The following is a 57,276-nucleotide window of genomic DNA, read 5'->3' as shown; positions in this document are numbered from 1 at the left end:
CGTGGATGCGTTGACCTTGAGGGTTGGTTGCATTGATATCGCGACCATCTGCAACAAACTGAGTCAATAAGCGCTCAAAATCGTGAGGACGCATGTGTTTATATGCATTGTACAGTACATGAAAATCAGCACTTGTACCTTCTGGAGGTAAATGATTCAAGTAGGCAAACACACGCTCATCTGACCATTCTTCATTGAAAGTTGCTGGCTGTGAAAATGCCATAGCTCACTCCTCGAGATTCAAAATAAAAGGCAAAATAATGAGGATTATTTTGCCCTGAATTGTTGTATTTAGCTAATCAGAATTGAAATTAACGATCTTCAGGTAAATTGATATTCATCTCAAGCATTTCAATATTGGCTTCTGAACGTACTTGCATTTGAATATGCTGTTCGTCAACACCGCGAACATAGCGGCTGACAACTTCCATAATTTCTTTTTTCATCTGATCAATTTTATCTTGGCTTAGACGACGTCCCAAACCTTGTTCAGATGCAACAATGACTTTGAGTCGATCTTTTGCCATTTGAGCACTTGGCAATTTATCTTCATTGCCAAATAGTTTGCTCCAAAATCCTGCCATGATTATGCTCCAAACAAACGTGCCAACCAGCCTTTAGGTTTCACCGTAATATGGCGATAAGGACGGTCTTCACCAAGGAAGCGGGCAACAAGATCATCATAAGCTTGTCCAGCATGGGATTCTGTATACAAAATGACAGGTTTACCTTCGTTGGACGCCTGTAACACACTTGGGCATTCAGGAATTACGCCCAAAGTTGGAATACGTAAAATATCTTTGGAAATGTCATCAATCGTCAGCATTTCTTGGCGATCAGCACGTTCTGGGTTGAAGCGTGTAATACACAAGTGTTTACGAATACGCCCTTCGTTATGCTCAACTTTTTTGGTTTTGCTGTCTAGCATTCCAATGATACGATCAGAGTCACGGACTGAAGAAATTTCAGGGTTGGTGACAATAATGGCTTCATCTGCATGGTACATCGCTAAGATTGCCCCACGCTCAATTCCCGCAGGAGAATCACAAATAATATAATCAAACTCTTGCGCGAGTTCATTCATCACGCGTTCAACACCATCATCACTTAAAGCGTCTTTATCGCGGGTTTGTGATGCAGGTAAAATATATAAGTTTTCAATGTCTTTATCGCGAATTAAGGCTTGTTGTAGACGAGCTTCATGATTGATGACATTAACAAAGTCATAAACAACACGGCGTTCGCAACCCATGATAAGGTCTAAGTTACGTAAACCGACATCAAAGTCGATAACCACAGTTTTGTGACCACGTAAGGCTAAGCCTGTTGCAAATGATGCGCTTGTGGTAGTTTTACCTACACCGCCTTTGCCTGATGTTACGACAACAATTTTGGCCACCGAATCCACTCCTGTTATGGTCATTTGCAATTAAGATAAAATCTTCAATAATAAAATAAGGTCAATCATACCTTAGATTTCTAAAGCCTCGAACACAAGTTCTTGGCGATCATTTAAATAAATGTGTACTGCTTTTTTTGCAACGTCAGCGGGAATGTCGTCCGCGACACAATAAGTCCCTGCAATCGATACCAATTCGGCATTTAAGCACTGACAAAAAATACGTGCTGTTGTATCACCACTTGCTCCAGCAATCATGCGTCCCTGTGTTGTGCCAAATACATAAATATTGCCTGAAGCAATGACTTCAGAGCCGCTATTCATGCTGGCATTGAGAATCACGTCACCATGTTCTTGGATTAAGCACTGACCTGTACGCAACATTTCATTATGATATGAAGTCACGTGATTTACAGCGTTTGATTTTTGTTTACTGTTGTCGCTATTTTGATCTTTATCGTCGTTTTGTTCAATCACTTGTTCATGGGTTGGCTTGATTCTTTGTAACGGGCGATCAGAGGGCAGAACAGGAAATTGGATACTGCGCGCTTCATCCGCAAGTAAGCCATCAATCACAGCCATGGGCTGTAAATCTAAGCTAATCAGCAGTTGGATTAATTCAATCAGTTCTTGCTCAACGGTGCTATCTAAAATAACAGTTGCACCATGAGAACCTGTATCTTCAAGCATTTGGCTAAGTTGTTGGCGAATAGCATCGTGATCATTTGTATCGAAGGTTAATCGGGTAAAATTAACCATTCTGCCGGTAATGCGTATATCAGCCATGATATTTCCTTAGAGGGCTTTTGACCAAATAAGTAATAAGTCAAAGTATTGTTGTAAATAGCTCAAATCCTAGATCAATTTGTTGTAATTCTCTAGCATTAGACACAAAAAAGCATGAATATTTATCGATGAAAATCGGTTCTATGCGTCAGGCTGTTTATTTTGGTCAGCGGCAATCAAAATATTCTGCCATTGTTTGATTTTGACTTGTTTACGAATCGCAGCAAGGCTTTCATATACCGAAGATTCAACCAGTTGCTCAAGTTTGGCATTGTTTAAATCGACTTGACTGATCTTTTTGGCAATTTGTGCATACGTTTGTGCTGAAGCGGGTGTTGCCCACGGTTCAATTAAGCCCTGAGTAATGTTTTCACCCAAGCGTTTACCAATACTTTGGATTTGATCTTCAAGGCGGCTACCAATAATTGGAAATAAACGTAAAAGCTGATGCAACTCAGGGGTGTTGATGATCGCCTGTTCTACGACAGTACCAACCTGTTGTGCTAATTGTTGTTGTTGCTTCTGTAATTCGTTCGCCAGATTTTCTTGTAGCAGTTCTACTAAAGTGTCAGCAAAGAGTTGACGATGATGATCGACCAGATCATGAATGATCTTTTTATGTGTGGAGCTGGTATCAAGTTCATAGCGAATACCATCAATTACAGTAATGACAACTCGATCTGAGAGTTCTTCCATGACGACTTGATAATAAAATTTTGCAGTTTTTCGCCATGATTCGGGAATGATTTCATAACCTAATTCATGTAGGCGATAGGCAATAATCCCTGCGCGAAATAAACGGAGAAAACGTAAAGCAGGAATAATTGCTAAAACTTCATACCAATGAATAAAAGGGAAAAAAAACCAACGTTGATGGTGTCTTTGTAGAATCGCAATCGACCAGCGAAGTGCTAATTCCAGTATTAAAAAGCAAATAAACCACCCCTCGGTTTTATCAACCCAAGGGTGGAGATGGTCTTTATAAAAATGCAGCAGGTTCATTAACTGCAAATGATCACTCAGCCAAATGGCAAAGTTGCTCATCAAGATGGCATTGGCACTCAAGCAAAATAAATTAAAAACAATAATGAACATCATAAAAATGTCATAGCCTAAATAAATTTTCCATTGCAATGAGTTATGGTCAATTGCTTGAAATTTAGGTGCTCGTTTTGAATTTTTTTGCATAGCCAATGCTCTTATCTTTTACAGTGAAGCTTTGGCTTTAAGTTCGCTAATTAGCTGATCTTTTTCTTGCCAAATTTGCGTAAGCCATTGATGAAACTTAGAGCGATATTCTCGGTCATCTTCATAATTTCCTGCCAGTACCCATTCAGGAATTTCAATCTTGCGCAGATGCACCGTAATTCGTGGTACTTCTCCAAGCCAAAACTCTCCATAGCCAGGAACACCATCAGGGTAAACAATCGTCATATCGACTAAAGCATCGACCTTTTTGCCCAAGATATTGATTGCAAGGGCTAAACCACCTGCTTTAGGTTTGAGTAAATGCTGATAAGGTGACTTCTGTTGTGCGTGTTTCTCAGGAGTAAAACGCGTACCTTCGACATAATTGAGTAGGGTAAAAGGCTGGCTGAGCAGCTGTTCACATGACTTGCGAGCTTCTAACATATCATGATGTTTCAGTTCAGGATTTTTAGCGATCTGTGAGCGGCTATGTCGCTTCATCATGGGGAATCCCAAGATTTTGAACGCCTGCCCAACAAAAGGAATAAAGATCAGTTCCCATTTAGTAAAAAAACGGGTTAAAGGCATACGTGTTAAGCCAAAATATTGATTAACAGTCGTGTCCACCCAGCTTTGATGATTACAAATCATGAGATAACGACCTTGTAAATCAAGCTTTAAGTCATCCTCAATCTGAATATTCCACTCGGTATTAGGAAGCACATGATCAATCAACCAGTTGTTGACAGCTAACCAGCGATTGGTAATTTGAATATTCGTCTCATCAACTTTACGGGATTGCTTGAAGAATTTGGTTAAGCCGAGTGCCAATACAGGTGGGCCATGTAAAAAAGTGCTGCCCGTAATGACAGAACCAACAGTCATTCCACGTGTAATTTTTTTAAATAAACTTTGTTTGACTCGATGAGAGGTCATAAAAATTCCTAGCCGAAATCTAGCGTAATAAAGATAACTATCGGTCTAAAGAGAGTCAAAATAAATCTTGCAAATTGTATGATCTATGTAGAAAAACACGTTATGACATACACAAAGCTGGGTGAATTACAATCAAACTGTTAAAAACCCCACGATTTTTAACAAAAAATTAATGTTTTACCAAACATTATTATTTCATAATTTTTTATATAGTAAATAAACACAACAAGGAGTCATGCAATGCGTGCATTGGTTATTTCATCAGTGATTGGGGCTTTGGCATTATCAGGCTGTCAAAGTATGAACACTGGTACAGGTACTGGCGGTATCCGTGATTATGACAAAACAGCAATTGGTGCAGGTTTGGGTGCACTAGCAGGTTATGGTCTATCTCGCTCTAACGCAAACTCAAGTGCACAAAATAATCGTGCAGCTGCAATTGGTGCCATTGTTGGTGCGGCAGGTGGTTTGTATCTTGATAAGAAAGAGCAGAAACTTCGTCAACAAATGGCAGGAACAGGTGTCGAAGTTAACCGTAACTCAGATGGTTCAGTAGGTCTGGTAATGCCAGGTAATATTACCTTTGCGACCAATTCTGCGACGATTTCACCAAGTTTTTATACAACGCTGAATAAAGTTGCACAAACTTTGACAGAAGATAATAAGAGTGCAATTTTGGTGACAGGTTATACCGATAGCACAGGGAATGATTCAATTAATATCCCATTGTCTCAAAATCGTGCGAACAGTGTAGCGCGTTATTTGATTCAAAAAGGTGTGCCATCAAGCCGTGTCAATGCTGAAGGTCAAGGTTCTGCAAACCCAATTGCATCGAACTCGACAGAAGCAGGTAAACAGCAAAACCGTCGTGTTGAAATCAGTATTTACGAAGCAAAATAAGTCATTGCTTCCAATAAAAAAACCACCTTCAGGTGGTTTTTTTATTGGCTACACATTATTGATGGAGTGTAGCATCTGGGCTTATTAAAGCTTTGCCTTGAATAAGTGCATCAACAGCTGCAGAGTTTAATTCAAGTTGTAGCTGAGATTGTTCAGAGTTAATTTGATAGTTGTTAATCAACTTCTGATCACCAGTTAAGGTTTCGACTTGATATTCATCTGCAATATTTAAAATGCCTTCTAAATTAATCGTTGTTGCAGCGCTATCCCCTTGAAAAATTTGCTCTAGTTGTTCAAAAGAAATATTGAGTTGAGACATATTTTGCTGCTTTGACTGGGTTTCAATAAAGCGAACGAGCAATTGTGCGAATAAGAAATAATTGGGTTTGTGTGAAAAATCGAGATTCATGATGTCTCCTAGTTTTTGATTTAATTGATATTTCAGTATTTGTAAATTTATAACGTAGAACAAAGCATAGTTATGTTATGTCTTGATGATATTTCATGTCACTTTTATAAATAAAATCAAGAGTCAACTTTTAGAATACTGCGTCATGGTGTGCTTCTTGTAAATATGACATGAGATGTTATGATGTGAACCAAGAGATGATTGTAAAAAGAAGCAAAGCATTTGTTACAAAATACATTACCTTGATTTAAGCAGATCACTTCTTAATGGAGAATCATTCTTATTTTTTCTGAAGAAATTCAGTAGGATTTTTTTTCGCTATTTGGGGCATGATTCTATTTTTTTAAAGCTCAATTTTGCAAAAAATACCAAAAAAAGAGCAATAATTGAAAAAAAAGTTATTTTTTATAAAACTAATAGTATTAATCAATAAGTATGGATTACCACAGTTTTAGCAGTTTTTTGGTGTAAAAACCATACAGAGTATTATCCCAAAGACTAGCGAGATTAGCCTAGCAACCGAAATCATAAATCAGGTACAATTAGAGTGTTTAATTTTGTGTTTGGTGTATTTTTAGGCCAATACATACATTCTTTTGTTAAAATTAGGCCTGCCAGGAGTTATCCCCGCATGAGTGCCATTACTCCATACGATTGGGCAACCATTGCCTTCGTGATCGGCGTTACATTCCTTTGCGTCTTTATGCTTACAGTTCCGTTACTCCTAGGAGGTAAGTCATGGGGTCGTGCAAAACAAGAGCAGTTTGAGTCAGGTATTGTTGGTGCAGGCGGTGCCCGCATTCGCTTATCTGCAAAATTCTATCTTGTCGCTATCTTCTTTGTCATTTTTGATATCGAAGCACTTTATCTTTATGCATGGTCTGGTGCTGTGCGTGAAGTAGGTTGGTTCGGTTTCTCAACGGCAACAGTCTTTATTGTCGACTTGTTAATTGGTTTGGTTTATGCACTTTCTGTAGGTGCATTGAACTGGTCGCCATTTGACCGTCGCAAAGCGGCAGGCATATTACCAAAAATTGGCTCTCCAAATATGGATATCGCAGAGATCACACGCTTCAATTCAATTGATGAGCTTGTAACCGATCCTACGGGTCAAGTTCCGGCTCAGTCTCGAGTCAAAAAGACCACAGTAACTTCTGACAAGGAGTAATACGGGATGAAATATACATTAACCCGTGCCAATCCACAGGCTGACCAGTACCCGCTTCAAGAGCGTCAAATTGTGACCGATCCTCTTCAGGAAGAAGTCAATAAAAACGTATTTATGACGCGTCTGGAAGATGTGATGCACAATGTGGTCAACTGGGGTCGTAAGAACTCAGTTTGGCCATTTAACTTTGGTACTTCTTGCTGCTACGTTGAGTATGCAACAACCTTAACGGGTGTGCATGACTTGTCACGTTTTGGTGCCGAAGTTATTCGTGCTTCACCTCGTCAAGCCGACTTAATGATTGTGGCTGGGACTTGCTTCGTGAAGATGGCACCTGTTATTCAACGTTTGTATGAACAAATGCTTGAACCGAAATGGGTCATCTCTATGGGTGCTTGTGCCAACTCTGGTGGTATGTACGACATTTACTCGGTTGTGCAAGGTGTCGACAAGATTATTCCTGTAGATGTTTACATTCCAGGTTGTCCACCACGCCCAGAAGCATTAATCCAAGCATTGATGTTATTACAAGACCAAATTCAGTTAGAGCGCCGTCCGTTATCTGCAGTAATTGGTGATGATCTTAAGCCTGTTTATAAGCCAAAGATGATGCCAGAACGTGATCGTAAAAATGCAGAACGTATTGCAGTGAAAAACTTACGCTCTATGGATGAGATTAAATAATTTTAACGATGGATTGATTGTCACCCGCTTATGGGTGATTTGTCGTTAGGGTTACAAAGAATTTGTATTAAAAAGGAAGCCAAGCCAATGGCTGAAACTGAAATTGCTATGCCAGAAGAGTCAACACAGGTTGATTCGCGCCCAGCATTTGCAATTGTAGAAGAGCTGAAAACCAAATTCGGTGAAAACTTCTACGTGCAACCGACTTGTGAAGATTTTCCAACGGTCTGGGTTGAGCGTGCGCGCGTGCAAGAAGTCTTAATGTTCTTGCGTACCGTATCACGCCCATACGTGATGCTGTTTGACCTTTCTGCGGTTGATGAACGTTTACGTCAACACCGTGAAGGATTACCTGCATCAGATTTCACTGTTTTTTATCATTTGCTATCGCTAGAGCGTAATGCCGATATTCGTGTCAAAGTCGCTTTAAACGAGAGTGATCTGAATATTCCAACCGCAACCAATATTTGGCCAAATGCGAACTGGTACGAACGTGAAGCTTATGACATGTTCGGCATCAAGTTTGATGGTCACCCAATGTTGCGCCGTATCTTGTTGCCGACCTACTGGGAAGGGCATCCGTTACGTAAAGAATATTCTGCACGTGCAACCGAATATACGCCTTATATGCAAAACAAGGCGAAACAGGATTTCGAACAAGAACACTTGCGTTTTGTACCTGAAGATTGGGGTCTAAAACGTGGTAACAAGGACGAGGACTTCATGTTCTTGAACTTGGGTCCTAACCATCCATCTGCGCATGGTGCTTTCCGTGTGATTTTGCAGCTTGATGGCGAAGAAGTGAAAGACTGTGTACCTGATATCGGTTATCACCACCGTGGTGTGGAAAAGATGGCTGAGCGTCAAACATGGCACTCATTTATTCCGTACACTGACCGTGTAGACTACTTGGGTGGTTGTGCGCAAAACATGCCTTATGTGATGGGTGTGGAACAACTTGCAGGAATCAAAGTTCCTGATCGTGCACAGTGTATCCGTGTCATGATGTCGGAATTATTCCGTATCAACAACCACTTGCTTTACATCGGTACAGCAATTCAGGATACAGGTGGTATGACCCCAGTATTCTATATGTTTGCTGACCGTCAAAAAATTTATGATGCGATTGAAGCCATTACTGGTTTCCGTATGCACCCAGCTTGGTTCCGTATTGGCGGTACTGCGCATGACCTTCCAAACAACTGGCAACATCTGATTCGTGAAATCCTCGACTGGATGCCGAAGCGTTTGGACGAATACCATAAAGCAGCCTTGAAAAACTCTGTATTTATTGGTCGTACCCGTAATGTTGCTCAATACGATGCAAAATCTGCATTGGCTTGGGGGGTAACAGGTACAGGTCTGCGTGCAACAGGGATTGACTTTGATGTTCGTAAATACCGCCCATATAGCGGTTATGAAAATTACGACTTTGAAGTACCTGTTGAATATGAAGGCGATGCTTACGCACGTGTAATGGTTCACTTCCATGAAATTCGTGAATCATTGAAAATCGTGAAGCAATGTCTAGACAACATGCCATCTGGTCCATACAAAGCGGATCATCCATTGGCTGTTCCACCACCAAAAGACAAAACATTACAAGACATTGAAACCTTGATTACGCACTTCTTGAGCGTTTCTTGGGGTCCTGTGATGCCTGCAGGTGAAGCATCTGTCATGGCTGAAGTGGTGAAAGGTGCAAGTAACTACTACTTGACGTCTGACAAAGCCACCATGAGTTATCGTACGCGTATTCGTACACCAACCTTTACTCACTTGCAGCAAATTCCTGCGGTGATTAACGGCAGCTTGGTGTCTGACTTAATCATTTACTTGGCAACCATTGATGTGGTTATGGCTGACGTGGATCGCTAAGAGGCAACGCATTATGATGATTTTGACTGACAAAAAGCCACGTGTGAATGTTGAAGGAATTTTGACTGCGGACGAAATTCACGAGATTGAACATCACATTGGTCATTATCCATACCCACGCGCAGCATCACTAGATGCTTTAAAGTGCGTACAACGCCGTAATGGTTGGGTGGATGATGCGCAATTAAATGCAATTGCTCAGCTACTCACAATCAGCGTTGCTGATTTAGAAGGTGTAGCGACATTCTATAACCGTATCTATCGTCAACCTGTAGGTCGCCATGTCATTTTACTTTGTGACTCGATTGCATGTTTCTTGATGGGTGCTGAAACGCTTGCTGAAGCATTCCAGCGTGAACTCGGCATTCAGTTTGGACAAACTACGGCAGATGACCGTTTTACTTTATTGCCGATTTGTTGCCTAGGTAACTGCGATAAAGGTCCAACCTTGATGATTGATGAAGATACTCATGGATTGGTTGAAGTGACTTCAATCAAACAGTTATTGGAGAAGTATGTATGAATACTGAACCAAAACCAATTTATGGCGACGGTAACCCAGAAACGCATCCATTGACTTGGCGCTTAAGCAAACAAGAACATGTGCGTAATGCGGATGACTACGAAGCGCTTGAAGGTTATGCAGGCTTTAAAAAAGCGATTACCATGCCACCGAAAGATGTGCTGGAAGTCATTAAAGCAGCGACTGTCAAAGGGCGTGGTGGTGCAGGTTTCCCAGCAGGGATTAAATGGTCATTGATGGCACCCAATGATGGTGGTCCTCGTTACCTGATCTGTAATGCCGATGAGATGGAACCAGGTACGTTTAAAGACCGTCTGTTGATGGAAAAACTGCCTCATCAGTTGATCGAAGGCATGCTGATTGCAGCATATACTTTGGAAGCGACTCAAGGTTATATCTTTATTCGTGGCGAATACATCGAAGCTGCGCAATACCTGAACGAAGCCTTAGAACAAGTTCGTGCCAAAGGTTATTTGGGTGACAACATTCTAGATACAGGCTGGAATTTCGAGCTGTATGTGCACACTGGTGCAGGACGTTATATCTGCGGTGAAGAAACTGCATTGATTAACTCTCTAGAAGGTCGCCGTGCGAATCCTCGTACTAAACCACCATTCCCGCAAGTTGCAGGTGCTTGGGGTCGTCCAACGATTGTCAACAACGTTGAGACTTACAACAATTTACCAGCAATTTTATTGCGTGGCCCAGAATGGTACATCGGTTTATCAGCAGGCAAGTCGAAAGATCCTGGTACGAAAATCTATGGTGCATCTGGTAAGGTGACTTTCCCAGGTCTTTGGGAATTGCCATTTGGTACTACTGCACGTGAAGTGATTGAAGACCATGCTGGCGGTATGCGTGATGGTCTGAAACTGAAAGCATGGCTACCAGGTGGTGCATCGACTGACTTCTTGGCAGCAGAGCATATCGATCTTCCAATGGATGCTGAAAGCATCATGAAAGCAGGTTCACGTTTAGGAACATGTTTGCTGATGGTGGTCGATGAAACTCAATGTATGGTTTCAGCAACACGTAACCTAGAAGAATTCTTTGCGCGTGAATCATGTGGCTGGTGTACGCCTTGCCGTGATGGTTTACCTTGGGCAGTGAAAGCGCTTAAAGCACTTGAGAATGGTGAAGGCAAGAAAGAAGATATCGATCACTTACAAGAACTGACTCGTAAGCTTTGGATTGGTAAAACATTCTGTGCTCACGCACCAGGTGCGATGGAACCATTGATGGGCGCACTCAAACATTTCCGTGGCGAATTTGAAGCGAAAGTTGTAAATGCTGCCGCTCAAAATCGTGACGTTGCACAAGCTTAAGGGAATTCGACTATGGCTACTATTCATGTCGATGGAAAACAGTATGAAGTCAATGGCTCAGAGAACTTGCTGCAAGCATGTTTGTCTCTCGGTATTGATATTCCATATTTTTGCTGGCATCCATCCTTAGGTTCTGTTGGTTCTTGCCGTCAATGTGCAGTAACTCAGTATGCAAATCCTGAGGATACACGCGGACGTCTTGTGATGTCTTGTATGACGCCTGCTTCTGACAATACCTATATTTCAATCGAAGACAAAGAAGCGGTGAATTTCCGTGAGTCTGTGGTTGAATTCTTAATGACCAACCACCCACACGACTGTCCAGTCTGTGAAGAAGGTGGTCACTGTCATTTACAAGATATGACTGTGATGACTGGTCACGACCGTCGTCGCTACCGTTTCACCAAGCGTACGCACTACAACCAAGAATTGGGTTCGTTTATTGCTCATGAAATGAACCGTTGTATCGCGTGCTACCGCTGTGTTCGTTACTATAAAGACTATGCGGGTGGTACGGACTTTGGTGTTTATGCCAATGCATCACGTGTGTATTTCGGTCGTCCAGAATCAGGGACTTTGGAATCTGAATTCTCTGGTAACTTGACTGAAGTCTGCCCGACAGGTGTATTTACCGATAAAACTCACTCAGCACGTTATAACCGTAAGTGGGACATGCAGTATGCGCCTAGCGTATGCCAAGGCTGTTCTTCTGGCTGTAACATCTCTCCAGGTGAGCGTTATGGTGAATTACGTCGTGTAGAAAACCGTTTCAACGGTGATGTGAACCAATACTTCTTGTGTGACAAAGGTCGTTTCGGTACAGGTTATGTCAACCGTGAAGATCGTCCTCGTCAGCCACAATTACGCAATCAAGCTGAAGTCACTACAGTTTCAGTAGATCAAGCACTTGATACTGTGATTGCTAAATTGCAAGGTAAAAAAGTCTTGGGTATCGGTTCTCCACGTGCCAGCCTTGAATCTAACTACGCACTTCGCGAGTTGGTTGGTCAAGACAGCTATTCAACAGGGATGACGCAAAAAGAGCAGTCATTGGTTGAACTTGCTGCATCGATCATGCAAACCGAAGGCATTTATAACCCAACTTTACGTGAAGTTGAAAGTTATGATGCGGTGCTGATTTTAGGTGAAGACTTAACGCAAACTGCGCCTCGTATGGCATTGTCTGTTCGCCAAGCTGCGAAAAACAAAGCGAAACAAATGGCAGCAGATCGCCGTACGCCAGACTGGTTAGCTGAACCTGTTGCACGTATTGGTCAAGATGAAAAATCGCCGATTTATATCTTGGCAGCAACACAAACCCGTTTAGCTGATGTTGCGACAGGTGAAGTGGTTGCTTCTCCAAATGATATCGCACGTCTAGGCTTTGCCGTTGCAGCAGCAGCGAAAGGTGAAACTGTTCTTGGTCTAGATGACGATGCCAAAGCATTTGCGCAAACCATTGCAGATACACTAAAAGCAGCGAAAAAACCATTGGTGATTGCAGGTACAAGCCTACAAGATCCAGCGATTATGGAAGCTGCAGCACAGTTGACTCAGAACTTGGGTGCAACAGCAGGTTTAACTTTAGTTGTTCCTGAAGTGAACTCAATGGGTCTTGCACTGTTTGGTGGTTTAAGCCTAGAGCAAGCCTTTGCACAAGACTATGACACTGTAGTGATCGTTGAAAATGATCTGTTCCGTCGTCTACCTGCAACTCAAGTTCAGGCAGCTTTGGCGAAAGCGCAAGATGTGATTGTGCTTGATCACAGCGAAACTGAAACTGTGAAAGCAGCGAACATTGTATTGTCAGCAGCAAGCTTTGCTGAAGGTGATGGTACAGTGGTGAGCCAAGAAGGTCGTGCACAACGTTTCTATCAAGTTTACGATCCAAGCTACTACAAACCAGAATACGCGATTAAAGAATCATGGCGCTGGTTACATGCAATTGAAACGGGTCTACGCGGTAAAGCGATTGACTGGACATTGCTAGATGACGTGATTGAATCTGTCGTGAAAAATGTTCCTGTTCTTGAAGCAATTCAAGATGTTGCACCAGATGCAGGTTATCGTGTTCATGGCTTGAAAATTGCGCGTGAACCACGTCGTTACTCTGGTCGTACAGCATTGCGTGCACCGATTTCTGTGCATGAACCAAAACAGCCTGTTGACGTTGACTCAGCATTAACATTCTCAATGGAAGGTTATGTTGGTCCACAAAATTCAGCATCATTGGTTCCATTTGCATGGGCACCAGGTTGGAACTCTCCACAGTCTTGGAACAAATACCAAGATGAAGTGGGTGGTCATTTGAAAGGCGGTGACGCAGGTATTCGTTTATTTGATCGTTTACCAAAACGTCCAGCACGTAGCTATGTTGCACCTTCGGTCGTTCTGGTCAATCCAGACAGCTTCCGTTTGGTTCCAATGCATCATATTTTTGCTTCAGGCGAATTCACCATTAAAACACCTGCAATGGAATCACGTATTCCGAATGCGGTGTTTGCAGTGGGTGAACAAGATGCATCTCGTTTAAATGTTCAAGATGGTCAAAAAATTACCGTAAAAGCAGGGGAAACCAGCATTAGCTTACCTGTGCAAGTGATTGAATACTTGCCAACAGGCTATATTGGTTATCCGATTGGTTTAGCGCCAACCGTATCTTTGGCTGAACCTGTTGCTGTGTCGGTAGGAGTGTAATCATGCACGAAAATTTACGCGCTCTACCTGTATGGGCAACAGATTGGCCAATCGCCTATATGGTGGTGCAAGCGATTCTGATTTTATTGGTCGTTGTCATTTGTGCAGCGCTGATGTCTTTTGTTGAACGTCGTCTTTTAGGTTTGTGGCAAGACCGTTACGGTCCAAACCGTGTAGGTCCTTTTGGTTCGCTCCAAATCGTTGCCGACATGCTTAAAATCATGTTCAAAGAAGACTGGACACCAAAATTTGCAGACAAATTGACTTTCCGTTTAGCACCTGCTGTCGCAATGGCGACAGCTGTGCTGTCTTACATGGTAATTCCTGTTAGCCCATTTATGGGTGTCGCAGACATGAGCATCGGCTTATTGTTCTTTATGGCAATGGCAGGTATTGCGGTGTATGCCGTGTTATTTGGTGGTTGGTCTTCTAACAACAAATATGCCTTACTTGGTGCGCTACGTTCTTCTGCACAAACCATTTCTTATGAAGTGTTCTTGGGCATTTCCTTGATGGGTGTTGTGGCGATTGCGGGTTCATTCAACATGCGTGAGATTGTTGAATCTCAACGTGATATGTGGAATGTCATTCCTCAATTCATCGGCTTTATGGTGTTCGTGGTTGCAGGTGTTGCAGTGACTCACCGTCATCCATTTGACCAACCAGAAGCAGAGCAAGAATTGTCAGAAGGTTACCATGTTGAATACGGCGGTATGAAATGGGGGATGTTCTTCGTTGCTGAATACGTGAACATCATTTTGATTTCATCATTGATCGTGACGTTATTCTTCGGTGGATGGCTTGCACCATTTAACTTGGATATTCCATTTATTCCGGCAGGTTTTTGGTTTATTGCTAAAACTGCGTTCTTTGTCATGATGTTTATTTTGGCGCGTGGTGCATTAATTCGTCCACGTTATGACCAAGTCATGAACTTTGGATGGAAAGTCTGCTTGCCATTGGCATTAGTTAACTTACTCGTAACGGGTGCTGTCATTCTCATGAAGCATGCGGGCTAAGACAGCAGGGATAAGATTATGTTTAAAATTCTAGCTGGTGTCGGGTCTGTTGTTCGCTCGTTGTGGATGGTGTTTAGCCACGCAACGCGCAAACGTGACACCATTTTATACCCAGAAGTACCTGCTGAGCAGATCGTACCGCCTCGTTATCGTGGTCGTATTGTTTTAACACGTGACCCAGATGGCGAAGAGCGCTGTGTTGCTTGTAACTTGTGTGCGGTTGCTTGCCCTGTAGGTTGTATTTCATTACAAAAAGCAGAAAAAGAAGATGGTCGTTGGTATCCGGAATTTTTCCGTATCAACTTCTCACGTTGTATCTTCTGCGGTATGTGTGAAGAAGCATGTCCTACGACAGCGATTCAGTTAACTCCAGATTTTGAGTTGGGTGAATATGTGCGTCAGGATTTGGTTTACGAAAAAGAAAACTTACTGATCTCTGGTCCAGGTAAATACCCTGATTACAACTTCTATCGTGTAACAGGTATGGCAATTGATGGTAAAGAAAAAGGACAGGCGCAAAAAGAAAGCAAACCTGTCGATGTACGGAGCTTATTACCATGATGTGGCCATTTTATTTAATGGCTCTTGTGGCCATCGTTTCTACGGTTCGTGTTGTGACTAATGCGAATCCTGTACATGCGTTATTGAATCTGATTATTTCATTGCTTGCTGTTGCGGGTATTTTCATGATCGTGGGTGCACCTTTCGCAGGCGCACTTGAGGTGATCGTGTATGCTGGCGCAATTATGGTCTTGTTTGTATTCGTGGTCATGATGTTGAACTTGGGTCAGCACACGGTTGAGCAAGAACGTAAATGGTTGACCTCAGATGCTTGGGCTGTGCCAGCATTGTTAAGCTTCTTATTGGGCTTAACTTTGGTGTGGATGATCGGTAGCGATTACACACCCGCAGGTGCCTTACTGGGCAAAACCATGGTTGGACCTAAAGCAGTGGGTCAAGCGTTATTTACCCAATATTTATTGTTGGTTGAAATTGCCGCAATGCTATTGCTCGCAGCACTTGTTGCAGCATTCCATTTAGGTAAACGTGAACCAAGTGAAGAGGAATAAGACTAATGGGTAACATCCCTTTGGAACACGGTTTGATTGTGGCAACCGTTCTTTTTGCACTTGGGTTTTACGGTGTAATGGTGCGTCGCAACTTTCTATTTATTTTGATGAGTCTTGAGATCATGATGAACGCTGCTGCATTAGCATTCGTGCTTGCAGGTAGCGTTTGGGGTCAAGCTGACGGTCAGATTATGTTTATCTTAATTTTGACTTTGGCAGCTGCCGAGGCTTGTATTGGTCTAGCGATCGTCCTTCAGTTTTATCATCGCTTCCATCATTTGGATGTGGATGCTGCGAGTGAGATGCGCGGATGAGTTATTTATACTTAACAATCTTATTTCCGCTAATCGGCTTTATTTTATTAGCGGCGGGTCGCGATAAGCTTTCTGAAAATATTGCTGCTGTGATTGGCGTAGGTTCAGTGGGTCTGTCTGCTTTATTTGCATTGATTGCAGGTTTGGAGTTTGTCAACAGTGGTTCAACCGCTGTCGTACAACATCTATGGACATGGTTCAGCGTTGGGACGTTTGCACCAGAAATTAACCTACATCTTGATGGTCTGTCATTACTGATGATGGGCATGATCACAGGTGTGGGCTTCCTGATCCATATCTTTGCATCGTGGTATATGCGTGGCGAAGATGGCTATGCGCGCTTCTTCTCTTACTTCAACCTGTTCGTTGCGAGCATGTTGGTGTTGGTTCTTGGCGATAACCTTGCGTTATTGTTCTTGGGCTGGGAAGGTGTTGGTTTATGCTCATACTTATTGATTGGTTTTTATTATTCAAATCCAGACAATGGTTGGGCTGCAATCAAAGCATTTACCGTGACACGCGTGGGTGACGTTTTCTTATTGATCGCGTTATTCTTGCTGTATCAAGAATTCGGTACTTTGCATATTGCAACGATTGTGGCAAATGCACATCTTGTTCTTGCAGGAAATCATTCACTTGCGATTTGGACAGCATTAATGTTGTTCTTGGGTGCTGCAGGTAAATCTGCACAGATTCCATTGCAAACTTGGTTAGCCGATGCGATGGCAGGCCCAACGCCTGTTTCTGCACTGATCCACGCTGCAACCATGGTAACAGCAGGTGTGTACTTAACTTGCCGTACACATACTGTGTTTGAAATGGCACCTGAAATCATGCAGTTCATTTCTGTAACAGGTGCGATTACCTTGTTGGTTGCTGGTTTCGCTGCATTGGTTCAAACCGATATCAAACGTATCTTGGCTTACTCAACCATGAGTCAGCTTGGTTATATGTTTATGGCAGTCGGTGCTGAAGCTTACCAAGCGGGTCTATTCCACATGTTGGCTCACGCATTCTTCAAGGCATTATTATTCTTGTCTTCTGGTGCAGTGATCTTGGCATGTCATCACGAACAAAACATCTTCAAGATGGGTGGTCTTTGGAAAAAGATTCCATTCGTATTTGCATGTTTCGTTGTGGGTGGTGGTGCATTAGCAGCAATTCCATTCTTGACCGTAGGCTTCTTCTCTAAAGATGCAATCTTGGGTGAAGTTTATGCGCATGGCATGTTGGCAAATCTTCCACTGTATAACTGCTTGTATTGGGCAGGTGTTGCGGGTGCATTCCTCACTTCAATTTATACATTCCGTTTAATCTGGGTTGTATTCTTTGGCGAAGAAAAAACACATGCGCACGAAATCAAAGGTGTGACGTACTGGGGTCCATTATCAATTCTATTGGTATTGTCTACAGCAGTAGGTGCAGTGTTAAAAGCGCCAGTTGAAAAGTTATTGACTTCAGCGCAGATTCCAGTATTTGAAATTCCTGAAAATGTTGAAGCATTGGTACACGGTGCAGAACATACAGCTGTAGGAATTGCCTTAGCTGGTTTAGTTGTTGGTGTTGTTCTATTTGTCTTTGCTTATGGTGCAGTGAAAGCGTTTGCTCAAACTTCTTTGGGTGCGGGTATTGCACATATCTGGCGTAATGCATTTGGCTTCGATGCTTTATATAACCTCATTTTCGTACAACCTTATTTACTGATGGCGAAAATCTTAGGTCGTGATCCAATTGATGGATTGTGGTTAGTATTGCCTGCCTTGGTAAAAGGTGGAAACAGCTTTACAAGTTCACGTCAAACAGGATCACTGCGTGAATACGCATCAAGTATGTCACTCGGTATTGTGGTGTTACTGATGATCCTGATTGTTGTGCAGGTAATGGGGAAATAAAATGGAAAACAATTTAATTTTACCCGCGCTGATTCTGGTTCCGTTCATTGCAGGTTTTATGTGCTGGTTGGTCGATAAACTCGACCAGCACCTTCCACGCTGGATTGCTTTAATTGGGATGGTCATCACTTTAGGCTTAACAGTGCTTCTGTGGAGTCATGGTGATTATCATTACGAACTTGGTGCTCAAGCTCCAACGTTTGCAGCACAATTTTATGTGCCGTGGATTAGTTCATTAGGGATCAGTATTCACCTTGCTGTGGATGGTCTCTCCATCTTGATGGTGGGGTTAACTGCACTGTTAGGTATTTTAGCGGTCGGCTGTTCTTGGGGGGAAATCCAAAAGAATGTTGGTTTCTTCCATTTAAACTTGCTTTGGAGTTTAGGTGGCGTTATCGGCGTATTCCTTGCACTTGATATGTTCTTGTTCTTCTTCTTCTGGGAGATGATGCTAGTGCCAATCTATTTCTTGATTGCACTTTGGGGACATAGTGGTGCGGATGGTAAATCACGCGTTTATGCTGCAACCAAATTCTTTATTTACACGCAAGTGTCAGGTTTGATTATGTTGATTGGTATCCTTGGACTCGTAGTCTGGGGGTATATTATGACCAATGGTACAATCAACTTTGACTATAACTTCTTGTTAGCTGTTGCAAATCACTTACCACCACAATTTGCATATGGTTTCATGATCTGTATGTTTATTGGTTTTGCAGTGAAACTTCCTGTATTTCCATTACACGGTTGGTTACCAGATGCACATGCCCAAGCACCTACAGCAGGTTCTGTGGACTTAGCAGGTATCTTGATTAAAACAGCAGCATACGGTTTGCTCCGTTTTGTCATTCCATTCTTCCCAACAGCATCAGCACAGTTTGCTGATATTGCAATCATCTTTGGTTTGATTGGTATTTTCTACGGTGCGTGGTGTGCTTACCAACAAACCGATATGAAACGTCTGTTGGCATATAGCTCTATTTCACATATGGGCGTTGTACTGCTTGCAATCTATGCAGGTAACATCATTACTTATCAAGGTTTGATGATCATGATGTTGGCACATGGTCTGTGTTCTGCTGCACTGTTCATCATGTGTGGTCAAATCTATGAGCGTTTGCATACACGTGACATGCGTTTGATGGGCGGTATGCGTGGTCAATTCCGTTACTTACCATTCTTCTTAATGTTCTTCATTTCAGCTTTGGTGGGTATTCCAGGTCTAGGTAACTTTATCGGTGAATTCCTGATCTTGATGGGTTCATTTGGTAAATATCCAACATTCACCATCATTGCTGCGATTAGCTTGGTATTTGCTGGTCTTTACGGCTTGATTTTGATTCATCGTTCATTGTTTGGTACTCCAAACGAAGAGCAAAAACAGCATTATGCAAATCCACTGAAAGATTTATCTGCACGTGAGATTACAATTTTAATGATCTGTGTGATTGGTCTCGTGTGGCTAGGGATGTACCCACAAACCTTCCTTGATGTATCTAACTCAAGTATGCAGTGGTTAGCGAATAGCTATATTCCTGTTCATAACGGTGTAGATTTGATGCAACAAGCAATCAGCCAACTTGATAATGTGGAGATCCAATAAGTCATGAACTTCACAATCCAATTTTCAGATCTTATGCCACTTGCACCTGTCATGATTGTCGCTTTGACAATCGCACTGGTCATGATTTTAACCACAATCAAGCGCAATCATAATTTGATTGCGACTGCTTCAGTCATTGGCTTGAACTTGGCAGCATTCTTTATTGTGTTGCAAATGATGGGTGGTCAGTTCCGACCTGCCAATGTGATGAACATGTTTATGGTTGATCCATTTACCATGCTTTATCAATTGCTGATTTTGGTTTCAGCATTGGCATGTTGCACATTGTCTCATGCGTATATTGAAACGTATAAAGACAATCGTGAAGAGTTGTACTTGTTGCTTCTTTCTTCTGTGGCAGGTGCCATGTTGATGGTCGCAAGCTCTCACTATGCATCATTCTTTATTAGTTTGGAATTGATGTCTGTTCCTGTGTATGGTCTTTTGGCTTATACCCATGAGCGCGAAAAGTCATTAGAAGCAGGAATGAAATACCTTGTGTTATCAGCAACAGCATCTGCAATGTTGTTGATGGGTATGGCATATATTTATGCATACACAGGCACACTGTCTTTCTACACAGGTTTTGGCTCTTTGTTGCAGATGGTGAAAATGGGCAACCCAATGGTTATTTTGGGTCTTGGTCTCATCATCTTTGCAATTGCATTCAAACTGTCTTTGGCACCATTCCACAAATGGACACCAGACGTTTATCAAGGTGCACCAGCGCCTATGGCAACGTTCTTGGCAACTGCTGCGAAAGTGGCAACCATTGGTTTGCTTGTTCGTTATTTACTTGCGGCAGGCGCGTTGATTCCTTCAATCAATCTGATTCTTTGTATCATTGCGGTACTTTCAATCCTTGCAGGTAACTTACTTGCAGTACGTCAGGTGAACTTGAAGCGTGTGTTGGCTTATTCTTCAATCGCGCATTTTGGTTACTTGTTAATCGCACTTGTGAGCAAAAACTACTTTAGCCTCGACAGCGTGAATATGTATGTGATCACTTATGTATTTACAACAATCGGTGCGTTTGGTGTTGTGACACTGATGTCTAGTCCATATAACAATTTGGATGAAGCTGAAAGTGTTGCAGATTACCGTGGTTTATTCTGGCGTCGTCCAGTGTTGACTGCAACGTTGACTGTAATGCTGTTGTCTTTGGCAGGTATTCCATTGACTGCGGGCTTTATTGGTAAATTCATGGTCATCAAAGCTGCGGTAGATGCAGGTCACTGGTTCTTGGCAGGAGCAATTATTGTAGGTAGTGGTATTGGTTTGTACTACTATTTACGTGTCATGATTGTGATGTATCTTACTCCACCAGAAGTGCCACGTATTGATGCTGAAAAACATTGGGGTCAAAAAGTGGGCGGTATCATGGTGCTCGCATCTGCAGCATTGGTTCTTTTCATTGGTATTTACCCAGATCCATTCTTAAAAATCTCTGCAATGTCACAAGTTTTAGCGCCAATTCAACAAATGTTGTTTAGCCACTAAGCTGTTTTCAGATCAGTAAGAAGCTCTCCTTGTTGAGGGCTTTTTTATTTCTACTCGAAAAGCGATATACTAAGCGCAACTTATCACTCTCAGGTGTTCTCCCGTGCCTATTCAAGAAATTCGTCACCCACTCATTCGCCATAAATTAGGTTTATTACGTCGTGCGGATATCAGTACTAAAAATTTTCGTGAACTTGCACAAGAAGTCACTATGTTATTGACCTATGAAGCAACAAAAGATTTGCCAGTAGTCGATCAAGAGATTCAGGGGTGGGCAGGTGAAGTAACCGCTCAGCGTATTGCAGGCAAAAAAATTACAGTTGTACCTATTTTACGTGCAGGAATTGGTATGCTCGATGGCGTACTCAATTTGATTCCAAGTGCAAAAGTGAGTGTTTTGGGTCTTGAACGTGATGAAGAAACCTTACAGGCACGTACTTATTATAAAAAGTTAGTTCCAGATGTAGCCAACCGTATTGCCATGATCATTGATCCAATGCTTGCAACAGGAAGTTCTCTAATTGCAGCTATTGATGTCTTAAAAGCCAGTGGTTGTAAAGATATTCGTGTGATGGTTCTAGTCGCAGCGCCAGAAGGCGTGGCAAAAGTAGAACAACAACATCCAGATGTTCGCATTTTTACCGCATCAATTGATGATGGTTTAAATGAAAATGGCTACATTGTTCCTGGTCTTGGCGATGCTGGTGATAAAATCTTCGGTAGTGTACAAAAAGACTAATGTCGTTATAAAAAAATGCCTGTTTAATAACAGGTATTTTTTTATGGGGCAAGAATGATGAAAAAGGCAGTCGTGTTTTTATTTATCGTTGTTGTGTTGGTAGGTATTGGAACTTATATCGCTTACTCAAAACTACAACAACATGATCAAAAACGTGAACAATACACACAGCAGTTAATTGAAGAACAAAAACAGTTAATTAATGAGCAACGCAAAAAATTAGGGCATTTACCTGATCATATTCCAGAATTAAAACCAGAAGTTAAATCATTGGTTGTTACTCGTCCTGCACCAGCACAAAAACCTATGTCAACACCGCTTGGGTATTTTAAATGTGATGGTCGAGAGCGTTGTGGGCAAATGCATTCTTTAGCTGAAGCACGTTGGTTTGTACGAAATTGTCCAAATACCAAAATGGATGGGAATCATGATGGCGAGCCTTGCGAACAAGATTCTCGTCGTCAAACCGATCCAAATTGGCAAGAATAAAGCTGAAAATTTTAAGGATGCTGTTCTTCACAGAATCGCATAAAGGCTTTTAGTCCCGGCCCTTGATATTTATGCCGATGTACTAGCATATAGAGAGGGCGTCTGAGTTCCCAAAAAGGCGTTTCTAAAATCACCAGTTGACCTGAATTGAGCATAGGTAACAATGCAAGTTTGGAAATACAGGAGATGCCTAAACCACCTGAAATGATTTTTAAAATGGCTTCATTATGACCTAAGGTCAGGCGGATTCGTGCATCTTCAAGGTGGTTTAAGATTGCATTATCAAAAACTTCACGCGTTCCCGAACCTTCTTCACGCAAGATCCATTCAACATCAGCAAAGTCCTGAGGTGTTAAAGCACGATTGAGCTGAGCAAGTGGGTGATTTGGGGCACAACATACGGCAAGTTCATCATCTCGCCAGTGAATACTTTGTAATTGGGGTAAGTGGCATGATCCTTCAATTAAAGCCAAATCTAATTGAAATTGGTTGACCGCTTCAATCATTTGGCGAGTATTGCCAACTTGGAGTTGTAAATGAGCTTGTGGTTGTAATTGTAAAAAACCTGCCATCAAGTCTGGCACTAAATAATCACTAATTGTGAGGGTTGCTCCGAGGCGTAAATCAATACTTTGTAATTCGCCTTTAGCCACTTGTTCAAATGCTTCACAGCGACCTAAAATTTCGAGAGCTTGGGGTAATAAAAAACGTCCAAGATCATTAAGTTGTAGGCGTTTCCCTAGGCGATCAAATAGTGGCGCACCCAATCCATCTTCTAAATCTGCCAATGCCATACTGGCTGCACTTTGGGTCAGTTTGACTGCATCGCTGGCTTTAGTAACCGTTCCTTCCTGAGCTACGGCTACAAAAACAGCCAATTGGCGTAAGGTCATGCGCATAGTTGAAGCCTTAATGAGTAAAAATATCAATATTTGCCTCGCCATGCTAACATGAGCCGACGAATTCTTGCACCTTGAAATCATGACATCTGAAAAATTTACTGTGGAAAAAGTCTTATCGATTCAACGCTGGGCAGATAATTTATTCAGCTTTACCATGACACGACCTGCTCACTTTAAATTTACAGCAGGGCAGTTTGCACGAATCGGAATCAAAGTGGATGATGAGCTGATTGTACGGGCATATTCCGTTGTTTCATCACCTTATGATGAAACGCTAGAGTTTTTTTCAATTGTTGTTCCTGATGGTGCATTTACATCACGTTTAAAAGATTTACAGATTGGCGATGCGTTATATCTGGAAAAAATTCCGTATGGCTTTTTAACTTTGGCACGTTATCAGCAGCCATTGCCACAAGATTTATGGTTACTGGCGACAGGAACAGGACTCGCACCATTTTTATCGATGCTGCAAGATTTTGAAACATGGAAAAATTATCAAAAAATTACTTTGGTTTATAGTGTACGCACACAAGCAGAATTAGCTTATGCTGAGCGCATTCAGGAAATCGCAGCAACTTTTGGTGAGGGGCACACAGGTTTTCGGTTTGTACCAATTATTACCCGCGATCCTCAAGCCGCCTTACATCAGCGTTTGCCGATTCTCATTGAAAATGGACAGCTAGAAGCATTTGTTGGTCAACCATTTAATCCAGCAACTAGCCATATTATGCTCTGTGGTAATCCACAAATGGTCGAAGATACCAAAGAGGCACTCAAGCAGCGTGGCTTAAGCATGAACCGTCGTGGTGAGGGCAATATTGCCGTTGAAAATTACTGGTAATTGAAAGGTAGATGATATGTTTGTGTGGCTTAATGCACAAACATATCCATAAATGTACGGATCTCATTAATTGCGGTATCAACGTCGGAAGTGAGCCATGTCGGCTCAAACAAGCCTGCATAAAATTCAAGACGTTCTTGTGGAACCACAAGGCGGATCAAGCATTCTTCTTCAACCATTCGCCACGGAATAATGGGCGTTTCCTGATCGAGGAACACTGTGACATTTCTCAGGTCAATCACCATTGCACTGATACAGTCAGGAAACGGCATGACTGAAAATTCTTCAGTACGGCGGCGTAGATACTCTAAATCACCCCACTTCAAAGCATAGCTCGGCTTGCTGAATTCAATCACGCCAATGAGATGTTGATCTCGTGTGTAGTGTAAGTAACACTGATGAGTGACATCGGTGTCGAGTTCAAGGGAAGTAGATTCTAGTCTATACGACATCATCGTGGCATATTGAAAAAGTGGCACATAGTATAGCTTATTTTTCGATGACAACAGATAAACAATGTATACGTGATGATAATGCTTTTTCACACAATGATACATAAACTTAGATTAGTATAAAAAATAGTCAAATTGACGTGATAGAAAGGAGAAGATGACAATGTTACGCCATCTAAGTCGGTCACTTCATGAGATGCATGTAAAAGAAGATAAGCGCTTGATGCGTTTCATGTTTGCTGTGATTATCGTATTTTATGCTTCAATCGTTGTATATATGTTTACTCATAGCAGCCCAAGTGCCAAAGATGCCTATATCGGGCATCCTCAAGCAGCCAAAGTCGTAAAAAACTAAATGATCATTTCACTGTTGAAGGAATGGAATTCCTTCAACAGTTTTATACATATTCGGCTGCTGCTGCTGCACATGACCAAGCCCATTGAAAGTTATAACCCCCTAAGTGTCCTGTCACATCAAGGACTTCTCCTAAAAAGAATAACCCTTTTTGCTTTTTACTTTCCATGGTTTTGGACGATATTTCATCTGTATCGACGCCACCTAAAGTCACCTCAGCAGTTCGGTAACCCTCTGTTCCTGATGGTTTAACCTGAAAATTTTGTAATTGTGTCGCAATTTTTTCTAATTTTTGGTCGCTCATTTGCCCAATCGCTGTTTCACTGTCTGTCTGCCAAATCAATTGTTGCAATTCGGCAATGACTGATTTTGCTGCTAATTCAGTGAACAATGTTCTTAATAGGCTTTTAGGATGGCTCTGTTTTTTCTGCTTTAGCCATGTGAAAAGATCATGTGTTGGGAAAAAGTTGATCTGAAAACTTTCACCCACTTGCCAATAGTTAGAAAGCTGTAAAGAACTTGGCCCACTTAATCCACGGTGAGTAAAAAGTAGAGCTTCGGTAAATTCAATCTGTGGATTGCTTAATGTTGCATCTAAAGCATTGCCACTTAAACGTGTTGTCACTTCTTTAAACTGGTCAGAAAATGTAAATGGGACTAAACCTGCACGAGTTGGGTAGATCTGATGACCAAACTGTTTTGCCAGTTGATAACCGAAATCGGAGCCACCCAGTGTTGGAATAGATAAGCCACCTGTTGCAACGGCAACTGATTCTGCTCTAAAGTTTTGATTTTGCGTTTTTACGCTAAACTGACCATCTTCAAGAACCTGAACAACTTCGACTTCAGCAGAAGTCTGAATCTCAACCAAATTGGTTTTGCTACATTCGGACAAGAGCATATTCAAAATGTCCTTTGCACCGTTGAGCGTAAACAGTTGACCATGCTTACGCTCTTCATAGGCGATGCCATATTCACAGACCAAGCCGATAAAATCCCATTGGGTATAACGTGACAGTGCAGATTTTACAAAGTGTGGGTTATGACAAAGATAATGTTTCGGTTCGACATCAAGGTTGGTAAAATTACATTTACCACCGCCTGACATTAGAATTTTTTTGCCGACTTTATTGGCTTTTTCGAGAACCAGAACGGAGCGGCCGCGTTTCGCTGCACATGCTGCCAGCATCAAGCCTGATGCACCTGCACCTAATACGATGACATCATAGTGTTGAGCAGCCATGTGAGTTCTCCGAATGCTAAAAACCGCGCATTATACTGAAATTTTTGGCATGGCGCCTAACTCTTGTGTACGCCCTTGCAAGCCTCCTGTGTGAATCGCAAGAATTCGAATGCCAGCCTGAAAATAGTCGTGTTCAATTAAATCAAAAAGCCCCATTAACATTTTGCCTGTATAGACCTGTTCGAGTGGAATCTGATACGTCTGTTCAAACTTTCGAATAAATTTCAGCAGTTCAGGGGAAGTTTTAGCATAGCCACCGCAACAATAAGCATCGAGAATTTTCCAGTTGTTTTTATGCGTTATTTGGCTAACGGCTTGAGTGAGAAATTCACCTTTCAGTGCTGAAAAACCCAGTAATTGATGATGAGTATGACTGGCTTCGATCAGACCTGAGAGTGTGCCACCTGTACCAACTGCACAGCAAAATACATCGTAGTTTTTTAAGTCTGCTTTCGTCAGAATTTCCCGACAACCTTGTATGGCAAGTGCATTGCTACCGCCTTCAGGAATCAAATAACTATCGGGGAATTGCTGCTGTAATTGTGCTAAAAAGTTGGGTTCATGACGTTGTTGATAGAGCTGTCTGGAAATAAATTCAAGCTGCATTCCCATGTTACGGGCTGTTTCTAAAGTTGGATTCAACGAGCGCTGAGCCAGTTCCTCTCCACGAATCATGCCGATGCTACGAAGTCCCAACATTTGGGCTGCATATGCTGTCGCTGCAATATGATTGGAATATGCACCGCCAAAGGTCAGTACTGAAGTTTTACCCTGTTGCTGTGCCTCTAGCAGATTGTATTTGAGTTTGTAAAACTTGTTGCCTGAAATCTGTGGATGTACCAGATCCAACCGTTTGAGATCGAGCTGAATATCATCTCGTACTTGTAGTGACTGGATTGGAATTTCGGGTCGCTGTGCTTGAATCTGCATTAGCGTGTACCTGTTCCTGCACTTGCGGTATCTACCGAGGTAATCACCGACATGCCCGGTCTTAGGCGACTCAGTTCAGGCTGATTGGGATCAATCGCGATTTTCACAGAAATACGCTGAACCACTTTAGTAAAGTTGCCTGTGGCATTATCGGTTTTAAGTACACTAAACTCAGAACCCGCAGCAGGGGAAATTTCAGCCACATGTCCAACAAATTTTTTGTGATTTAAAGCATCTACTGTAAAAAATGCCTTTTGCCCAATTTGCATATTGGCAATTTGGGTTTCCTTAAAGTTGGCGATTACCCATGTGGTTTGCGGAATCAGATAGAGCAGTTGTGATCCCGCGCCGACATATTGCCCAACCCGTGGAGAAACCTCACCAAGCTGTCCATCCATTGGCGCTGTAATAATGCTGTAGTCTTTGGTGGTATTGGCCTGATCAAGCTGTGCAGCCGCATTTTTGATTTGTGCCTGTAAGCCAACTGTTGCAATTTTTGCAGTTTTTAAGGCTTCTTCTGCCACTTTAACATTGGCTTTGGCTTCATTGAGTAAAGCTAAATTATTGGCAACACTGGCTTGGCTTTGGTCAAGATCCGTTTTAGCAATCGCACCGCTATTTCCTAATGCCTGATAACGCTGTAATTGTTGCAAGGACAATTGGTATTGTGACTCAACTTGAGCAACTTTGGCTTGCGCGGCAGTGACATCTGCTGCACGTTGTGCAATGGTTTGTTTTTGGTTGCTAAAGCTATTGGCTGCTTGTTCAACACTCGATTGGGCTTGTGAGACTTTTTGATTATATGCAGTCGGATCAATTTTAATCAGCACTTGTCCTTTTTTAACATGATCAAAATCACTGACTAAAACATCCTGAATATAACCATTGATTTGGGACGATAAAACCGTAGTTTTCCCCTTAATATAGCTGTTATCGGTCTGTTGAATTGGCGTATTGAATGGGCCAATTTGCCATGCCCACATAATGATGCTAATTCCGACAAGTAAAATAAAAAACATCAGAATCAGTGTCGATTTTTGAGTTTCAATCAACTTACTGACCCGTGGCACATTTTTTAACTGAGCTTGGGCTGTTTCTGCTGTTGCAGGTGTTTCATTATTTGGCTGTTCACTCATAGCACGACTCAAAATATTAGGAAGATTGCGATTGGCGATGGGCGTTATAGCGTGTCCATGCGATATTACTTAAGCCCCAAATCAGTAAAATCACAGCAAAAATGCCATTTAAATAAATCACATCGTTATAAGCACGAACTTGTGCTTCACGGGTACTAATTTGTGACAGGCTAGATTTGGCTTGTACCTGATCTTTACCACTGTCACTGATATAGGGTGCGTATTTACTTTGATAGAGGCTCAGGCGTTGGCTGACATTGGGATCTGTCGTTTCTAAGGCGTTATTGATAGTGAGTTGATAGACTTGGGTTCGTTCCTTTTGATAAGTTGAAAAAAAAGACGAACCCACCAAACCTCCGAAATTTTGGGTGGCTGAAAATAGCACCAAATACGTGACAATATGTCCTGCACCTTGTTGTAAGGCACGTCCAAAACCCACCAAAAGCAATGGCCCAATAAACAGTCCACCCGCAAAAGCCACCAAAAACTGACTATGATAGAAATTGGCTGGGCGTACATCACTGGTCAAATGAAAATCCAAGCTACAGGCAATCAAAATCAAAAATTCAGCAAATACCAGTTGTAAAACAATCCGTTCTCGCGCAAAAGTCAGCGCACTAAAAATTACTCCTGCCAACATGCCGACAAAAATCACAGTGTATAAGCTGACAAATTGATCAGGTCCCATGCCCATGGTTTTAAGAAAATTGACTTCGGCATAGGTTTGTTCAGACATTAACAGGCGTAGCATAAAGGCGGCAATAATAAAACGCAGCGTGGGCCAAGTCCCAATCCAGCGAGTCATAATCAGTGGGTTACGCCGCTGGTGTTCATAGAAAAAACCCAAAACCAATAAACTAAAACCACAGATCAGCACATAAGCAATCCAAGGTGAATCAAACCACCACTGTAAAGGCCCTTGAACCAGTACCGCACAAAGACAGGCAAAACCCGGAGCCAATAAAGCAAAGGTCAGAAAATCACCTTTTTCAAACACCGCGATACGTAGGCTGCGCGGCAGTTTGAGCGATACCACCATAGCAAAACAGCAGATCGCCAACCCTAGCTCAAAGCTATATAAAACCGTCCAGTTGTTTACGCTAACCAAGAGTGGTGAAATCACCCATGCTAAAGGTACGCCCAATTGCCCAAAGCCAATCCCGACATATAAGCCTTTGATTCGATGTGCTTTGGTAAAACCTTGCATAATATAATACATACCCAGTGAACTGAGCGGAGCTGCAACTAAGCCACTGATAAAACGGGCAACCAAAGCCGAATGATAGCTATGTACAAAGATATGCATCATCATGACAGCAATAAATGCCAATAAACCAATTTCACTAAATAAACGCAGCCCATATTGCTGGCGGGCTTTAAATAAAATCAGGTTTGAGCTGACATTCGCCATCACATAGGCAGCAGGTAGCCATGCACCTTCGATGGGGGTTAAACCATATTCGCCTTGTAGCTGAGGTAAGTTTGCAGTAATAAAACCATTACTCAGCCCTGCAGACAGTGCAATAAACGTCCCAATAAAAAAATATAAATAACGCTTCCCTGATGAATGGGCAATAGATGGAGGTGAACCTGGCAGGACAGGACGCTCATCTGCCGTCCAGTCAGGTGGAGTCTCTAAATAACGGAGCTGTTTATCCATAACTTGCCTCGTTACAAACCTGAATCCCTGTCATTAATAACTCGATTGCGCGTTTAGCGAGGCGCTTTTGTTCTTGTTCAGTATGCCCGCGAAAAGAAGCTGCCAAAATTGAAATAATGGTACGGTAGTCTTCAAAAGTCAGGTCAGCACGACAAATTCCCGCAGCAATGGCATGATCAATGAGAGGCTGAATAATCTGTTGATGCTGCTGAACCAATTTTTGTAAATGTGGATCATCGGCATCCAAAACTCGCCAATATTCTTTGAGTGCAGATAAATGTGGCAGATTTTTAATATGGCTATGCAGCAGTAAAAATAGACCATCTTCAAACTGTCCATAATATTTGGCACGCGTTTCCAGATTATCAATTGACTGTTCAAGTAAGGCATAAATCAAATGCTTACGATCAGCAAAGTTACGATAAAAAGTGGCTCGACCTACCCCTGCATAATCAATGATGATTTGTAATGGGACATGAATGCCATGAGTTTTCATCATCTCGGCAGCAGCGTTTAGAAGCTCTTCGCGGTTTTGTGCCGCACGTTGTAAGTGTTTACTCATGGCTATCAGGTCTTTCAATTTCTAGGCGATATTTTACGGACAAAATTGTCCGTTTGTATTGCTCTAGATGTTTGTAGTTTTGTAAAAGTGATTAATTTATAACTTTATTTTATATATTAACTTAAAATTCATCATTATTTTTTTAAATTATCTTTGACTATGCTGAGTCTTATTCAGATTAAACGAGATAAAAAATGAATACGCAACAGCAATTAAATCAAGATCAATACCAAGGTAAATCAAATGCTTATTTAAGTAGTGCTGTGCATGCTCAAGGTGCTGAATTTATTAAAATGCAGCAATGCATTCAGCAGCACCAATTTAAGCAAGTTTTAGATTTGGGCTGTGGTGCAGGACATGTCAGTTACCACGTAGCGCCATTTACAGAACAAACGATTGCTTATGATATTACGCCTGATATGGTGGCATTGGTTTGCCAGCAAGCCAAAGAAAAAGGTTTAACCCAGATTCAAGGACAACAAGGGGCAGCCGAAGCGTTACCGTTTGCCGATCAGTCTTTTGATTGTGTGATCAGTCGTTACTCAGCCCATCACTGGCAGCATGTGGGACAAGCCATGCAAGAAATTCATCGGGTATTAAAACCGCATGGCAAAGTGATTTTTGTCGATATTTTGGGAAGTGGACAGCCAATTTTAGACACCTTTTTACAGACCATTGAAATGATTCGTGATCCGAGCCATGTACGGGATTATAGTTTGCAAGAATGGATGCAATTTGCTGAATATGCGGGCTTTCAAGTGGAACAGGTGGAAAAGCAAACTTTACATTTGAACTTTGACAGTTGGATTAGACGCATGAAAACGCCTGAAAATGGTGCAGCAACAATTCGCTATTTACAAACTAAAGTGTCTGATGTGGTGCGTCAGTATTTTGAGATTCAGTCTGATGGCTCCTTTAAAACACAAGTGATCTACTTAGTATTGGGAAAAGCGGGCTAATTTCTGCTAAAATATTGCACTCGAATGAGTCACTCAATAGGTCTGAACGTGGAAAGTTTATTACCGCTGTTTTCCATCACCATTGCATTAATGTTAGGTGCAATTAGTCCAGGCCCAGCATTTATTTATGTGGCAAAAAATTCAATTGCGATTTCACGAAAACACGGTTTATTTACTGCACTAGGTACAGGCACAGGTGCAGCACTCTTTGGTCTTTTAGCCGTGATGGGATTACAAGCGATTTTATTGGCTGTACCCTCTGCATATCTGATTTTAAAAATTTTTGGTGGTCTGTATTTACTTTGGATTGCCTTTAAAATTATTCGTCATGCCAAAGAACCAATGCATACTCAGCAAGATGTTGCACAGCAGATGAGCTATCCACAAGCGTATCGCTTAGGAATCATTACCCAATTGAGTAACCCTAAAATTGCGGTGATTTTGGCAAGTATTTTTACAGCTTTATTACCCAAAGAAATTCCAACGTATTACTATGTGGTTTTACCGATCTTGTGCTTTTTTATTGATGCAGGTTGGTACTCGTTAGTGGCTGTGGCGCTGTCTGCTGAAAAACCACGTAAAGTGTATTTAAGATTTAAAGCAATTTTTGACCGTGTCGCAGGGGGGGTAATGACCTTGCTTGGTTTGAAACTGATTTTTGGAATGAAATAATTCATTTAAAAATTTGCTATGATCAAAAGCTTATTGTGAATCAATAAGCTTTTTTTATTGTTTATAAAAATTTAGCACGATGCATAAAGTGTATGTCGAAAAACAGTGTTTATTATTTAAAGTAATGATTTTCATCAACTAAAAATATTCACAAATTGAAATATATTTTTTGAGAACATTCTCTCAATAAAGTGCTAATTTAAAATCAAACAACAAAGAGGATATGCTCATGAAGACAATATCCATACTCTGCGTGGCGATCAGTTTAAGCATGCTTACAGGATGTGAGCTAAAACAACCCGTCAAAACTCAGTCCAATTACTATAGCAAAAGCATAGCAGGCATGCCTGTTTATGAAAAAGATTATCAGCTTAGCGCTGCAAACTAACCCATTCACACTGTATGCAGGCTGAAAATTTGATGATTTCAGGCTGCATACTTTTCAGTCTTTAAAATGAATCGGAATCCACTGATAGGTTTTGCTATCGGCTGAATAAATATGTCCAATGCCTGGGAAGGGTAAATGTGGCGCGGCGATGGTTTCGCCATGCTTTGCAAATTCAGCAAACAGTTTTAAACGCGTTGCAACGGCTTGTTTCGGGTCAGCGTCATACGCAATTGAAGTTTCAGGATGATCAAACTGTATGCTGTGTGAATGGATAATATCGCCTACAAAGACAATGGTTTCATTTGTGGTTTTGAGTTCATAGCTGGTATGTCCAAGTGTATGTCCAGTGCTATTGATTACCTTAAATCCTTGAATCTGATCGCCAAGTTTGTAGGTTTTAAAGTGCTGTTTGGCTTGATAAGGTGCTATCGCCTGTTTGATTTTTTCAACGGTGGCTAAATAGCCCGCCTGTTTTTCTTTCGGGATTTTGTTGAGCTGTTCAGAGCTTAGCCAGTAATTGGCTTCTGTAGCGGACACATACACCGTGGCATTGGGGAAATTGGCAACGCCATTTTTGCTAATACCGCAAACATGATCGGGGTGCAGATGCGTCAGCAAAATGGTATCGACCTGTTCGGGCTGATAACCTGATGCTTTTAAGTTGCTGAGAACTGAGCCTAAGTGTGAACCCAAGCAACTTGCAGCACCACTGTCGACTAAGACCAGTGAATGTCCTGTATTGACCAAAAAGGCATTGATAGAGGTTTGTACGCCTTTGGCTTGATCTGCATAGTATTTTTTGAGGCTTTCATGGATTTGTTGTTCTGAAAGTCCTTTAAATAAGTTCGGTGAGATAAAATTTGTGCCGTCGAGCAGGGCGGTAATTTGGGTTTGCCCTGATTGGTATTGGTAGTAACCTGCCACTTGTTTGTGTTGCTCGATTGGCGCAGGTGGGGAAGTGGCGAAAGTGGGTAGACTGACGAAGCTAGAGCAGAGTAGGGCTGAGGTGAGTAGTTTTTTCATTTGAACGTATTTATTGATTTATTTATGGTGTTTATTTTTTAGCATGTAGGGCAAGATTTTTCATCTTTTTTAGGTTTGTAATATGTTCGGATTGAAACTTTTAATGGATGATTCGCCTTACTTTTGACTGGGCAAAAGTAACAAAACCCCGTTGTTCGTTAGAGGGCACGTCCATGTGCCCCTAACGAACGGGCGACATCCATGTCGCGGGTCAATTGATTTACTGGTTTTTTGGATAAAAATATTCAATTTTTTGAAACTATATTAGAATAAATTTTAATGCCAAACTTTCTGCAAAAGATTTATTTAATTAATCTTAAATATTAAATGGTTTTAGTAGAATTTTTTAAAATAATTTATAGGTTTTCTTACTATGAAAAAAATAGAAATTGAAGAAAAATTTTATGGAAAAGATAAAGAGGAAGTGGAAGAAATTTTAGATATGGTTTTTAATTCAATTTCTAGATGGATTATTATAGAAAATAAAGTAGAGGATGTAGAATATTTGACATCATGGGAACATCGGTCAAATGATTTAATAGAAAAGGATTTGGGTGAGTTGCAGATTGATAGAAAAGGTATATTGAATGCCTTATCACTATATTTAGAAAAAGATAATTTGAAAAACAAGTACATGGATTGGCTTTTTATCAACTTACTGACATATGCTGAATATATTGCAACTCAAGCAGAACTTAGAAAAAAACTACTAGGAATAGATGGGTACATTAAGACTCTGTATCCTGCAAGTACTGAACATTTGATATCTATTTCACAATATAAAAAAACATCGACGACAAAATTTCTAATTTTTGTAAGCATATTGGTTTTTGGATTCATAATAAGCCCTGTTTTTGGAAGTGTTATACTACTTTTAATATTATTAATTTTATATTTAAATTTAAATAAATACAGAAAGTTAGATGAAATTTTATTCAAGATGAATAAAACTTACTCTTTTATAAATTGTATGGATTTGAATTGGGGATTTGTAGCGGAAATATATAAGGAAAATTTCAAGGAGAATATTATTTGGGATACGCAAATTTATAAATTGATTGAAAAGTCGAAGTAGCTTTCATATTAAAAAGCCCCTACATCAGTAGAGGCTTTTCTTTTAAAAACTTAATCTTTTAAGACACTTTATCACCTGGTTTAGCGCCAGACTCAGGTGAAATTACCCAAACTCCTTCGCCATTGCCCGCTGCAAGCACCATACCGTTTGAAATACCAAAACGCATTTTGCGTGGTGCAAGGTTCGCCACCAACACAACAAGTTTATCTTTCAGGTCTTCAGGTGCATAAAACTCACGAATACCGCTAAATACGTTACGTGGTTCAGCTTCGCCTGCATCTAAAGTCAGTTGAAGAAGTTTATCCGAACCTTCAACCGTTGCAGCTTCCAATACTTTAGCTACACGTAGGTCGATCTTGATAAAATCTTCAATACCAATGATTTCAGCTTCACCAATTTTTGGTTCAGCTTTTTTCTCTTTGGCTTTTTCTTTTTTCTTTTCCGCTTTTACAGGTTCAGCCGCAGGCGCACCTAAAGACTCTTTCGATTCATCCACCATCGCTGCAACTGCTTTAGGGTCAACACGTTGCATTAAGGCTTGGAACGCTGCAATTTCATGACCTGTCAAAATCGTTTTACGTGATTCAAAGTTGAAGCTGTCGAGTTTCAAGAATGCCTGAACTTGATTTGCCAATTCAGGCAAGACTGGCGCAAGGTAAACAGCCAACTGACGGAACAGGTTAATCCCGACAGAGCAGACATCATGCACTTGCTGTTCTTGACCTTCTTGCTTTGCAAGCGCCCACGGTTTTTTCTCGTCGATGTATTGGTTGGCACGGTCAGCCAACGCCATGATTTCACGAATCGCCGCAGAAAATTCACGATCTTCATAGGCTTGAGCAATCGAATCACCCGCGTCAATAAAGCTTTGAACTAAATCTACTTCAGCACATTCGCTCGATAAGGTATCGTTAAATTTGGTGTTAATGAACTTGGCACAACGGCTGGCGATGTTCACCACTTTACCGACAAGGTCAGAGTTCACTTTTTGAATGAAATCATCCAAGTTTAAGTCTGAATCTTCAACTTTGTCGGAAAGTTTAGACGCGAAGTAATAACGCAAATATTCAGGGTTCAAGTGCTGTAAATACGTTTCAGCTTTAATGAATGTACCGCGTGATTTCGACATTTTCTGACCGTTGACTGTCAAGAAACCATTCACGAATAAACCTGTTGGAGTGCGGTAGTTTGCACCTTCAAGCATTGCAGGCCAGAACAGCGCGTGGAAGTAAACAATGTCTTTACCAATGAAGTGATAGACTTCATTTTCACTGTCTTTTTTCCAGTAGTCATCAAAGTTCAAATCTGGGCGTTTGGTTTTAATGTAGTTTTCAAAACTCGACATATAACCAATTGGCGCATCGACCCACACATAGAAATATTTGTTTGGTGCATCTGGAATTTCAAAACCGAAATACGGTGCATCACGCGAAATATCCCAGTCTGCCAAGCCTGCATCGAACCATTCATCGAGTTTGTTGGCAATTGAAACAGGTAGACGACCTTGGTCACGTGTCCATTTTTGTAGGTATTCTGAGAAGTTTGGCAACTTGAAGAAGTAATGGTCTGATGATTTCTCAACAGGGGTTGCACCGCTTAGCGTAGAGCGTGGATTTAACAATTCAGTGGCGTTGTAGGTGGTTCCGCAAACTTCACATGAGTCACCGTATTGGTCTTCGGCTTTACATTTCGGGCATGTGCCTTTAATAAAACGGTCAGACAGGAACATTTGTTTTTCTGGGTCAAACAACTGCGTCACAGGGCGAATCGCGATATTGCCTGCTTCACGGTTTTTGACATAAATTTCTTGAGAACGGGCTTTGTTGGTCGTGCTATGGGTTGAGTCATAGTGGTCAAAGCTAATGCCAAAACCTGCAAAATCACGTTCATGTTCTTTTTGTACATTAGCGATTTGCTGTTCTGGAGAAATGCCATTGGCTTCGGCACGTAGCATGATGGCAGTACCGTGAGCATCATCCGCACAGACATAAGTCACATCATGACCTAATGCACGCATGGCACGAACCCAAATATCCGCTTGGATATAACCGAGTAAGTGACCCATATGAATTGGACCATTGGCATAAGGAAGGGCATTGGTGACTAAAATTTTACGCACGGAAGTTGTTCTCTCATTCGTATTTACAAGCAAAAGATTGTACCTGAGCGCAGGAAAACAAAGCAACGCTTTGTCTGCGCATTTGGCGAGGGCAACGCTGAGTATATCGGAGTTTGGTTAATTGATAGGTGAATTCTTTTCAAATAAAACCGCATAGGAAACTTTTGCATGAAGATCGCTCTAATTTTTCAGATTACCAGTCATATTGATCATGGCTATCAAAAAAGCTGACTTAAACTTATCGGCAATTACAGTTACACTAGCCCTATTATCTTTCCTGTTGGAGTCACATATGTCTTGGTTTTCTTCATTAAAAGCAAAATTTGCCCCATCGCAAGAGGTCAAAGAAGAAGAAATCCAGAAAGTGCTCCAAAGTTACTGTTTGCCAAATTCTGAAAATTTACTCAAAGACCGCATTAGTCAGCTCAACTTGCAGGGTCAGATTTTACAACTCACCATCAATACCCATCCGAGCGAAGCTGAACAATTACAGCAAATCCATGATGAGCTTGCCGATGCCCTCGAAAAATGTGGCATTCAGGAACTCAATTTACATGTGATTCAGCAAAAAACAGGACAAGCCACATCGGGCGGTTGTGGCAGTCAGCAGCATGGTGAAGCAGGGCATAGCTGTTCATCGAAACCGAAACCGAAAGCGGAAGCAAGCAATTTACCCCCTGTGGTCGATGCTTCAGGTCAGGCAGCTCAAGCTGAACCCGCAGAAACAGATCCCAATAATCCACCGATTCAAAAGGCAGCCCCGCAACAACGCGATGTACCCAAACATCCACGAATTCAGCATGTGATCTTGGTATCTTCGGGCAAAGGTGGCGTTGGAAAATCAACCACGACTGTGAATTTGGCTTTGGGCTTGCAAAAACTGGGCTTAAAAGTCGGTGTGCTTGATGCTGACATTTACGGCCCAAGTATTCCAACTATGCTAGGCAATGCAGGGCAAACCCCACTGATTGAAAATGAACACTTTGTACCGTTAGAAGCGTATGGCATGCCTGTATTGTCGATTGGACATTTAACAGGAGATAACAATACGCCTGTCGCTTGGCGTGGGCCAAAAGCAACAGGTGCGTTAATGCAATTGTTCAACCAAACTTTGTGGCCAAATCTGGATGTACTCATGATCGACATGCCACCAGGTACAGGTGACATCCAGTTGACCTTGGCACAGCGTATTCCAGTGTCGGGCGCTGTGATTGTGACAACGCCGCAAAATGTAGCGCTACTTGATGCGACCAAGGGCATTGAACTGTTTAATCGCGTACAGATTCCAGTGCTAGGTGTGGTGGAAAATATGTCGACCCATATCTGCTCAAACTGTGGCTTTGAAGAACAGATTTTTGGACAGGGTGGTGGTGATCAACTCGCGGAACAATATGACATTCCACTGTTAGGTCGTTTACCGCTGAATGCCAAAATTCGGGAAAATGCCGATAAAGGTGAACCGAGTGTCGTGGCAAACGATGAAGCAGCCGATAGCTATCTGCAAATTGCCAATCAGCTTTTGCAATATATTGAAAAATTGCCAAAAGCAGATAAAGATCAAAACCGTATTTTTTAATGCTTAAGCCCGATGTTTCGCATCGGGCTTTTTTGTGGGGGATTCTGATATGCAACAACCGTTAATTATTCAAGGGGCGCTACCTGTTGAATGTGAATATCTTGCCCGTCAATTAACCCATGTCGAAAAGGAAACAGTGGGTGGCTGGGTGTTCTGGAAAGGACTTTATCAGGGCTTTCCGATCATTATTTCTAAAACACGAATGGGCATGACTAATTCTGCTGCTGCAACAGCGATTGCGATTTTAAAATATCAGCCTTGTGCGATTATCAATCAGGGAACTTCAGGTGGACATGATCCAGAGTTAAATGTATTTGATATCGTTTTGGGAAAGGCCGTTTGTAATATTGGTGCATTTAAAACGCCTAGACGTGCTCTAGGTGAAGGCTCTGACAGCTTAACTTGGATGGAGGCCTTCGATGTTTTACCTGAGGATGAAACAGATCCCGAACCGATTGCAATTCGTCATTTTCAGGCGGATGAAGGATTACTGAATGCTGCGCAGCAGGTAAAATCAACGTATACACAAGGCAAAGTGGTTGAAGGTATTATTGGTTCTGCGGATGTTTGGAACAATGAACTGGATCGGATAGCCTTTTTTCGAGAGACTTATGGAACAGTCACAGAAGAAATGGAAGGGGCTTCAGTTGCGCAGGTGGCAACGCAGTTTGCTGTGCCTTTTTTAGCCTTGCGAGTCGTGTCAAATAATCTAACCAATCAGCAAGGCTATGATGCTGCAACAGGGAAAGCCTGTCAGGACTTTGTTTTGAACGTGGTGATTGAATACTTGCAAGCTCGATCGTCTTAAAGCGGGCGTTGGTTTTTACGCCGATTCCAACTACGCAGCACACTCCAACGCCATAACAATTGAGTGGCAATATAGAGCACAATAGCGGTCACTAAAGCTTCAACGATTAATCCTGTCATTAAGATTTTTGTAAGACTAAAATCAATATGCCCATGTCCAAAATTTTCAATCCAATTGACAATCTGATGCATGACACCCATCAACATTGCTTGGTCGATCATGTGGACTTGAAAGATTTTTGTACCAATCCAAAAACCAATATATAAGATAGGAACGAGCGTAAATGGATTGCTCAGCCAAGCAAGAGCCAAGCTGACAGGTAGGTTAATTTCGAGCAACAAAACAGCTAAAACAATGAAAATACTATGAAAAGGGATAGGAAGTAGCCCGAAAAATGTACCAATAAAAATTGCTTTACAAATCGATTTACGATTGACATACCACAGTAACGGGTTTGCCGTATGCTTGCCAAATAATTTCATCATCTTCATGGATGAAACACGTTCAGGCGAAGGCAACCAAGACTGCAACAGTTGTTTAACCATAAATTCTCAAATTGAATTGATTTAACATCACTCAATATCTATATATTGGGTCATTTTCACTTTATGCAAACAAACTTAGCTAAAGCTTAATTGCAATCGACTTTGGTTTGATTTTGCAAAAGTCATGGAGTGAGCCAACAATTAAAATAGCATAAAATCATATCTGATTGATCATTTTGATGATTTTAGATGATCAAACTAGTCGCCAATGGTCTAATTTAATATAAATAAAATAATAAAAATCAAAATATTGTGAACTTTATTTAAAAGTAGTTACAATTGTATTTTTGCCTTGATGGGCAAAATGCCATACTTTGAGCAGCGATCAACTTTGGAAGTCAGTGGATGATGTCTTGGTTATTTCTTGGTTCGGTAATTACAATTTTATTTACGCCTGGCCCAACCAACACGTTGTTAGCATCTTCAGGTGTGCGTGTAGGTTTAAAAACATCATTAAAACTCATTCCCGCAGAAACTTTAGGATATTTGATTGCGATTACCGCATGGGGGCTCATGATTGGCTTGGTTGAGCAACGTCTGCCTGTGCTACCAAAGTTATTACAACTACTCAGCGCCAGTTATATGTTGTATTTGGCAATAAAACTCTGGAAAACAGCCAAGCAAGATCTGAATATGCAGCAAAGCTTAATTTCGCCACATGAGCTCTTGGTTGCAACCTTATTTAATCCCAAAGGTTTAGTATTTGCATCGGTCATTTTCCCAAAAGCTGCATGGCATTATATTTCAGTTTATTTGAGTCATATGAGCCTGTTTTTGTTATTACTAGCACCGATTGCATTATGCTGGATTATGCTCGGAACGTATTTAACTAAAAATAAAATTTCATGGTTGAATCCATGTAACTTGCAGCGAACCGCCTCTGTGATGTTGATGTCCTTTTCAATCCCACTCAGCTATTCGGCATTGATTCGTCTATATTGATCATGGTCAAAAAGCTGAATTTCAGTTAAAGTACAACCCAATTAAAGATTGATTTGTGATTTTGGAATAGCTACATGGCCATTAAGTCTGATCGTTGGATTCGCGAAATGAGTGAGCAACACGGTATGATTGAACCGTTTGCACCGAATCAGGTTCGCTATAATGAACAGGGTGAGAAACTGATTTCTTACGGTGTTTCTAGTTATGGTTATGATGTTCGCTGTGCACGCGAATTTAAAGTCTTTACCAATGTACACTCTGCAATTGTTGATCCTAAAAACTTTGATGACAAAAGTTTTATCGATATTGAATCTGATGTTTGTATCATTCCGCCAAACTCTTTTGCATTGGCACGTACGGTTGAGTACTTCCGTATTCCACGTAATGTATTGACCGTCTGTCTAGGTAAATCAACCTATGCACGCTGCGGTATTATTGTGAATGTGACACCGCTTGAGCCTGAATGGGAAGGGCACGTGACTTTGGAATTTTCAAACACCACTAATTTACCAGCACGTATTTATGCAGGTGAAGGCGTTGCGCAAATGCTGTTCTTTGAATCAGATGAAGTCTGTGAAACCTCTTATAAAGATCGTGGTGGTAAATACCAAGGTCAGCAAGGCGTAACATTGCCGAAGGCTTAATCAAGCGCACGAACAGTCGAATATAAAAAATCCCGCAAACTTGCGGGATTTTTTTATGCGGCCAAATTAGCCTTTGAGTTTTGCAAGAAGTTCATCTTTGCTGATATTGATTGATTCAGCATCGCGACGACCTTTATATTCAAAAGTGCCTGCTTCAAGACCTTTTTCACCAATCACAATACGATGTGGAATACCCATTAACTCAAGGTCAGAGAATTTTACGCCTGGGCGTTCATTACGATCATCGAGTAACACATCAAAACCTTGTGCTTGTAATTCAGCATAAAGTGTTTCAGCGGCTTCTAGTGTGCGTGGTGATTTGTGTGCATTCATTGGCACAATCGCAACTTCAAATGGTGCAATCGCTGACGGCCAAAGGATGCCTTTTTCATCGTAGTTCTGTTCAATGGCAGATGCGACAACACGCGTTACACCAATACCATAACAACCCATGGTGACGGTTAATGGTTTACCATCTTCACCCAGAACTTTACAGCCTAAGGCTTCAGAGTATTTTTGACCTAACTGGAAGATGTGACCCACTTCAATACCGCGTTTGATTTGTAGAACGCCTTTACCATCTGGAGATGGATCGCCGTCAACGACATTACGAAGGTCATAGACTTCACTGATTTGCGCATCACGTTCCCAGTTTACACCAGTCGCATGGTGATCAACTTGGTTTGCGCCTGCAACAAAGTCAGACAGTACTGATGCAGCACGGTCAACAATAACCGTTAAGCCTTTTTCAACTAAGCCTTGTGGGCCTGTGAAACCTGCAGTTAAACCATATTGCTGTAATTGAGCTTCAGTGGCAAACGTTAGTGGAGCAGCAATTTGTGGATGCTTTTCAGCTTTAATTTCATTGAGTTCATGATCGCCGCGAAGGAATAATACAACGACAGGAACATTGCCATCTTCTTGTGCAACACCTTGAACCAAAAGTGCTTTCACAGAGTCTTTTGGATCAGATTTTAAGAATGCGCAAACATCAGCAATGGTTTTTGTATTCGGTGTTTCGACAACTTGAAGTTCTTGAGCGGGTGCTTGACGTTCACCGACTAAAACAGCTTCCGCTTTTTCAACATTGGCTGCGTAATCAGATTCAGTTGAGAATACGATATCGTCTTCGCCACTGTCTGCAAGTACGTGGAATTCGTGAGAACCTGAACCACCAATTGAACCTGTATCGGCTTGTACTGGGCGGAAATTCAAACCTAAGCGTGTGAAGATACGGCAATAGGTGTCGTACATCACATCATAAGTTTCTTGAAGAGAGGCTTGATCCACATGGAATGAATATGCATCTTTCATAATGAATTCACGTGAACGCATGACCCCGAAACGTGGGCGAATTTCATCACGGAATTTGGTTTGAATTTGATAGAAGTTAATTGGTAGTTGCTTATAACTTTTGAGTTCATTGCGCGCCAAATCGGTGATGACTTCTTCATGCGTTGGGCCAAGCACAAACGGATTATCATGGCGGTCTTTGAAGCGTAGAAGTTCAGGGCCGTATTGCACATAACGACCAGACTCTTCCCATAGGCTTGCGGGTTGAGTGACAGGCATAAACACTTCTAAAGAACCAGAGCGATTCATTTCTTCACGAACAATCGCTTCAACTTTATTTAGCACACGTTTACCCATGGGCAACCAAGTGTATAAACCTGATGCCAATTTACGAATCATGCCTGCTCGAAGCATAAGTTGGTGCGAAATAACTTCCGCATCGTTTGGGGTTTCTCTTAACGTTGCAAATAAAAAGCGACTCGCGCGCATGGAGGTTGTCCTAGTACTTTAAAAGTTGAAAAAATTATACGATAAAAACACTTCAAAAAATTGAAGCATTTTAGCTGCAAAATTATGACATGGATTGTGCTGAATTATTCCATTAATTTGAGACGGGAAATGATTCGATCGTATTTTAACTGTGTTTCTCGATAGTTGTTTTGCAAATTCAAGATCGTACTTTTACTGCGCTCAATACTATTGTCATTTTGTTTGAGCTGATTTTTTAAAGTAGGAGGGACAGACTTGCCTTGTCGAACATATTCTTGTTCAGCTCGACGTAAATTCAGTTGATCGGTGTAAATCTCTTTTGCTTGACGTTGTTGAATCCCGATTTGGGTTTTGATAGATTGAAGTGCTTCTTGTTTTTTGAGTTCTGCTGTGCGGCTTGAGGTATAAGCTTGTTTTAAGCGTTGATCAGTTTCACGTTGCTTAGATTGTATAGCGTGAGATTGTGCGCTTTGTTGGGTTCTTTCTGAACTGAATGCAGGGACATGGCGCAAGACTTGCATTCGACGGTCGAGGACATCATATCCTCTACGGATGTGTGCGGGTGAAACAGATGAGCTGATGGTTGCTACACCATTGTTGTCGTAATAGCGATACCAAGCAGGCGTTGGTGTTGAATCATCCGCAAAAAGTGTTGGGGAGCTAAGGCAACATATAACAATACAGGCGATTATTTTCATCAACTTTCGCTGTTTAAAATTCATGTGGTCCCCAAACGTTGAGAAAAATAATCAGATTTTTGTCAATTCAGCTCATATTATCCGCTAAGCATTTTACACCACTCAAGACTAATTTAAGTTTTTCACGAAAAAAAAGTAGACTATTCCTCTAAAAATTAATACTTTGTTATCTTGGTCAATAAAAATGGGTAAAGTAGCAGAAAAGCTTCGTTGAAAAAGCAATGAAATAGATGTTTAATATCTGTAAATAACTGTGAAAAACCCATCTAAATACTGCGATTTTCATTGTTTCAATGGGAAGGGATCATTAAATGCAAGAAGATAACCCAAAAAATTTAAAAGTTATGGTAATTGATGATTCAAAAACCATTCGTCGTACAGCTGAAACACTTTTACAACGTGAAGGATATGATGTTGTGACTGCGGTAGATGGATTTGAAGCATTATCAAAAATTGCTGAAACGAATCCAGATATTGTATTTGTCGATATCATGATGCCACGTCTAGATGGTTATCAAACCTGTGCTTTAATCAAAAATTCACAACAATATCAGAATATTCCAATTATCATGCTATCGAGTAAAGATAGCTTGTTTGATCAGGCAAAAGGTCGTATTGTTGGGTCAGATCAATATCTGACTAAACCATTTAGTAAAGATGAATTGATTGATGCAATTCGTACACACGTTGCATAAGTGTTTTGGGAAAATTAAAGAATGGCACGTATTTTAATCGTAGATGACTCTCCTACAGAAACTTTTCGTTTTAAAGAGATTCTCACTAAACATGGCTATGAAGTGCTTGATGCAAGCAATGGTGCAGATGGAGTAACACTTGCTGAATCTGCACTCCCTGATCTGATTCTCATGGATGTTGTAATGCCGGGAGTGAATGGTTTTCAGGCAACTCGTCAAATTACACGAGGGGAAAAAACCAAACATATCCCAATTATTATTGTAAGTACAAAAGATCAGGCGACTGACCGTGTTTGGGGAAAACGTCAAGGTGCGCGCGATTATTTAACAAAACCTGTGGAAGAACAAGCATTAATCGATGTGATCAAACAGTATCTTAATGCAGGATAAGCTATGGCAGCAAACGGTTTTATCGAATTACTTCGCTTAGCAAAACGAGGAAATAAGAACTATACCTCAAGCGAAAATGAAGTAAATCGATGGTCAGGCATTGCGTTTGAAATCTTGGGGCAATATTTCGTTGCTCCACTCGGTGAAGTATCCGAAGTTATTTATTATCCACACTATACCACCATCCCGAATAGCCAGTCATGGCTAAAGGGATTGGCAAATATTCGTGGTCGACTTCTATCGATTACTGATTTACCAGAATACTTTTCGGGTGAAGCAAGTCGTAATCCAAGCCAACAAAAAGTACTATGTATTAGTCATCAAGATCAATATTTAGGATTGGCCGTAGATCAAGTACTTGGTATTCAGCACTTTAACAAAAGAAGCTTCTTTTCGAGTAATCGATCTTTAGATCAACGACTACAAAAATACTGCCAAGGCTATTTTAGCCAGCATCAACGAGATTGGAACGTTTTCTTATTCAGCCGTATGCTGAAAGATACCGAATATATGAATGCCGCGATCAAGTAATAAATGATTACATCGCCTAAATATTGCGATTCTGGGGAGAAGCTGGATGGGCTTTTTTGATAAATTAAAGGGTGCAACAGACCAAGTCAGTACAACAAATAGTGACGGTTTCGTTGGTAAAATTAGAAACACGCTAGATGCAACATCGGAAACCTTTGGTGACCGTGATCGTGCAAAACCATTTATTCAAATGGGTCTGGTTTGCGCAGTTGTGTCTTTTGTACTACTGTTGGTTTTGGCATACAGTGTGCCACGTAACAAAACCTTGACGGAAAGTCTGGGTGATTTACGTTTGTTATCTCAGATGATTTCCCGTCAAGCAACTGAAGCAACGGCTTCAGGCTCAGATGAATCGATTAAAAAATTAAAGACACTACAGCAGCAATTTAACGCCAGTTTAGCAAGCCTTAAAACAGTGCATAGTAGTGCTGATAATTTGAAAAAGGTTGATGCTGAATGGACGCTAACCTCTAAAAATATTGATACCATTGTTCAAAATGAGAAAATTTTGAACCAGTTATATGATACGAACGTTGCGATTAGTCAGGTCGTTCCTGGTATGCAGGCTGAATATAACTCTGTTGTAGATCAAATGGTTCGTAGTAATATGCCTGCAGGTCAAGTAATTATTGCGAAAAACCAAGTCTTTATTGCAGAACGTATTTTACGTTCGATTGATGCGATTTTATCGGTTTCGGATACAGCAAAAGAATCTGCAAATGACTTTAAAACAGATGCTGATACTTTTGGTAAATATTTGAATGCACAGCTCAATGGTAGTGTTGAATTAGGTGTTGCTCGTGTTGAAGACCCAGATTTACGTGATCAGTTAACAGAAATTCAAGCTGAATATGATCAGGTTATTAAGACAGGTGCAGCAGTTCTTTATAAAAACTCTGCAAAAGTTGCAGCTGTACAAAAGTCTACAGCACAGATTTTTAACCAGTCAGGTGAACTTTTAGCAGCATTAAACAAGCTCTCTAGTACAGCAACAGCAACTATTTATTTTGCATTCCTGTTAATTATCAGCTTTGTTGGCTTCTTGTACTGTGCGTATCGCTTATTAAGCCTTCGTGGTCAAGCTGATAAAGTACGTATGGAAAGCTTACAAGAAGAATATGACCGTAACCAAAACGCGATTTTACGTTTACTGGATGAAATTGCAGACTTGGCGGATGGTGACTTACGTAGTTACGCAACGGTATCTGAAGACTTCACAGGGGCAATCGCCGACTCCATTAACTTTGCGATCGACCAGTTACGTGACTTGGTATCTCGAATTAATGATACATCTCAAGAAGTTGCACGTTACTCACAAGATACTCAACATATTACTAACCAGTTGGCAGAAGCATCTGAGCATCAGGCACAAGAGATTGCAGGTGCATCTGCAGCGATGAACGAAATGGCATTGTCAATTGACCAAGTATCTGCCAACGCAACAGAGTCAGCGGGTGTAGCACAGCGTTCGGTTGTTATTGCTGCCAATGGTGCTGATGTCGTACATCGTTCAATCGAAGGTATGGACAATATTCGTGAACAGATTCAGGAAACATCAAAACGTATTAAACGTTTGGGTGAATCTTCACAAGAGATTGGTAACATCGTCTCGTTAATTAACGATATTGCTGACCAAACAAACATCTTGGCATTGAACGCAGCAATTCAGGCATCTATGGCGGGTGAGGCAGGTCGTGGTTTCGCAGTTGTTGCCGACGAAGTACAGCGTCTTGCGGAACGTTCTGCATCTGCAACTAAACAGATTGAAAACCTTGTAAAAACCATTCAGGCCGATACTAACGAAGCCGTTATCTCGATGGAACATACCACTGCCGAGGTTGTACGTGGTGCGAACTTGGCCAAGGATGCGGGTGTTGCCTTGGATGAAATTCAAAACGTATCGAGAGCATTGGCACAGTTGATTGATAACATTTCTAATGCTGCTCAGCTACAGTCTGCATCTGCAAGTCATATTGCAAATACGATGAACGTTGTACAAGACATTACATCACAGACAACGACAGCAACCTTCGATACAGCGCGATCAGTCTCTGAATTGGCAAATATGGCGGAATCACTTCGTGAATCTGTAACTGACTTTAAGTTGCCAGAATAACTTAGATCTGTCGAAAGAGCTTTTTATTCTAGAATGAAAAGCTCTTGGAGCAACCGCAGTAGCTAGATTGTTCTAGCTTGCGCTCAACAATATCAAGCTAAACAGAAGAAGTTTGAGCGATGAAAGAAATACTAAAAAATTTAGTAACAACGATCTCGTTGCCTGAAGATACTTATTTAGACCAAGATGCTGAAATTTTGGATATCTTTGTTGAAGAGCTTCAGGATATCTTGGCTGAGTTTGAGCATCTCTTTCCATTATGGCTAGCAGATGCCGATAATGAACAATATTTAAAAGACATTCGCCGTTATTTTCATACTTTGAAAGGGTCTGGGCGGATGGTTGGGGCGTATCAGGCTGGTGAGCTAGCTTGGACAACTGAAGACTTATTAAATCGAGTAATTGCGAAAAGCGTTGATTTTTCTGCGCAGGTTCAGCAGTTCGCATTGGCATGTTTTCGGGTTTTTCAATATAAGCTTTACCCATTATTGCAACAGCAACAAGCATTAACTCTGGATTTGCGTCCATTGGTGTTATTGGGGCAGCAGTTACAGCAACAGCAAACACCTGATGCAGCTTTGCATGATTTGCTTATGGTGACTGCAAATCTGAGCAATGAAGCTGATGTGACTGGGCTTGAGTTGATTGATATTGAGCAACCAATAGAGGTTACTGTTGATATTGCGACACCTGAGCTTGTACCTGTCGAGCAGCCTGTAGTAGTGCCTACAGTGGTTGCAAAAGAAGAGCTAGTATTGTCAGAAACATTGGCAATTTATCTTGAAGAAGCGCTTGAACATCTTGAAACAATTAATCATTTCTTAAAACAGCTAGATCCATCTGCAAAACAGACAGATGCATTGATTCGTGCACTGCATACTCTTAAGGGTAGTTCAGGCATGGCACATATTGAGCCTATTTTTCAGGCGAGTGCGAATGTCGAACATGCTTTAAAAGCCCATTTGCAGGAAGAGAAATCATTAACTGATGCTGAAAATGATTTATTGGCAAGTTTTTCAGACTTCATTACAGTCTATTTAGCTGATTTGACACCTGAAGGGTCAGAACAAGGTCAGCAGGCTGCTGAAGAATTCGCTCAAATTTGGAATAATTATCAAGAAAATCAAGAACAAAGCAGACAGGAATTTAGTGTCAGTGGTCTGATTAATGATATTATGGCTTTGAATATTGATCATTTGTTGGATGCTGAGCATGACTTTGAAAAGTCTGTTCAAGATGATACAGCAATATATCTAGATCAATTAATTCATGAGTCTGCAATTTTAAGTGAACATACAGAGAAGTTTTCAACGCTTGCTCTGCACCAGCTTGCAGACAAACTGAAGTCATGTTATCAAAAATTGCAAGATAAGCGTTGGTTACTCGATTCAGATTATACATTTGAATTGTTTGATCATGCCCATCAGGAATTGATTCATTATTTTGACTTGTTAGCAACAGGTCAAACTGTTTATCTGTCAGGTCAAACAGAGCATGTTCTGAGTGACTTGTTAGACTGGATGAATCAAGTTCAAGAACAGGCAGAAACAACTGAAGCGGGCTTAGATGTTGCCAGTTATGTTCAGCGTTTGTTGCAAGATCAGCAAGGCGATGCAATTGTACTTGATGATCAAGATTTGGTCGATGTATTCCTCGATGAAGCAGATGATCTCTTAAGACAAATCGATCATTCATTTAATGTATATCAAGAAGAGCCAACACATCTAAAAGCACTGAATCATTTAATGCGATATTTACATACCTTAAAAGGTGGTGCAAATATGATTCAGGCGAAGAATATTGGTCTGATTGCGCATGAATTGGAAACAATCTTCGAGCGTTTGATTAATCAGCAATTACAGACATCACCAAAATTGGTCGCAGTATTGCGTTTGGTTCTTGATGCAATGGCTGATCGTATTGATGTGGTACGTGAATCACAGCAAGATTATGCATCAACCGCAACACTCAAAGTTTTGCATGAATTATTGCAGCCATCGATTGATCAAGTACATCAACCATTGATTACTCAAGCACCTGAGTCAGTGATTCCTGTTGACTTAATTACAGTGGAGACAGCTTTACCTGTGGCTGTTGAACCTGTGACAACCCATCTGAGTGATCCAATCAGCCGTGTTGCGCAACGTATTTTCAGCGATCATTTGGCTGTCGAAAGTGCACAGGCAGTGGTCTTACCTGATGCTGACCTGACTTCAATCTTCCTTGATGAAGCTGAAGATTTGTTGGTACAGCTTGATCATGATTTTAATGCTTATTTACAAGAAAATCATAAGCCAGAATATTTGAATGTTTTAATGCGTCATTTGCATACCTTAAAAGGTGGTGCAAATATGATACAAGCATCGCAAATAGGTTTGATTGCGCATGAGTTAGAAACAGTATATGAAAAGCTGATTCATCAGCAACTTCAACCTACAGAATATCTACTGGCAGTTTTGCGTTTGGCTCAAGACCAGATTGCTGAACGTGTTGAAGTGATTCAACAAAAAGGGATTGATTATCCTGCGACAGCAACATTGCAAGTTTTACATGAGCTTGCAACAGTTGAATCTGAATCTACTCAAGCAGTAGTGCAGAATGAAGTTGCTGCAGTACGTGAAGTTGAGCCTGTTGAATCAGAAGATGCTGAATTGCAAGCCATGATTCATCAAAGCTTCCTTGAAGAAACTCAAGAGCTTATTCAGCGAATTCGTGCTCAGTTGCAGGCGTGGTTTGATGACCGTACTAACCGTAGTTTATTGCTTCAGTTACAACGTGATACGCATACCATTAAAGGTGCTGCACGTATGGCAGGCATACAGCCTGTCATTGACATTACAACAGCATTAGAAAATACATTTGAACAATTTGCATTGCGTCAATTTAGCTCAAATGTATATGACAATTTATTGTTGAATACGGTTGCATGGTTACAAATTTCAATTCATGCAAATCAATATGATGATGTTGAACCATTAAAACGTCAGCTTGCAACGATTGAGTTTATTGATTTGTCTGCGCAGTTACCACAACAGGTTGCAGGTCAATTTGATACAGCGATTAGTAGCTTCGCTGGCTTTGTTGAAGGGGATGGTACAGAGCCTCCTTCAATGCTTGGTGAGTGGGATACAGAAAGCACGACAGATCAAAGCAATGAGATGATTCGTATTTCTGCTGGTCTAGTTGAGAAGATGATCAACTTGACGGGTGAAAATGCGATTAACCGTTCGCGTATTGAAATGGGAATCAGCCAATTCACCACGACATTAAATGAAATGGAATTGGCAATTCAGCGTTTATCTGATCAGTTGCGCCGAATGGAAGGCGAACTTGAGACGCAAATTATTGCTAAACATGGCATGGAAAATTCGCGTTATGCTGACTTTGACCCATTGGAAATGGACCAATATTCGTCATTGAACCAGTTATCTAAATCGCTTGCCGAATCTGCTTCGGATTTGATTGACTTTAAAGTTACCCTTGCAGATAAAGTTCGTGATGCGGAAGCTTTGCTGTTACAACAATCTCGTATTCAGGCAGAAATGCAAGATGGCTTGATGCGTGTACGACTTGTACCATTCTCGCGTATTGTCAGCCGTTTACAACGTTTAGTTCGTCAAACCTCATCGACCTTGAATCGTGCGGTCAATCTGAATTTGGTCAATCAAGATGCCGAGCTTGACCGTAGTATTCTTGAGCGTTTGGTTACGCCATTAGAGCATATGCTACGTAATGCAATTGACCATGGTATTGAATCAGGTGAAGAGCGTCTTGCAGCACGTAAACCTGAAGCTGGTCGTATTGAAATTGAAATCAGTCGTCAAGGTTCAGACATTATTGTTGAAGTGCGTGATGATGGTCGTGGTATTGATCCAAGCAAGATTGAAAATAAAGCACGTCAATTAGGCTTAATCAGTGCTGATCACAACTTAACTCAGCAAGAAATTTTACAGTACATTTTCCATTCAGGCTTAACCACCGCAAAAGCTGTAACTCAGATTTCGGGTCGTGGTGTTGGTCTAGATGTTGTACAAAGTGAAATTAAGACATTAGGTGGTCACGTTTCTATTCGTTCTGAACAAGGACGTGGTTCAACCTTTGTTATTCGTGTACCAACGACTGTAGCGGTGAGTGATGCCTTGATGGTAAAAGTCGCTGATCAGCAATTTGCGATTCCATTGACTCAGATTGAACGTATTGTTCGAATTTCACCGCAAGCTTTGGCGGATTACTTTGAAAGTAATGACGAAGTGTTTGGTATTGATGGTCAAAAATATAAGCTGCGCTATGTATCGGAGTTTGTGGGCTATCAACCTCAGCCGCGTTTAGCCAATATTGGGCATTCACTCCCTGTATTATTAATTAAAGGGAATAACAACCAAACTGTTGCGCTATTGGTCGATCAGTTGATCGGTTCTCGTGCACAGATTGTTGTAAAACCATTAGGACAGCAGCTAGCGAAAATTGATGCAATTGGTGGTGCAACCATTTTGGGTGATGGTCAGGTATGTTTGATTCTAGATGGTCATAATATTGCCCGCCGTATTCAAAGTACACAACGTACGACAGCATTGACTGAACAGCGTCGTGATACTGCGAAAGCTACCCGTGCTCGTCAATTGGTGATGATTGTCGATGACTCTGTGACCGTACGTAAGGTAACTTCGCGCTTATTAGAACGTCATGGTTATGATGTGGTGACTGCTAAAGATGGTGTCGATGCAATTGAGCAAATTGAGCATATCAAACCAGATGTAATGTTGCTCGATATTGAAATGCCACGAATGGATGGTTTCGAAGTAACCAATACGTTACGTCACCATTCAATTTATCGAGATTTACCAATCATCATGATTACATCACGTACAGGTGAAAAACACCGTGAGCGTGCATTTAGCTTGGGCGTAACGCACTATATGGGTAAACCATTCCAAGAAGCAGATTTGCTCCAGCATATTGAGCAAGTTTTGGAAAAGGCTTGAGGATAATCACGAATGAATACTGAACGTGTACATGAAATTGACCAACAAGAATTACAGCACTTAATTTCTGTTTCAACAGGATTTATTGATGCTTATATTATTGAGTGTTATAACCAAGTGCCGATGCTGATTCCTCAAAATATTGTATTGTCTGCACAAAACAGTCCAACACAGGTCAATGCTCTGACATGGCATGAGGTGGATCTACCTGTTTATTCAATTCATAACCCGAATGTAAAAGATGGAATTGCTTTGATTATCGAAGGAGAGGAAATTACGCAGCGTTTTGCATTGCTGTGTAATGAAATGCCACAAGGTATTCGCCTACGTATTTCTGAGGTTGTAGATGATGATCGCCCTGTCGATGACGTGAAAGTCTTTCAGTATGTGGTCTCTGAAGGTAAACAGTACCAGATTCCGAACTTGGTCGAGATTCAGCGTGCCTTAGGTATAACGATCTAGTCTGCATGTGATTTCAAAAAGAAGCCTTCATACGTGAAGGCTTCTTTCATTTTTAGGCAAGAAGTTGCACTAAAATTTCTTCATAGATATGAGCAAGAGGCTCAAGATCATCAACATTGACATGCTCATTGACTTGGTGAATTGTTGCATTCAAAACGCCTAATTCAAGAACTTGTGCACCTGTTGGTGCAATAAAGCGACCATCTGAAGTACCGCCACTGGTCGAAAGTTCAGTTTCAATTCCACAGACATGACGAATAGCATGTTGTGTTGCTTGAACCAACTCACCAACTGGCGTTAAAAATGGTAAGCCTGAGAGTGTCCATTGAATATCAAATGTCAGACCATGCTTGTTGAGGATCTCAATTACACGCGCCTGTAACTGCTCAGCAGTGACTTCAGTACAATAGCGGAAATTGAAAGTTACAGTTAATGTGCCAGGAATGACATTGGTTGCACCAGTGCCTGCATGAATATTGGAGATTTGAAAAGATGTTGCAGGGAAGTATTCATTGCCATGATCCCAAACAGTCGTACATAGTTCATTAATCGCAGCAGATGCTTGATGGATTGGGTTGTTGGCAAGGTGAGGGTAGGCAACATGACCTTGCTTACCTTGAATGGTGAGTACAGCATTGAGTGAACCGCGGCGACCATTTTTAACAATATCTCCAAGGCGATGCGTACTTGATGGTTCACCGACCAAACACCATTTCAGTTTTTCTTGGCGAGCTTCTAAGGTTTCAATCACTTTCACTGTGCCATTAATTGCAGGGCCTTCTTCATCAGAAGTAATCAAATAAGCAATTGAGCCTTTGTGATCAGGGTATTTGGCAACAAAGCGTTCCGTTGCCACGACCATCGCAGCTAGGGCTGTTTTCATGTCAGCACTACCGCGCCCATACAGTTTCCCATCTTTAATTTCAGGCTGAAATGGTTGAGTTTTCCAATCATCTAAGTTACCTGTAGGTACGACATCAGTATGTCCTGCAAAACAAAATACAGGTTCTGTTGTGCCACGACGTGCCCATAGATTGTCAACATCGCCAAAACGCATAGGTTCGATATTAAAACCAGCATTTGCAAGGCGTTCTGCCATGATGTTTTGGCAATTGTGATCAACGGGTGTGACTGAGGGTTGGCGTAAAAGTTGTAAACTAAGATCGAGAGTTTCAGAGGTAGACATAAGCAGCAGGAATATAACAGGCTAGAATTTGCTGATTATGATAGGGGAAACGTTGTCATAAAAAAACCTTATCGGAAAGATAAGGTTTTTTAAGAACTGGATATTCAGTAAAATTACATTTTTTCTTGCGTTTTCGTTGCGGTATCCGATACAGCATGACCTGCTGTTGATACATCCTGACCAACCCCACGCACAGTATTACAACCTGTAAGAACAACAGCAAGAGCGATTGAAGCAAATAGAATTTTTTTCATTAAGAGTCTCCAAGGTTACATTTTTTGTTAATGTAGACTCAGCATAAACAAGCCAGATTGGAAAAAGTATTGATGTTTAACACTTAAAATGTAATTCATTGTAGCATTTGTATACAAAATCAATGAGCGCAGGTTGGCGATACATATAAGACTGCTGTGAGCTAAAATCATAATAAAGATCATTACACCACCAAATTGCAGGTGCAGATGTTGCTTGTGTATTCGGGCAAATCCATTCATGTCGTGTGAGATGATACATGGGCTGTTGGGGAATAGTATGCCCCCATTTTCCTAAACGTCGAGCAGTTTGAATCCATGCTGGAATTGTAACTGCGGTAACATTTGGTAAAAATAATTGCCCTTTTAAAATAGCAAATTTCTGCTGAATATCGAGAGAGGATACATGTTCAAACTGAAATTGGCGCTCAGTAAAATGCCGTAGCTTCTTGAGAAAAGTATCATCACGATTTAAGCCATACCAATGAGGTAAAGTATAATCACCTTCTGCTAAATAGTATTTTAAAGCAACTTCCCAGTGTTCGATGCGTTGTGTTTGATGATTCAATAGCAGAAAGTCAAGTTCGCCTAAAGTTTTAGCCCCCTCGATTTGTTGTAGGCTATGTCCAATTACTTCATAGGGATGATAACGCTGCTCAGGGTTATCTTGTAGCCAGAACCAGAGCAGCATCTCAAAACGTAAACCGAGCCGTGTACTTTTAAGCTGTGCAAGAAACTGTAGTAATGGAGCAGGATTTTGGTCTAATTCTATTAGGCGCTCTTGATATTGCTGATAGTATTTTTGCCATAGTTCAGCAGGGTGTATTTCAAAAGCGTGTTGAATGTTTAATTCAGTGGGTAAATATTGAATTAAATTTGGGCTTGCAATTGTAAAAGCGAGTTGCCGTACACAAGGTTGTCGGAAGTTTAACCAAGGCTCGAAATAAGTCGTGGGTTGTGCAGAACAGGCAAGCATTAAAATTACACCAAACACCATGAAAACCTTATACTAGCATTGTTCATCTAAGCAGACTGTTGAATGAAAACATTGTTTTGGCGCATGCTGGTCATTATTTTCTTAGTATTAGCAATCATAGGTGCAATTTTACCAGGTGTGCCGACAACCGTTTTTCTAATTTTAGCAGCATGGGCAGCATCAAAAGGCTGGCCACAAGTCGATGCATGGTTACTCAAACATCCAAAATATGGCCCAACACTCCGTAATTGGCGTGAGCATGGAACTGTGCCACGTAAGGCGAAATATTGGGCATCGGGGATGATGTTCCTGAGTGGTATTATTATGCTGTTTACCAAAGCACCACTGTTAGTTAAATTATTTACGGATGTCACTATGCTGATCGTGGCGATTTGGTTGTGGCAAAGACCCGAACCCACTAAAAATTCTCTGAGAAAATAATGATACTTCCTGCTTCATTACACGATGCTGATATTTTAATTGACCTCAAAACCCAAACTTTACTTTTGCCAAAATTCAATAAGCAGTATTCAATTTCATCAGGGCTGAATGGTATTGGCGAAGCTGAAGACAGTGGTAAAACCCCTCGTGGTTGGCATCAAATTTCTGAAAAATTTGGACATAATTTACCAATTAATAGCGTTTTTATTGCCCGTCAAGCAACAGGCGAGGTTTTTTCAACAGAATATGCACAGCAGTTTCCTGAACGTGACTGGATTTTATCTCGAATTTTATGGCTCAAAGGTTTAGAAGCTGGATTTAATCTGGGTGAGGGCTGTGATACGTATCGCCGTTATATCTATATTCATGGAACTCCTGAGGATCAGCCCATGGGTATTGCGGCATCGCATGGCTGTATTCGGATGCGAAATCAGGATGTCATACAGGTGTTTGATCTCATCAATGAAGGCGCTTTGGTGTACTTATCGGAACATCAACTTGATCAACAAATTTATGATTCCCTTAAAATTTAATAATATAGATGCATAGAATTTATTCAAATCTGCCTCATTTTTCGAAAAATAACTTATTTTTTAATCATTCAGATACAAAAAGTGCGAAATGCATCGAAAAGCGTTTGACACTCCATAAAGATTCTCTATAATGCACCTCACAAACGATAAAGACGTTAAGGGCGCTTAGCTCAGTTGGTAGAGCGTCTGCCTTACAAGCAGAATGTCGGCGGTTCGATCCCGTCAGCGCCCACCAAGCCTTTACGTTAAGATCTTAGTGCAGCGGTAGTTCAGTTGGTTAGAATACCGGCCTGTCACGCCGGGGGTCGCGGGTTCGAGCCCCGTCCGCTGCGCCACTTTAGATCTTAATCATTGTTTGTACCCAAATGCGATATGCGTAAATGCAGCGGTAGTTCAGTTGGTTAGAATACCGGCCTGTCACGCCGGGGGTCGCGGGTTCGAGCCCCGTCCGCTGCGCCATTTACAAAAACGCTTTTGAGGGCGCTTAGCTCAGTTGGTAGAGCGTCTGCCTTACAAGCAGAATGTCGGCGGTTCGATCCCGTCAGCGCCCACCATATTCAACTTAAAAGTCTTGCGACTTGGCTTTTAGGTTTACCGTGCAGCGGTAGTTCAGTTGGTTAGAATACCGGCCTGTCACGCCGGGGGTCGCGGGTTCGAGCCCCGTCCGCTGCGCCATTTCTTAAGTCCACTCCCTATATAGGGCGCTTAGCTCAGTTGGTAGAGCGTCTGCCTTACAAGCAGAATGTCGGCGGTTCGATCCCGTCAGCGCCCACCATATTTCATCAAAATCTCTTTGATCATATACAATTCAGATTAAGCTTTGCTGATTGCTGATTGCTGATTGCTGATTGCTGATTGCTGATTGCTGATTGCTGATTGCTG

Annotated in this window: 56 protein-coding genes and 6 tRNA genes (1 of these 62 only partly in view); 40 read left to right on the top strand and 22 right to left on the bottom strand. The window is 41.3% G+C overall.

Annotated features, from left to right (window positions below):
• From LVY74_RS15330 to LVY74_RS15305, 6 genes are all read right to left on the bottom strand, one after another.
• Positions 1 to 223 carry the 5' portion of a PA4642 family protein gene (locus LVY74_RS15330; protein WP_151709775.1) on the bottom strand. Its footprint begins 65 nt before the window's first position, so the window shows 223 of its 288 coding nt (coding positions 1-223); the start codon lies at positions 221 to 223; its stop codon lies off the left edge, out of view.
• Between the two features lie 88 nt (positions 224 to 311).
• Entirely contained in the window at positions 312 to 584 is a 273-nt protein-coding gene (gene minE, locus LVY74_RS15325) for a cell division topological specificity factor MinE (RefSeq protein WP_151709774.1), read from the bottom strand.
• A 2-nt stretch (positions 585 to 586) separates the two neighbouring features.
• Complete coding sequence (gene minD / locus LVY74_RS15320) at positions 587 to 1,399, bottom strand: septum site-determining protein MinD (protein ID WP_237815782.1); 813 nt, start codon at positions 1,397 to 1,399, stop codon at positions 587 to 589.
• A gap of 72 nt (positions 1,400 to 1,471) precedes the next feature.
• Positions 1,472 to 2,185 (bottom strand): septum site-determining protein MinC, encoded by a 714-nt coding sequence (gene minC, locus LVY74_RS15315; RefSeq protein ID WP_237815781.1) that lies wholly within the window; start codon positions 2,183 to 2,185, stop codon positions 1,472 to 1,474.
• Positions 2,186 to 2,326: 141 nt separating this feature from the next.
• A complete protein-coding gene (locus LVY74_RS15310; protein ID WP_237815780.1) occupies positions 2,327 to 3,373 on the bottom strand; it encodes a preprotein translocase subunit SecA in 1,047 nt (348 codons plus the stop codon).
• Between the two features lie 18 nt (positions 3,374 to 3,391).
• Entirely contained in the window at positions 3,392 to 4,309 is a 918-nt protein-coding gene (locus tag LVY74_RS15305) for an acyltransferase (RefSeq protein WP_237815779.1), read from the bottom strand.
• Between the two features lie 240 nt (positions 4,310 to 4,549).
• Between LVY74_RS15305 and LVY74_RS15300 the strand changes: the two genes are divergently transcribed.
• Entirely contained in the window at positions 4,550 to 5,209 is a 660-nt protein-coding gene (locus LVY74_RS15300; protein ID WP_237815778.1) for an OmpA family protein, read from the top strand.
• A gap of 55 nt (positions 5,210 to 5,264) precedes the next feature.
• On the opposite strand, the gene LVY74_RS15295 is transcribed toward LVY74_RS15300, so the two are convergent.
• Positions 5,265 to 5,618, bottom strand: coding sequence for a hypothetical protein (locus LVY74_RS15295; RefSeq protein ID WP_151777620.1), 354 nt, complete (start codon positions 5,616 to 5,618; stop codon positions 5,265 to 5,267).
• A 631-nt stretch (positions 5,619 to 6,249) separates the two neighbouring features.
• Between LVY74_RS15295 and ndhC the strand changes: the two genes are divergently transcribed.
• The 15 genes from ndhC to LVY74_RS15220 all read left to right on the top strand — a co-directional run bounded on the left by ndhC (position 6,250) and on the right by LVY74_RS15220 (position 22,519).
• Complete coding sequence (gene ndhC / locus LVY74_RS15290; RefSeq protein ID WP_151709767.1) at positions 6,250 to 6,786, top strand: NADH-quinone oxidoreductase subunit A; 537 nt, start codon at positions 6,250 to 6,252, stop codon at positions 6,784 to 6,786.
• Between the two features lie 6 nt (positions 6,787 to 6,792).
• The gene (locus tag LVY74_RS15285) at positions 6,793 to 7,470 is read left to right on the top strand and encodes a NuoB/complex I 20 kDa subunit family protein (RefSeq protein ID WP_004750650.1); all 678 of its coding nucleotides are present in this window, start codon (positions 6,793 to 6,795) and stop codon (positions 7,468 to 7,470) included.
• A gap of 87 nt (positions 7,471 to 7,557) precedes the next feature.
• Complete coding sequence (gene nuoC, locus LVY74_RS15280) at positions 7,558 to 9,348, top strand: NADH-quinone oxidoreductase subunit C/D (RefSeq protein ID WP_111895663.1); 1,791 nt, start codon at positions 7,558 to 7,560, stop codon at positions 9,346 to 9,348.
• A gap of 13 nt (positions 9,349 to 9,361) precedes the next feature.
• Positions 9,362 to 9,871 carry an NADH-quinone oxidoreductase subunit NuoE gene (gene nuoE / locus LVY74_RS15275; RefSeq protein WP_111895662.1) on the top strand — a complete coding sequence of 170 codons (510 nt, stop codon included), beginning with the start codon at positions 9,362 to 9,364 and terminating at the stop codon, positions 9,869 to 9,871.
• A complete protein-coding gene (nuoF, locus tag LVY74_RS15270) occupies positions 9,868 to 11,196 on the top strand; it encodes an NADH-quinone oxidoreductase subunit NuoF (RefSeq protein WP_237815777.1) in 1,329 nt (442 codons plus the stop codon). The genes nuoE and nuoF overlap by 4 nt, the downstream gene beginning before the upstream one ends.
• Before the next feature lie 12 nt (positions 11,197 to 11,208).
• Positions 11,209 to 13,893: an NADH-quinone oxidoreductase subunit NuoG gene (nuoG, locus tag LVY74_RS15265; RefSeq protein WP_237815776.1), complete on the top strand. Its 2,685-nt coding sequence runs from the start codon at positions 11,209 to 11,211 to the stop codon at positions 13,891 to 13,893.
• Between the two features lie 2 nt (positions 13,894 to 13,895).
• On the top strand, positions 13,896 to 14,912 hold the full coding sequence (gene nuoH / locus LVY74_RS15260) for an NADH-quinone oxidoreductase subunit NuoH (RefSeq protein WP_151709763.1): 1,017 nt from the start codon (positions 13,896 to 13,898) through the stop codon (positions 14,910 to 14,912).
• Between the two features lie 18 nt (positions 14,913 to 14,930).
• Positions 14,931 to 15,473 carry an NADH-quinone oxidoreductase subunit NuoI gene (gene nuoI, locus LVY74_RS15255; RefSeq protein ID WP_151709762.1) on the top strand — a complete coding sequence of 181 codons (543 nt, stop codon included), beginning with the start codon at positions 14,931 to 14,933 and terminating at the stop codon, positions 15,471 to 15,473.
• On the top strand, positions 15,473 to 15,982 hold the full coding sequence (gene nuoJ, locus LVY74_RS15250; protein WP_171294396.1) for an NADH-quinone oxidoreductase subunit J: 510 nt from the start codon (positions 15,473 to 15,475) through the stop codon (positions 15,980 to 15,982). Before nuoI ends, nuoJ begins: the two co-directional genes overlap by 1 nt.
• 5 nt (positions 15,983 to 15,987) lie before the next feature.
• Positions 15,988 to 16,296, top strand: coding sequence for an NADH-quinone oxidoreductase subunit NuoK (gene nuoK, locus LVY74_RS15245; RefSeq protein ID WP_004750668.1), 309 nt, complete (start codon positions 15,988 to 15,990; stop codon positions 16,294 to 16,296).
• Positions 16,293 to 18,188 (top strand): NADH-quinone oxidoreductase subunit L, encoded by a 1,896-nt coding sequence (nuoL, locus tag LVY74_RS15240; protein WP_237815775.1) that lies wholly within the window; start codon positions 16,293 to 16,295, stop codon positions 18,186 to 18,188. The genes nuoK and nuoL overlap by 4 nt, the downstream gene beginning before the upstream one ends.
• A gap of 1 nt (position 18,189) precedes the next feature.
• Entirely contained in the window at positions 18,190 to 19,791 is a 1,602-nt protein-coding gene (gene nuoM / locus LVY74_RS15235; protein WP_237815774.1) for an NADH-quinone oxidoreductase subunit M, read from the top strand.
• Between the two features lie 3 nt (positions 19,792 to 19,794).
• Positions 19,795 to 21,291, top strand: a complete 1,497-nt coding sequence (gene nuoN / locus LVY74_RS15230; protein ID WP_151709759.1) for an NADH-quinone oxidoreductase subunit NuoN — start codon at positions 19,795 to 19,797, stop codon at positions 21,289 to 21,291.
• 103 nt (positions 21,292 to 21,394) lie between these two features.
• On the top strand, positions 21,395 to 22,030 hold the full coding sequence (gene upp, locus LVY74_RS15225) for a uracil phosphoribosyltransferase (RefSeq protein ID WP_237815773.1): 636 nt from the start codon (positions 21,395 to 21,397) through the stop codon (positions 22,028 to 22,030).
• Positions 22,031 to 22,087: 57 nt separating this feature from the next.
• Positions 22,088 to 22,519 (top strand): excalibur calcium-binding domain-containing protein, encoded by a 432-nt coding sequence (locus LVY74_RS15220; RefSeq protein WP_237815789.1) that lies wholly within the window; start codon positions 22,088 to 22,090, stop codon positions 22,517 to 22,519.
• Between the two features lie 11 nt (positions 22,520 to 22,530).
• Here LVY74_RS15220 and gigC read toward each other — a convergent pair whose 3' ends face one another.
• Positions 22,531 to 23,418 carry a LysR family transcriptional regulator GigC gene (gene gigC / locus LVY74_RS15215; RefSeq protein ID WP_151709757.1) on the bottom strand — a complete coding sequence of 296 codons (888 nt, stop codon included), beginning with the start codon at positions 23,416 to 23,418 and terminating at the stop codon, positions 22,531 to 22,533.
• 82 nt (positions 23,419 to 23,500) lie between these two features.
• Between gigC and LVY74_RS15210 the strand changes: the two genes are divergently transcribed.
• Complete coding sequence (locus LVY74_RS15210; protein WP_237815772.1) at positions 23,501 to 24,262, top strand: ferredoxin--NADP reductase; 762 nt, start codon at positions 23,501 to 23,503, stop codon at positions 24,260 to 24,262.
• A gap of 29 nt (positions 24,263 to 24,291) precedes the next feature.
• Here LVY74_RS15210 and LVY74_RS15205 read toward each other — a convergent pair whose 3' ends face one another.
• A complete protein-coding gene (locus tag LVY74_RS15205; RefSeq protein ID WP_151709785.1) occupies positions 24,292 to 24,714 on the bottom strand; it encodes a hypothetical protein in 423 nt (140 codons plus the stop codon).
• A 163-nt stretch (positions 24,715 to 24,877) separates the two neighbouring features.
• Here LVY74_RS15205 and LVY74_RS15200 point away from each other — a divergent pair, with 163 nt between their 5' ends.
• Positions 24,878 to 25,069, top strand: a complete 192-nt coding sequence (locus LVY74_RS15200) for a hypothetical protein (protein ID WP_151777627.1) — start codon at positions 24,878 to 24,880, stop codon at positions 25,067 to 25,069.
• 43 nt (positions 25,070 to 25,112) lie between these two features.
• Here the strand turns inward: LVY74_RS15200 and LVY74_RS15195 are convergent, their stop codons facing one another.
• The 5 genes from LVY74_RS15195 to LVY74_RS15175 are packed head-to-tail and all read right to left on the bottom strand — an operon-like array spanning position 25,113 to position 30,600.
• Positions 25,113 to 26,312, bottom strand: a complete 1,200-nt coding sequence (locus tag LVY74_RS15195) for an NAD(P)/FAD-dependent oxidoreductase (RefSeq protein WP_237815771.1) — start codon at positions 26,310 to 26,312, stop codon at positions 25,113 to 25,115.
• A 30-nt stretch (positions 26,313 to 26,342) separates the two neighbouring features.
• A complete protein-coding gene (locus LVY74_RS15190) occupies positions 26,343 to 27,242 on the bottom strand; it encodes a 1-aminocyclopropane-1-carboxylate deaminase/D-cysteine desulfhydrase (protein ID WP_237815770.1) in 900 nt (299 codons plus the stop codon).
• A complete protein-coding gene (locus LVY74_RS15185; protein ID WP_237815769.1) occupies positions 27,242 to 28,378 on the bottom strand; it encodes an HlyD family secretion protein in 1,137 nt (378 codons plus the stop codon). Before LVY74_RS15185 ends, LVY74_RS15190 begins: the two co-directional genes overlap by 1 nt.
• 16 nt (positions 28,379 to 28,394) lie before the next feature.
• The gene (locus LVY74_RS15180) at positions 28,395 to 30,038 is read right to left on the bottom strand and encodes an MFS transporter (RefSeq protein ID WP_237815768.1); all 1,644 of its coding nucleotides are present in this window, start codon (positions 30,036 to 30,038) and stop codon (positions 28,395 to 28,397) included.
• Positions 30,031 to 30,600 (bottom strand): TetR/AcrR family transcriptional regulator, encoded by a 570-nt coding sequence (locus LVY74_RS15175; protein ID WP_237815767.1) that lies wholly within the window; start codon positions 30,598 to 30,600, stop codon positions 30,031 to 30,033. Before LVY74_RS15175 ends, LVY74_RS15180 begins: the two co-directional genes overlap by 8 nt.
• A 194-nt stretch (positions 30,601 to 30,794) precedes the next feature.
• On the opposite strand from LVY74_RS15175, the gene LVY74_RS15170 reads away from it, so the two are divergent.
• From LVY74_RS15170 to LVY74_RS15160, 3 genes are all read left to right on the top strand, one after another.
• Positions 30,795 to 31,559, top strand: a complete 765-nt coding sequence (locus LVY74_RS15170; RefSeq protein WP_237815766.1) for a class I SAM-dependent methyltransferase — start codon at positions 30,795 to 30,797, stop codon at positions 31,557 to 31,559.
• Positions 31,560 to 31,649: 90 nt separating this feature from the next.
• Positions 31,650 to 32,231, top strand: a complete 582-nt coding sequence (locus tag LVY74_RS15165) for a LysE family translocator (protein ID WP_375804550.1) — start codon at positions 31,650 to 31,652, stop codon at positions 32,229 to 32,231.
• A 229-nt stretch (positions 32,232 to 32,460) separates the two neighbouring features.
• A complete protein-coding gene (locus LVY74_RS15160; protein ID WP_215899824.1) occupies positions 32,461 to 32,619 on the top strand; it encodes an NF038215 family lipoprotein in 159 nt (52 codons plus the stop codon).
• 54 nt (positions 32,620 to 32,673) lie between these two features.
• Here the strand turns inward: LVY74_RS15160 and LVY74_RS15155 are convergent, their stop codons facing one another.
• Entirely contained in the window at positions 32,674 to 33,642 is a 969-nt protein-coding gene (locus LVY74_RS15155) for an MBL fold metallo-hydrolase (RefSeq protein ID WP_237815765.1), read from the bottom strand.
• A gap of 373 nt (positions 33,643 to 34,015) precedes the next feature.
• Between LVY74_RS15155 and LVY74_RS15150 the strand changes: the two genes are divergently transcribed.
• A complete protein-coding gene (locus LVY74_RS15150) occupies positions 34,016 to 34,717 on the top strand; it encodes a hypothetical protein (RefSeq protein ID WP_237815764.1) in 702 nt (233 codons plus the stop codon).
• Positions 34,718 to 34,775: 58 nt separating this feature from the next.
• Here LVY74_RS15150 and metG read toward each other — a convergent pair whose 3' ends face one another.
• Positions 34,776 to 36,836, bottom strand: coding sequence for a methionine--tRNA ligase (gene metG / locus LVY74_RS15145; protein WP_237815763.1), 2,061 nt, complete (start codon positions 36,834 to 36,836; stop codon positions 34,776 to 34,778).
• Positions 36,837 to 37,128: 292 nt separating this feature from the next.
• Between metG and apbC the strand changes: the two genes are divergently transcribed.
• The gene (gene apbC, locus LVY74_RS15140) at positions 37,129 to 38,412 is read left to right on the top strand and encodes an iron-sulfur cluster carrier protein ApbC (RefSeq protein WP_237815762.1); all 1,284 of its coding nucleotides are present in this window, start codon (positions 37,129 to 37,131) and stop codon (positions 38,410 to 38,412) included.
• A 49-nt stretch (positions 38,413 to 38,461) separates the two neighbouring features.
• Positions 38,462 to 39,220, top strand: coding sequence for a 5'-methylthioadenosine/S-adenosylhomocysteine nucleosidase (locus LVY74_RS15135; RefSeq protein ID WP_237815761.1), 759 nt, complete (start codon positions 38,462 to 38,464; stop codon positions 39,218 to 39,220).
• Here LVY74_RS15135 and LVY74_RS15130 read toward each other — a convergent pair.
• Positions 39,217 to 39,765: a DUF2062 domain-containing protein gene (locus LVY74_RS15130; protein WP_237815760.1), complete on the bottom strand. Its 549-nt coding sequence runs from the start codon at positions 39,763 to 39,765 to the stop codon at positions 39,217 to 39,219. The genes LVY74_RS15135 and LVY74_RS15130 overlap by 4 nt on opposite strands.
• 345 nt (positions 39,766 to 40,110) lie before the next feature.
• On the opposite strand from LVY74_RS15130, the gene LVY74_RS15125 reads away from it, so the two are divergent.
• Both LVY74_RS15125 and dcd read left to right on the top strand, forming a co-directional pair.
• Positions 40,111 to 40,707 (top strand): LysE family translocator, encoded by a 597-nt coding sequence (locus LVY74_RS15125; RefSeq protein WP_237815759.1) that lies wholly within the window; start codon positions 40,111 to 40,113, stop codon positions 40,705 to 40,707.
• Between the two features lie 74 nt (positions 40,708 to 40,781).
• Entirely contained in the window at positions 40,782 to 41,351 is a 570-nt protein-coding gene (gene dcd / locus LVY74_RS15120; RefSeq protein WP_151710448.1) for a dCTP deaminase, read from the top strand.
• Between the two features lie 66 nt (positions 41,352 to 41,417).
• On the opposite strand, the gene LVY74_RS15115 is transcribed toward dcd, so the two are convergent.
• Positions 41,418 to 43,133: a proline--tRNA ligase gene (locus tag LVY74_RS15115; RefSeq protein WP_237815758.1), complete on the bottom strand. Its 1,716-nt coding sequence runs from the start codon at positions 43,131 to 43,133 to the stop codon at positions 41,418 to 41,420.
• Between the two features lie 104 nt (positions 43,134 to 43,237).
• Positions 43,238 to 43,855 carry a hypothetical protein gene (locus tag LVY74_RS15110; protein ID WP_237815757.1) on the bottom strand — a complete coding sequence of 206 codons (618 nt, stop codon included), beginning with the start codon at positions 43,853 to 43,855 and terminating at the stop codon, positions 43,238 to 43,240.
• Between the two features lie 287 nt (positions 43,856 to 44,142).
• Between LVY74_RS15110 and pilG the strand changes: the two genes are divergently transcribed.
• From pilG to LVY74_RS15080, 6 genes are all read left to right on the top strand, one after another.
• Positions 44,143 to 44,526 (top strand): twitching motility response regulator PilG, encoded by a 384-nt coding sequence (gene pilG / locus LVY74_RS15105; RefSeq protein WP_237815756.1) that lies wholly within the window; start codon positions 44,143 to 44,145, stop codon positions 44,524 to 44,526.
• A 21-nt stretch (positions 44,527 to 44,547) separates the two neighbouring features.
• Positions 44,548 to 44,916, top strand: a complete 369-nt coding sequence (locus LVY74_RS15100) for a response regulator (protein ID WP_151710452.1) — start codon at positions 44,548 to 44,550, stop codon at positions 44,914 to 44,916.
• Between the two features lie 3 nt (positions 44,917 to 44,919).
• The gene (locus LVY74_RS15095; RefSeq protein ID WP_237815755.1) at positions 44,920 to 45,447 is read left to right on the top strand and encodes a chemotaxis protein CheW; all 528 of its coding nucleotides are present in this window, start codon (positions 44,920 to 44,922) and stop codon (positions 45,445 to 45,447) included.
• Positions 45,448 to 45,493: 46 nt separating this feature from the next.
• The gene (locus LVY74_RS15090; protein ID WP_237815754.1) at positions 45,494 to 47,563 is read left to right on the top strand and encodes a methyl-accepting chemotaxis protein; all 2,070 of its coding nucleotides are present in this window, start codon (positions 45,494 to 45,496) and stop codon (positions 47,561 to 47,563) included.
• Between the two features lie 119 nt (positions 47,564 to 47,682).
• Positions 47,683 to 52,545 (top strand): Hpt domain-containing protein, encoded by a 4,863-nt coding sequence (locus LVY74_RS15085; protein ID WP_237815753.1) that lies wholly within the window; start codon positions 47,683 to 47,685, stop codon positions 52,543 to 52,545.
• Between the two features lie 12 nt (positions 52,546 to 52,557).
• The gene (locus LVY74_RS15080; protein WP_237815752.1) at positions 52,558 to 53,007 is read left to right on the top strand and encodes a hypothetical protein; all 450 of its coding nucleotides are present in this window, start codon (positions 52,558 to 52,560) and stop codon (positions 53,005 to 53,007) included.
• Positions 53,008 to 53,059: 52 nt separating this feature from the next.
• On the opposite strand, the gene dapE is transcribed toward LVY74_RS15080, so the two are convergent.
• From dapE to LVY74_RS15065, 3 genes are all read right to left on the bottom strand, one after another.
• A complete protein-coding gene (gene dapE / locus LVY74_RS15075) occupies positions 53,060 to 54,193 on the bottom strand; it encodes a succinyl-diaminopimelate desuccinylase (RefSeq protein WP_237815751.1) in 1,134 nt (377 codons plus the stop codon).
• A gap of 113 nt (positions 54,194 to 54,306) precedes the next feature.
• A complete protein-coding gene (locus LVY74_RS15070) occupies positions 54,307 to 54,447 on the bottom strand; it encodes an entericidin A/B family lipoprotein (protein ID WP_151710458.1) in 141 nt (46 codons plus the stop codon).
• A 76-nt stretch (positions 54,448 to 54,523) separates the two neighbouring features.
• Positions 54,524 to 55,420 carry a DUF1853 family protein gene (locus LVY74_RS15065; protein WP_237815750.1) on the bottom strand — a complete coding sequence of 299 codons (897 nt, stop codon included), beginning with the start codon at positions 55,418 to 55,420 and terminating at the stop codon, positions 54,524 to 54,526.
• A gap of 63 nt (positions 55,421 to 55,483) precedes the next feature.
• Here LVY74_RS15065 and LVY74_RS15060 point away from each other — a divergent pair, with 63 nt between their 5' ends.
• The 8 genes from LVY74_RS15060 to LVY74_RS15025 all read left to right on the top strand — a co-directional run bounded on the left by LVY74_RS15060 (position 55,484) and on the right by LVY74_RS15025 (position 57,169).
• On the top strand, positions 55,484 to 55,861 hold the full coding sequence (locus tag LVY74_RS15060; RefSeq protein WP_237815749.1) for a YbaN family protein: 378 nt from the start codon (positions 55,484 to 55,486) through the stop codon (positions 55,859 to 55,861).
• Entirely contained in the window at positions 55,861 to 56,394 is a 534-nt protein-coding gene (gene elsL, locus LVY74_RS15055) for a cell wall-recycling L,D-carboxypeptidase ElsL (protein ID WP_237815748.1), read from the top strand. The genes LVY74_RS15060 and elsL overlap by 1 nt, the downstream gene beginning before the upstream one ends.
• Before the next feature lie 159 nt (positions 56,395 to 56,553).
• Positions 56,554 to 56,629 (top strand) — tRNA-Val (locus LVY74_RS15050).
• A 23-nt stretch (positions 56,630 to 56,652) separates the two neighbouring features.
• Positions 56,653 to 56,729, top strand: a tRNA-Asp gene (locus LVY74_RS15045).
• A 47-nt stretch (positions 56,730 to 56,776) separates the two neighbouring features.
• Positions 56,777 to 56,853: transfer RNA gene (locus LVY74_RS15040), tRNA-Asp, on the top strand.
• Between the two features lie 19 nt (positions 56,854 to 56,872).
• Positions 56,873 to 56,948: transfer RNA gene (locus LVY74_RS15035), tRNA-Val, on the top strand.
• 44 nt (positions 56,949 to 56,992) lie between these two features.
• Positions 56,993 to 57,069 (top strand) — tRNA-Asp (locus tag LVY74_RS15030).
• 24 nt (positions 57,070 to 57,093) lie between these two features.
• A tRNA-Val gene (locus tag LVY74_RS15025) sits at positions 57,094 to 57,169 on the top strand.
• Positions 57,170 to 57,276 lie beyond the last annotated feature (107 nt).

The organism is Acinetobacter sp. ME22, assembly GCF_022012315.1.
Classification (GTDB): Bacteria; Pseudomonadota; Gammaproteobacteria; order Pseudomonadales; family Moraxellaceae; genus Acinetobacter; species Acinetobacter brisouii_A.
The sequence above is the reverse complement of the archived record's forward strand: the minus strand, read 5'-3'. Positions and strand labels throughout refer to the sequence as shown.

What these genes read in the sequence shown, in the direction of transcription:
- LVY74_RS15110 (WP_237815757.1), bottom strand. Translation starts at nt 43,855, where the DNA reads ATGAATTTTAAACAGCGAAAGTTGATGAAAATAATCGCCTGTATTGTT.
- gigC (WP_151709757.1), bottom strand. Translation starts at nt 23,418, where the DNA reads ATGCGCATGACCTTACGCCAATTGGCTGTTTTTGTAGCCGTAGCTCAG.
- LVY74_RS15135 (WP_237815761.1), top strand. Translation starts at nt 38,462, where the DNA reads ATGCAACAACCGTTAATTATTCAAGGGGCGCTACCTGTTGAATGTGAA.
- LVY74_RS15170 (WP_237815766.1), top strand. Translation starts at nt 30,795, where the DNA reads ATGAATACGCAACAGCAATTAAATCAAGATCAATACCAAGGTAAATCA.
- LVY74_RS15085 (WP_237815753.1), top strand. Translation starts at nt 47,683, where the DNA reads ATGAAAGAAATACTAAAAAATTTAGTAACAACGATCTCGTTGCCTGAA.
- LVY74_RS15130 (WP_237815760.1), bottom strand. Translation starts at nt 39,765, where the DNA reads ATGGTTAAACAACTGTTGCAGTCTTGGTTGCCTTCGCCTGAACGTGTT.
- LVY74_RS15220 (WP_237815789.1), top strand. Translation starts at nt 22,088, where the DNA reads ATGAAAAAGGCAGTCGTGTTTTTATTTATCGTTGTTGTGTTGGTAGGT.
- ndhC (WP_151709767.1), top strand. Translation starts at nt 6,250, where the DNA reads ATGAGTGCCATTACTCCATACGATTGGGCAACCATTGCCTTCGTGATC.
- LVY74_RS15065 (WP_237815750.1), bottom strand. Translation starts at nt 55,420, where the DNA reads ATGCTTGCCTGTTCTGCACAACCCACGACTTATTTCGAGCCTTGGTTA.
- nuoH (WP_151709763.1), top strand. Translation starts at nt 13,896, where the DNA reads ATGCACGAAAATTTACGCGCTCTACCTGTATGGGCAACAGATTGGCCA.
- nuoC (WP_111895663.1), top strand. Translation starts at nt 7,558, where the DNA reads ATGGCTGAAACTGAAATTGCTATGCCAGAAGAGTCAACACAGGTTGAT.
- LVY74_RS15205 (WP_151709785.1), bottom strand. Translation starts at nt 24,714, where the DNA reads ATGTCGTATAGACTAGAATCTACTTCCCTTGAACTCGACACCGATGTC.
- dapE (WP_237815751.1), bottom strand. Translation starts at nt 54,193, where the DNA reads ATGTCTACCTCTGAAACTCTCGATCTTAGTTTACAACTTTTACGCCAA.
- LVY74_RS15125 (WP_237815759.1), top strand. Translation starts at nt 40,111, where the DNA reads ATGATGTCTTGGTTATTTCTTGGTTCGGTAATTACAATTTTATTTACG.
- LVY74_RS15310 (WP_237815780.1), bottom strand. Translation starts at nt 3,373, where the DNA reads ATGCAAAAAAATTCAAAACGAGCACCTAAATTTCAAGCAATTGACCAT.
- LVY74_RS15155 (WP_237815765.1), bottom strand. Translation starts at nt 33,642, where the DNA reads ATGAAAAAACTACTCACCTCAGCCCTACTCTGCTCTAGCTTCGTCAGT.
- LVY74_RS15295 (WP_151777620.1), bottom strand. Translation starts at nt 5,618, where the DNA reads ATGAATCTCGATTTTTCACACAAACCCAATTATTTCTTATTCGCACAA.
- LVY74_RS15195 (WP_237815771.1), bottom strand. Translation starts at nt 26,312, where the DNA reads ATGGCTGCTCAACACTATGATGTCATCGTATTAGGTGCAGGTGCATCA.
- minC (WP_237815781.1), bottom strand. Translation starts at nt 2,185, where the DNA reads ATGGCTGATATACGCATTACCGGCAGAATGGTTAATTTTACCCGATTA.
- LVY74_RS15100 (WP_151710452.1), top strand. Translation starts at nt 44,548, where the DNA reads ATGGCACGTATTTTAATCGTAGATGACTCTCCTACAGAAACTTTTCGT.
- pilG (WP_237815756.1), top strand. Translation starts at nt 44,143, where the DNA reads ATGCAAGAAGATAACCCAAAAAATTTAAAAGTTATGGTAATTGATGAT.
- LVY74_RS15070 (WP_151710458.1), bottom strand. Translation starts at nt 54,447, where the DNA reads ATGAAAAAAATTCTATTTGCTTCAATCGCTCTTGCTGTTGTTCTTACA.
- LVY74_RS15080 (WP_237815752.1), top strand. Translation starts at nt 52,558, where the DNA reads ATGAATACTGAACGTGTACATGAAATTGACCAACAAGAATTACAGCAC.
- LVY74_RS15095 (WP_237815755.1), top strand. Translation starts at nt 44,920, where the DNA reads ATGGCAGCAAACGGTTTTATCGAATTACTTCGCTTAGCAAAACGAGGA.
- LVY74_RS15175 (WP_237815767.1), bottom strand. Translation starts at nt 30,600, where the DNA reads ATGAGTAAACACTTACAACGTGCGGCACAAAACCGCGAAGAGCTTCTA.
- nuoL (WP_237815775.1), top strand. Translation starts at nt 16,293, where the DNA reads ATGAGTTATTTATACTTAACAATCTTATTTCCGCTAATCGGCTTTATT.
- nuoJ (WP_171294396.1), top strand. Translation starts at nt 15,473, where the DNA reads ATGTGGCCATTTTATTTAATGGCTCTTGTGGCCATCGTTTCTACGGTT.
- LVY74_RS15165 (WP_375804550.1), top strand. Translation starts at nt 31,650, where the DNA reads ATGTTAGGTGCAATTAGTCCAGGCCCAGCATTTATTTATGTGGCAAAA.
- nuoF (WP_237815777.1), top strand. Translation starts at nt 9,868, where the DNA reads ATGAATACTGAACCAAAACCAATTTATGGCGACGGTAACCCAGAAACG.
- nuoI (WP_151709762.1), top strand. Translation starts at nt 14,931, where the DNA reads ATGTTTAAAATTCTAGCTGGTGTCGGGTCTGTTGTTCGCTCGTTGTGG.
- nuoE (WP_111895662.1), top strand. Translation starts at nt 9,362, where the DNA reads ATGATGATTTTGACTGACAAAAAGCCACGTGTGAATGTTGAAGGAATT.
- LVY74_RS15160 (WP_215899824.1), top strand. Translation starts at nt 32,461, where the DNA reads ATGAAGACAATATCCATACTCTGCGTGGCGATCAGTTTAAGCATGCTT.
- nuoM (WP_237815774.1), top strand. Translation starts at nt 18,190, where the DNA reads ATGGAAAACAATTTAATTTTACCCGCGCTGATTCTGGTTCCGTTCATT.
- LVY74_RS15060 (WP_237815749.1), top strand. Translation starts at nt 55,484, where the DNA reads ATGAAAACATTGTTTTGGCGCATGCTGGTCATTATTTTCTTAGTATTA.
- elsL (WP_237815748.1), top strand. Translation starts at nt 55,861, where the DNA reads ATGATACTTCCTGCTTCATTACACGATGCTGATATTTTAATTGACCTC.
- nuoK (WP_004750668.1), top strand. Translation starts at nt 15,988, where the DNA reads ATGGGTAACATCCCTTTGGAACACGGTTTGATTGTGGCAACCGTTCTT.
- nuoN (WP_151709759.1), top strand. Translation starts at nt 19,795, where the DNA reads ATGAACTTCACAATCCAATTTTCAGATCTTATGCCACTTGCACCTGTC.
- LVY74_RS15115 (WP_237815758.1), bottom strand. Translation starts at nt 43,133, where the DNA reads ATGCGCGCGAGTCGCTTTTTATTTGCAACGTTAAGAGAAACCCCAAAC.
- minE (WP_151709774.1), bottom strand. Translation starts at nt 584, where the DNA reads ATGGCAGGATTTTGGAGCAAACTATTTGGCAATGAAGATAAATTGCCA.
- LVY74_RS15300 (WP_237815778.1), top strand. Translation starts at nt 4,550, where the DNA reads ATGCGTGCATTGGTTATTTCATCAGTGATTGGGGCTTTGGCATTATCA.
- LVY74_RS15150 (WP_237815764.1), top strand. Translation starts at nt 34,016, where the DNA reads ATGAAAAAAATAGAAATTGAAGAAAAATTTTATGGAAAAGATAAAGAG.
- LVY74_RS15185 (WP_237815769.1), bottom strand. Translation starts at nt 28,378, where the DNA reads ATGAGTGAACAGCCAAATAATGAAACACCTGCAACAGCAGAAACAGCC.
- LVY74_RS15200 (WP_151777627.1), top strand. Translation starts at nt 24,878, where the DNA reads ATGTTACGCCATCTAAGTCGGTCACTTCATGAGATGCATGTAAAAGAA.
- nuoG (WP_237815776.1), top strand. Translation starts at nt 11,209, where the DNA reads ATGGCTACTATTCATGTCGATGGAAAACAGTATGAAGTCAATGGCTCA.
- LVY74_RS15190 (WP_237815770.1), bottom strand. Translation starts at nt 27,242, where the DNA reads ATGCAGATTCAAGCACAGCGACCCGAAATTCCAATCCAGTCACTACAA.
- LVY74_RS15090 (WP_237815754.1), top strand. Translation starts at nt 45,494, where the DNA reads ATGGGCTTTTTTGATAAATTAAAGGGTGCAACAGACCAAGTCAGTACA.
- LVY74_RS15180 (WP_237815768.1), bottom strand. Translation starts at nt 30,038, where the DNA reads ATGGATAAACAGCTCCGTTATTTAGAGACTCCACCTGACTGGACGGCA.
- dcd (WP_151710448.1), top strand. Translation starts at nt 40,782, where the DNA reads ATGGCCATTAAGTCTGATCGTTGGATTCGCGAAATGAGTGAGCAACAC.
- LVY74_RS15210 (WP_237815772.1), top strand. Translation starts at nt 23,501, where the DNA reads ATGACATCTGAAAAATTTACTGTGGAAAAAGTCTTATCGATTCAACGC.
- LVY74_RS15285 (WP_004750650.1), top strand. Translation starts at nt 6,793, where the DNA reads ATGAAATATACATTAACCCGTGCCAATCCACAGGCTGACCAGTACCCG.
- apbC (WP_237815762.1), top strand. Translation starts at nt 37,129, where the DNA reads ATGTCTTGGTTTTCTTCATTAAAAGCAAAATTTGCCCCATCGCAAGAG.
- LVY74_RS15305 (WP_237815779.1), bottom strand. Translation starts at nt 4,309, where the DNA reads ATGACCTCTCATCGAGTCAAACAAAGTTTATTTAAAAAAATTACACGT.